Origin of the sequence: Streptomyces sp. NPDC093097 (genome assembly GCF_044754325.1) — a bacterium.
Classification (GTDB): domain Bacteria; phylum Actinomycetota; class Actinomycetes; order Streptomycetales; family Streptomycetaceae; genus Streptomyces.
On sequence record NZ_JBIVOW010000033.1, the window covers coordinates 1 to 57,671 of the forward strand.

Annotated in this window: 36 protein-coding genes (1 of these 36 running past the window's edge); 15 read left to right on the forward strand and 21 right to left on the reverse strand. The window is 69.8% G+C overall.

From position 1 onward, the window contains the following. Window positions 1-1,619 precede the first annotated feature (1,619 nt). Complete coding sequence (locus tag ACIQE0_RS35765) at window positions 1,620-2,564, reverse strand: NAD-dependent epimerase/dehydratase family protein (protein ID WP_402339758.1); 945 nt, start codon at window positions 2,562-2,564, stop codon at window positions 1,620-1,622. Beyond that, on the reverse strand, window positions 2,561-3,493 hold the full coding sequence (locus tag ACIQE0_RS35770; protein ID WP_402339761.1) for a ScbA/BarX family gamma-butyrolactone biosynthesis protein: 933 nt from the start codon (window positions 3,491-3,493) through the stop codon (window positions 2,561-2,563). The genes ACIQE0_RS35765 and ACIQE0_RS35770 overlap by 4 nt, the downstream gene beginning before the upstream one ends. Window positions 3,494-3,798: 305 nt before the next feature. Between ACIQE0_RS35770 and ACIQE0_RS35775 the strand changes: the two genes are divergently transcribed. Next, window positions 3,799-4,422 carry a ScbR family autoregulator-binding transcription factor gene (locus tag ACIQE0_RS35775; RefSeq protein ID WP_402339764.1) on the forward strand — a complete coding sequence of 208 codons (624 nt, stop codon included), beginning with the start codon at window positions 3,799-3,801 and terminating at the stop codon, window positions 4,420-4,422. A gap of 18 nt (window positions 4,423-4,440) precedes the next feature. On the opposite strand, the gene ACIQE0_RS35780 is transcribed toward ACIQE0_RS35775, so the two are convergent. Continuing rightward, entirely contained in the window at window positions 4,441-6,459 is a 2,019-nt protein-coding gene (locus tag ACIQE0_RS35780; protein ID WP_402339767.1) for a BTAD domain-containing putative transcriptional regulator, read from the reverse strand. A gap of 416 nt (window positions 6,460-6,875) precedes the next feature. Between ACIQE0_RS35780 and ACIQE0_RS35785 the strand changes: the two genes are divergently transcribed. The 7 genes from ACIQE0_RS35785 (at window position 6,876) to ACIQE0_RS35815 (ending at window position 16,698) form a co-directional block, all read left to right on the forward strand. Next, on the forward strand, window positions 6,876-7,589 hold the full coding sequence (locus ACIQE0_RS35785) for a ScbR family autoregulator-binding transcription factor (protein ID WP_402339770.1): 714 nt from the start codon (window positions 6,876-6,878) through the stop codon (window positions 7,587-7,589). A 119-nt stretch (window positions 7,590-7,708) separates the two neighbouring features. Further along, a complete protein-coding gene (locus ACIQE0_RS35790) occupies window positions 7,709-9,613 on the forward strand; it encodes a BTAD domain-containing putative transcriptional regulator (RefSeq protein ID WP_402339773.1) in 1,905 nt (634 codons plus the stop codon). After that, window positions 9,610-12,990 carry an amino acid adenylation domain-containing protein gene (locus ACIQE0_RS35795; RefSeq protein ID WP_402339776.1) on the forward strand — a complete coding sequence of 1,127 codons (3,381 nt, stop codon included), beginning with the start codon at window positions 9,610-9,612 and terminating at the stop codon, window positions 12,988-12,990. Before ACIQE0_RS35790 ends, ACIQE0_RS35795 begins: the two co-directional genes overlap by 4 nt. Then, window positions 12,990-14,369, forward strand: a complete 1,380-nt coding sequence (gene glyA, locus ACIQE0_RS35800; protein ID WP_402339779.1) for a serine hydroxymethyltransferase — start codon at window positions 12,990-12,992, stop codon at window positions 14,367-14,369. Before ACIQE0_RS35795 ends, glyA begins: the two co-directional genes overlap by 1 nt. Before the next feature lie 13 nt (window positions 14,370-14,382). Further along, complete coding sequence (locus ACIQE0_RS35805; RefSeq protein WP_402339782.1) at window positions 14,383-15,036, forward strand: DUF2461 domain-containing protein; 654 nt, start codon at window positions 14,383-14,385, stop codon at window positions 15,034-15,036. Beyond that, on the forward strand, window positions 15,033-16,130 hold the full coding sequence (locus ACIQE0_RS35810) for a threonine aldolase family protein (RefSeq protein WP_402339785.1): 1,098 nt from the start codon (window positions 15,033-15,035) through the stop codon (window positions 16,128-16,130). Before ACIQE0_RS35805 ends, ACIQE0_RS35810 begins: the two co-directional genes overlap by 4 nt. Further along, entirely contained in the window at window positions 16,096-16,698 is a 603-nt protein-coding gene (locus ACIQE0_RS35815) for a GNAT family N-acetyltransferase (protein WP_402339788.1), read from the forward strand. Before ACIQE0_RS35810 ends, ACIQE0_RS35815 begins: the two co-directional genes overlap by 35 nt. 40 nt (window positions 16,699-16,738) lie before the next feature. Here ACIQE0_RS35815 and ACIQE0_RS35820 read toward each other — a convergent pair whose 3' ends face one another. The 14 genes from ACIQE0_RS35820 to ACIQE0_RS35885 all read right to left on the reverse strand — a co-directional run bounded on the left by ACIQE0_RS35820 (window position 16,739) and on the right by ACIQE0_RS35885 (window position 41,216). Further along, a complete protein-coding gene (locus ACIQE0_RS35820; RefSeq protein ID WP_402339791.1) occupies window positions 16,739-17,899 on the reverse strand; it encodes an acyl-CoA dehydrogenase family protein in 1,161 nt (386 codons plus the stop codon). Next, window positions 17,896-19,047 carry an acyl-CoA dehydrogenase family protein gene (locus ACIQE0_RS35825; protein WP_402339794.1) on the reverse strand — a complete coding sequence of 384 codons (1,152 nt, stop codon included), beginning with the start codon at window positions 19,045-19,047 and terminating at the stop codon, window positions 17,896-17,898. The genes ACIQE0_RS35820 and ACIQE0_RS35825 overlap by 4 nt, the downstream gene beginning before the upstream one ends. Before the next feature lie 73 nt (window positions 19,048-19,120). Continuing rightward, a complete protein-coding gene (locus ACIQE0_RS35830; protein ID WP_402339797.1) occupies window positions 19,121-20,515 on the reverse strand; it encodes a condensation domain-containing protein in 1,395 nt (464 codons plus the stop codon). A gap of 5 nt (window positions 20,516-20,520) precedes the next feature. Then, window positions 20,521-23,895, reverse strand: a complete 3,375-nt coding sequence (locus tag ACIQE0_RS35835; RefSeq protein WP_402339800.1) for an amino acid adenylation domain-containing protein — start codon at window positions 23,893-23,895, stop codon at window positions 20,521-20,523. Then, window positions 23,888-28,042 carry an amino acid adenylation domain-containing protein gene (locus ACIQE0_RS35840; RefSeq protein ID WP_402339802.1) on the reverse strand — a complete coding sequence of 1,385 codons (4,155 nt, stop codon included), beginning with the start codon at window positions 28,040-28,042 and terminating at the stop codon, window positions 23,888-23,890. Before ACIQE0_RS35840 ends, ACIQE0_RS35835 begins: the two co-directional genes overlap by 8 nt. Window positions 28,043-28,118: 76 nt before the next feature. Continuing rightward, window positions 28,119-29,399, reverse strand: a complete 1,281-nt coding sequence (locus tag ACIQE0_RS35845; protein ID WP_402339805.1) for an MFS transporter — start codon at window positions 29,397-29,399, stop codon at window positions 28,119-28,121. 130 nt (window positions 29,400-29,529) lie between these two features. Further along, entirely contained in the window at window positions 29,530-30,543 is a 1,014-nt protein-coding gene (locus ACIQE0_RS35850) for a winged helix DNA-binding domain-containing protein (protein ID WP_402339808.1), read from the reverse strand. 203 nt (window positions 30,544-30,746) lie between these two features. Beyond that, window positions 30,747-34,766 carry an amino acid adenylation domain-containing protein gene (locus ACIQE0_RS35855; protein WP_402339810.1) on the reverse strand — a complete coding sequence of 1,340 codons (4,020 nt, stop codon included), beginning with the start codon at window positions 34,764-34,766 and terminating at the stop codon, window positions 30,747-30,749. Between the two features lie 31 nt (window positions 34,767-34,797). Further along, entirely contained in the window at window positions 34,798-36,024 is a 1,227-nt protein-coding gene (locus tag ACIQE0_RS35860; protein WP_402339813.1) for a cytochrome P450, read from the reverse strand. 1 nt (window position 36,025) lies between these two features. Beyond that, entirely contained in the window at window positions 36,026-36,226 is a 201-nt protein-coding gene (locus tag ACIQE0_RS35865) for an MbtH family protein (protein ID WP_402339816.1), read from the reverse strand. Window positions 36,227-36,240: 14 nt separating this feature from the next. After that, window positions 36,241-37,005 (reverse strand): thioesterase II family protein, encoded by a 765-nt coding sequence (locus tag ACIQE0_RS35870; RefSeq protein WP_402339818.1) that lies wholly within the window; start codon window positions 37,003-37,005, stop codon window positions 36,241-36,243. Further along, entirely contained in the window at window positions 37,005-38,771 is a 1,767-nt protein-coding gene (locus ACIQE0_RS35875) for a non-ribosomal peptide synthetase (protein ID WP_402339821.1), read from the reverse strand. The genes ACIQE0_RS35870 and ACIQE0_RS35875 overlap by 1 nt, the downstream gene beginning before the upstream one ends. Beyond that, window positions 38,771-40,321, reverse strand: coding sequence for an aldehyde dehydrogenase family protein (locus tag ACIQE0_RS35880; protein ID WP_402339824.1), 1,551 nt, complete (start codon window positions 40,319-40,321; stop codon window positions 38,771-38,773). Before ACIQE0_RS35880 ends, ACIQE0_RS35875 begins: the two co-directional genes overlap by 1 nt. A gap of 10 nt (window positions 40,322-40,331) precedes the next feature. Further along, window positions 40,332-41,216, reverse strand: a complete 885-nt coding sequence (locus ACIQE0_RS35885) for a BTAD domain-containing putative transcriptional regulator (protein WP_402339827.1) — start codon at window positions 41,214-41,216, stop codon at window positions 40,332-40,334. Window positions 41,217-41,407: 191 nt separating this feature from the next. On the opposite strand from ACIQE0_RS35885, the gene ACIQE0_RS35890 reads away from it, so the two are divergent. From ACIQE0_RS35890 to ACIQE0_RS35905, 4 genes are all read left to right on the forward strand, one after another. After that, on the forward strand, window positions 41,408-43,006 hold the full coding sequence (locus ACIQE0_RS35890; protein WP_402339830.1) for a tryptophan halogenase family protein: 1,599 nt from the start codon (window positions 41,408-41,410) through the stop codon (window positions 43,004-43,006). A gap of 137 nt (window positions 43,007-43,143) precedes the next feature. Next, window positions 43,144-43,713 carry a flavin reductase family protein gene (locus tag ACIQE0_RS35895; protein WP_402339833.1) on the forward strand — a complete coding sequence of 190 codons (570 nt, stop codon included), beginning with the start codon at window positions 43,144-43,146 and terminating at the stop codon, window positions 43,711-43,713. Then, window positions 43,700-45,034: a cation:proton antiporter gene (locus tag ACIQE0_RS35900; protein ID WP_402339836.1), complete on the forward strand. Its 1,335-nt coding sequence runs from the start codon at window positions 43,700-43,702 to the stop codon at window positions 45,032-45,034. Before ACIQE0_RS35895 ends, ACIQE0_RS35900 begins: the two co-directional genes overlap by 14 nt. Continuing rightward, the gene (locus tag ACIQE0_RS35905) at window positions 45,031-46,593 is read left to right on the forward strand and encodes an amino acid permease (protein WP_402339839.1); all 1,563 of its coding nucleotides are present in this window, start codon (window positions 45,031-45,033) and stop codon (window positions 46,591-46,593) included. Before ACIQE0_RS35900 ends, ACIQE0_RS35905 begins: the two co-directional genes overlap by 4 nt. Here ACIQE0_RS35905 and ACIQE0_RS35910 read toward each other — a convergent pair. Further along, window positions 46,550-47,524, reverse strand: coding sequence for a helix-turn-helix transcriptional regulator (locus ACIQE0_RS35910; protein ID WP_402339842.1), 975 nt, complete (start codon window positions 47,522-47,524; stop codon window positions 46,550-46,552). The two genes, ACIQE0_RS35905 and ACIQE0_RS35910, sit on opposite strands and share 44 nt — an antisense overlap. An 81-nt stretch (window positions 47,525-47,605) precedes the next feature. On the opposite strand from ACIQE0_RS35910, the gene ACIQE0_RS35915 reads away from it, so the two are divergent. Then, entirely contained in the window at window positions 47,606-48,337 is a 732-nt protein-coding gene (locus ACIQE0_RS35915; RefSeq protein ID WP_402339844.1) for an alpha/beta fold hydrolase, read from the forward strand. A gap of 592 nt (window positions 48,338-48,929) precedes the next feature. Here ACIQE0_RS35915 and ACIQE0_RS35920 read toward each other — a convergent pair. The 3 genes from ACIQE0_RS35920 to ACIQE0_RS35930 all read right to left on the reverse strand — a co-directional run bounded on the left by ACIQE0_RS35920 (window position 48,930) and on the right by ACIQE0_RS35930 (window position 52,245). Continuing rightward, window positions 48,930-51,170, reverse strand: a complete 2,241-nt coding sequence (locus ACIQE0_RS35920; protein WP_402339847.1) for an ATP-binding protein — start codon at window positions 51,168-51,170, stop codon at window positions 48,930-48,932. Window positions 51,171-51,359: 189 nt separating this feature from the next. Then, window positions 51,360-51,983, reverse strand: a complete 624-nt coding sequence (locus ACIQE0_RS35925; protein WP_402339849.1) for a DUF6879 family protein — start codon at window positions 51,981-51,983, stop codon at window positions 51,360-51,362. Further along, window positions 51,976-52,245 carry a hypothetical protein gene (locus ACIQE0_RS35930; RefSeq protein ID WP_402339873.1) on the reverse strand — a complete coding sequence of 90 codons (270 nt, stop codon included), beginning with the start codon at window positions 52,243-52,245 and terminating at the stop codon, window positions 51,976-51,978. Before ACIQE0_RS35930 ends, ACIQE0_RS35925 begins: the two co-directional genes overlap by 8 nt. Before the next feature lie 478 nt (window positions 52,246-52,723). Between ACIQE0_RS35930 and ACIQE0_RS35935 the strand changes: the two genes are divergently transcribed. Together ACIQE0_RS35935 and ACIQE0_RS35940 are read left to right on the forward strand one after the other, a co-directional pair. Then, window positions 52,724-53,965 (forward strand): beta-ketoacyl-[acyl-carrier-protein] synthase family protein, encoded by a 1,242-nt coding sequence (locus ACIQE0_RS35935; RefSeq protein ID WP_402339876.1) that lies wholly within the window; start codon window positions 52,724-52,726, stop codon window positions 53,963-53,965. Between the two features lie 571 nt (window positions 53,966-54,536). Continuing rightward, window positions 54,537-57,671, forward strand: partial view of a DEAD/DEAH box helicase family protein gene (locus tag ACIQE0_RS35940; RefSeq protein WP_402339852.1) — the 5' portion only. The gene runs 552 nt beyond the window's last position; 3,135 of the gene's 3,687 nt are visible here — the first part of the coding sequence; the start codon lies at window positions 54,537-54,539; the stop codon falls past the right edge of the window.

A 57,671-nucleotide genomic window follows, 5' to 3' on the forward strand; every position in this document is an offset into this window, starting at 1 on the left:
GCACTCCGAAGAATTGCGGGTGGCCGCCTCCATGTTCAGGGCCTCAGCATCAAACCCCACCAAGGAATGATCTTGGCGGGGTTAAAAGTAAAGCTAAGAGCCCTGGAACACAGACCACTTGTCCGCGTTACGACAGAAAGCGGAACGTGCGGTTGTTGTCTGATTTTGGATGTTCTCTCTGGTCGAGACGCGGTCTCTCTGGCCGCGGATAGTTCGGCCACGTGCAGGCATCTCGGAGGCATCGCCCCGGGAGCTTGTCGTAGGCGTGGCGGCCCGGCAGAGCCTCGGCACACTGGTTGCCGCACGGCCAGGCATACGGCGAGCGAACGCCGAAGCCCCCGCTATTCCCCGCAATGCTCGCCGTCATCAGGACATGATTCGGCGTCGATCCAGCGCCCGAGCCGGCCCGCTGCCGGGGCCGCCCGAAACCGGATCGATACCGTTCCCACCCGATCAGGGCGCGGACGAGCCGGGACGCAGAGCGCTCCGGTCTGCCTGGTGTCCGGCGTACGAGACGCCGTGATCCCATCGGTCCCCTCGGGCAGCGGGTGGACGTCGGGGTCGCCCTCCGAGCGGCCCGTCGACAGAACCCCAACGACCGCCACACTTACGGCTAAAAGCAGTGCACCAGGTGATCGAGGATCGAACCCGCGACTTCGACCCGAGTGATCCTCCGCTGCCAGCCAGTATCGACTCGATGTACGCCTTCGCCGCCCACGCGGAGTCACTCGCCATCTGACGGAGCTGGGCCCTGCCGGACCGCACCTGTCAGGGACGCGGGCCGACAGGGCTTGGTGACACACACGCCGCGGCCTCAGCCCTTTCCTTCATCACGGCGATCCGGTCGACGAACCGCCAGCCACATCCAGCCCCGATCCAGCAACGGAACGAATGACCAGGGATGACGACAGTTGACGAGACGCCAGTTCATCCAGCACGGATCCCGCACCGGACACGACAACGGGGCCGACCTCAAATAAGGCCGACCCCGCTGACCTGCACATTTGCTGATCGCTACATCAGTGCTACGGCAGGCATCACACGTTGAACCGGAATGTCGGCACCACCGCTGTCACCTGCGCGAACCCCGATTCCGCCGACCGGATCCAGCGACGATCCAGCAGCTGGGGCAGCCCGGTGGGCGACCGCCGACGGCGCCGCGGGCGCGTCGACCGGCGTCGCGCCCAGCGCCTGCTTCGGGGCCTGCCGGCAGCGCTCCCCCGCCGCGGGGATGAGATGGCCGTAGATATCCAAGGAGCTGCAGTTCCCCAGGGGGCGTTGCCTGTCGGTCCGTGAAGTCGGTCAGGTCCTCGGCGGTACGTCCGAAGACTTCCGCCAAGACCGTCAGGACGCTTGGAGCGGGCCTTCGGCCGGTCCGACTTGGCCACATCTCCCATCTCGCCGCCACGGAGGCATCTGCTGTGAGAGCCACACCCGACAGGTGGATGCCAGGTCTTTCACCCGGCCAGAAAGGTCTTGCGCTGCCTCAATTCCCTGCCTCCGGTGGGTGCCTGAGGCCGGCGTGGTTGATGTTGCCGGTCGCACCTTGAGGAGCAGAGCGGGCAAACTCCGTTTCCGGAGCGGCGGTTCCGCCCTGGCTCTTGACTGTTCCGGTCCTACTACGTTGTGCGGCGGTACCAGCTGGCGCTCTCCGCGATCCGAGTGGCGGGGCCCGGGCCTGGCGCGCAGCCGGTGCGCCGCCAGATCTGGTTGCTGGCGTACCAGTGATCGCGGGCGATGAGCGACAGCTGCCGCTCCGTCGCTCTTCCCGGTACCTGGGACAGCCGTGCGACGTAGTCCTCGTAGCTTCCGTCCTCGACCGGCGTAGGTACTCCCAGGTGCCGGGACAGGTGGCCGAGCAGGTCCCGGAAGGCAATCGGGTCCGGATGGGCCGCATGATGCGTGCCCGCGGTCGGTGTTTCGGGCGGGGAGAGGGCCAGCACGGCCAGTAGGCGAGCGAGGTCGTCCACGGCGACCAGGGACAGCAGCGCGCGCCCGCCATCGACCCAGGCCGGTACCCGACGCATCAGCTCGACGATGGTGGGCACGACCCAGACGTCGCCGGCCCCGTAGACCAGGGGGGCGCGCAAGACCGTACCGCCCGCCGCGCGCGCGGCGCGCTCCGCGGCGAGCCGGGTACGGCTCGTGGCTGACACGGGAACCGGTGTGATCTCGTCCTCGGTCGGGCCGCGGTGCGGTCCGGAACCGTAGACGGCGGTGGTACTGAGATAGATGAAGCGGTCGGCGCCCGCACGGGCGGCCTCGGCCAGTAGGGCGCGGGTGCCGTGGTCGTTGACGGTCTCGCAGGTACGGACGTCGCTGCCGATGTGCGAGGCGAGGTGTACGACGGTGCCGACGCCTTCGCACACCCCGCGCAGCGACCGGGAGTCGGCGAGGTCGGCGCGGATCCACTCGACGCGGGGATCAGCGGTCGTCGGAGGCTTTCTTGCCAACGCAACGAGTTGGGGCGGTGCCCCGATTGACCCGTTGTTGAGCATGGTGCGCAGCGCCGCCGAGCCGATGAAGCCCGTGGCACCGGTGAGCAGGACGCGACGGGCGCTCACGCCGAACCCACCTGGCAATCCGCCGTGTGCATCAGCAGCTTCGCGGTCACCGCCTCCTGCCCGTCTTGCTCCGCTGTCGCCTGTACGACCGGTCTCTGGCCTGTACTGGTGTCCGTCACCCGAGCAGAGATCAGGCATGGGCGGTCGAACTCAACATATCCGCGGAACTCGGTCGCGCAGGTCAGTGGTGTGGCGGAGCCGTCGCCCACCACCAGTTGAGCGGCTTGCCGCAGTCCTTCCAGAACCGCCATGCCTGGCAGGTGGTCCACTGGGTGGTCGAAGAGCACCGGGTGCCGTCGATCGACGCACAGGTACCAGGCGTCAGGCCGCTCGCTGGGACTCAGCACGACGTCGTCGTCCCGGTCCCTGCCCACCAGAGACGAGGCAACCGGCGCGGGCAGCGGCTCACCGGCCGAGGCGGACCAGGCGCACTGGAGGTCTCTGACCCGCAGCCGTGCGTACACCGTCGGCGAGACGCACTCAAAAGCGGTCTCGCCCCAGCCGAGGTACTGGCCGTCGCAGAAGAAGTCCACCACCAGGCGCATCCCGACGACAGTCGTTCTGCGCCTCTTTATCTCATGGCAGGTGACCTTGCCCGTGACGGCAGCGGGGGCGTCACCGATCCGCAGACCGCGCTCGGATATCTCGTACCGCAGGGTGTGCATGAGGAACCGTCGACCGAGCGGGACACCGAACTCTCGGTGCGCGATCAGCAATCCAGCCTGCCGCAGGGTCTCGGCGACCAGCATCGGGTCGTACCGACGGTCGCGGGCGCGGACGAAGAAGGAGTGCGACCTCGGCCACTGCGCGGCGATGGCGAAGGAGTCGCCGCCGAGGGGGCGGGACTGGGTGAGGAACACCTCGGAATTCGCCGACCGGTGCACCAGCTGACGCGGTACGGGCTGATCGAAGGCCCCCTCCTCGTCCAATGACCGACCGTCCACCCAACAACCCGCACGAACGTTACTTTTAGCCAATACTGCAGCCATTTGCACAAATCCCCCTCATGAGCCCATGAAGTATCAAGCGGTCATAAGATACCAGCCAGAAGGTTTTTTTAGCGTGTCAGAGGCTGATGTGACCAAGGTGACATTGCAGAGGAAATGTCGACATTGCACATTTCCTCCTAGGCTGAAGTGGCGGTCCCCATGTTGGGGTCGGCGGTCCGGGACGTACACGCCCGGCCTGGCGGCGGCTCGCAGGGACCGCACGACGAAAAAGGACGACGACATACGTGGCGATACAGAAGCGGGCGGTTCGGACCCGACGCGCCGTCTTGGAGGCAGCCGCGGCGGTCTTCGGCGAGTTCGGGTACGAGCGGGCAGCACTGACCGACATCCTGAAGCGGGCCGGGGTCACCAAGGGAGCGCTGTACTTCCACTTCCCCTCAAAGGAAGCCCTGGCGCTGGCCGTCATCAACGAACAGACCCAGCGGTCCGCGCCCTCTCTGACCGAGAAGGGCCTGCAGGCCGCGATCGACCTAACGCACGACGTCGTGCGCGCCCTACAGCACGACACCCTGCTCCAGGCTGGCATCCGACTCACTATCGAGGGGACGTTCGACGCTCCCGTGACCGCTCCGTACTCCGCGTGGGTGGAACGGTGCGCCGAGCTGTTCGCCGAGGGCCAGGAGCGTGGGGAGGTGCTGCCCCATGTGGTGCCGGAGGAGACCGCCGAGCTACTGGTCGGCTCCTTCACCGGGGTCCAGCTGCTGTCACAGGTGCTGAACGGACGGGCCGACCTGCCGCGGCGCATCACCCAACTGTGGCAGCACATCCTGCCTGGGATCGCGGCCCCCGGCACCCTGCCCCACCTCAAGCCCCAGGGGACCGTCGCCTCGGCGGCCCGGACGGCCTGAGGCCGGACGGAGCCCGGGTCATCGCCCCCGCAGGGCCGTACCACGCCGCCAAGCCGTCGAGCGGGGGCTCGGGAGACAGCTCGCCGAGCCCCGCCGACGCCCGTCGGCACGCGCCGGCTCGGCGTCACCCTGCCCACCACCCAGCGGATCCGCCTCCGCGGACTCGGCTCGGGCGGCACGGCCCCGCCCCAAGGCCCGCCGGCGCTCTTCGGCGTCGTCCTCGGCCTCGGCCCGTTCCCTGGCGTGCGGCCGCATCAGTCGGGAGAAGGGGAAGGCGTACCGCGGGCGGCCGTCGGCACCGATCCCCGCCACTGTGAGGAACTGCAGATCGACCAGGTGCTCCATTTCGCACTCGGCCTCGTCCTCGCTGGTGTCGGCCAGTGCCGCGCCCGTCCTAGCGGTGAAGTCTTCGGTGCCCAGCAGACCGAGCCTGCGGTACAGGGCACGGGCGGACTCGGGCAGCCGACAGTAGTCGGCCGTCAGAACGGCCCGTAGATCCACGTCGCCCTGGCTGAGCTCGTCCAGACGGCGCCGTTCGTCGAGGAGCCGGGACGTGAGCTGGGCGAGTGTCCAGTGCGGGCGGCACACAAGCCGGCCCGCGGCGATGCTCAACACGAGGGGCAGCCGGTCGCACAGACGGGCGAGGCGCTCGGCGTGGGCGGCCTCCGCAGCTACCCGCTGCGGTCCGGCGAGCTCGCCGAGCAGCCGCACGGCCTCTCCCTGTCCCAAGGGGCCGAGGCTTAGTGCCACGGCGTCGCACACCATGGCCAGCCCCTCCCCGCGGCCGCGACCGGTCACCAGGACCCGGCACCGGCCGCCGCCGGGCAGCAGCGGCCGGATTTGCCGGAAGGACCACGCATCGTCGAGAACGAGCAGCATCCGTCGACTGGCCAGCACACTGCGGTAGAGCGCACCGCGCTCGCTCGGATCGGCGGGGATCTGCTCGTTGGGCACGCCCAGCGCGCGCAGAAAGCCCTCTAGGACGTCGGCGGACCGGGCCGGCTCGCCCTCCTCGCTTCCGCCGAGGTGGGCGTAGAGCTGGCCGTCGGGGAACGCGGCGGCGTGCCGGTGTGCCCAGTGCACCGCGAAGGCGGTCTTGCCGGAACCAGTGGCACCGGTGATCCAGCCGACCATCGCGGACCGGGTGCCACGCTGCTCGGCGCCGTCGTGGAGCAGCGCGTCCAGCGCGGTCAACTCCTCCTGTCTGCCGATGAAGACGCGCGGCGGGGAGGGCAGCTGCGCCGGGACTACGTTCGCTTCGTCCGCCTCCCCCGCGTCGGCGAAAGGCAACAGGTCGGGGTCGTCCCTGAGGATCGCGGTCTGGAGTCTTCTCAGCCCCGGGCCCGGTTCAATGCCCAGCACGTCGGTGAACCGCCGTCGACCGTCGTCGAACACCTCCAGAGCCTCGACCCGACGCCCGGCACGGTACTGGGCCAGCATCAGGTGCAGCCGGGGCCGTTCCCGCAGGGGGTGATCCCGGACGGTGTCGTACAGCTCCGGTATGAGCTCCTGATCGTGGCCCAGCTCCAGGCGCAGAGCGGTCCACTCGTCGCGCGCGGCGAACCGGCGCTCCTCTAGGCGCGCGGCCTCGTCCTCCAGCGGCCGGCCCGTGACCCCCTCCAGGGCGGGGCCTCGCCACAGGCCCAGTGCCCGGAGGTAAAGCGCCTCGGCGTCGCGGACGCGACCCTCCCTCGCGACCCCCTGGGCGCGAGAGATCGTCGCGGTGAAATCCGTGACGTCGAGCTGGCAGTCCTCGGTGCGGAGCAGATAGCCGGGATGCGTGGTGACGATCACGTCGTGCGGGTACCCCATGGCCTTGAATGCCTTGCGCAGCCCCGCGACGCAGATGGCGACCTGGGTACGGGCGGTCGCCGGCGGGCACCCGTCCCACACCACGTCCATCAGCCGGTCCACCGACACCACCTGACTATGGGCCAGCAGCAGCATGGCCAGGACCGTGCGCTGGCGCGGTCCGCCGATGGGCACTTCGCGGCCGTCGAAGGTGGCGCGCAGCGGCCCCAGAACCCCGAACTCCAACTGATTGTGCACCCCTGACCCCCCGCTCCCTGGCAGCGGGACCGGTCGGTTCCCGCTGCGATGACTACCAAGCCCGCTCCGCACCGCATGTGGCCGTCCACCACTGCGGGAGCGATCTCTTTACCTAGGTAAAGAGGTATTCAAATTAAAAAACCAGCCGACCGGTATGTCAACTGGTGGACGGCCTGGAGGTGCATCCCATCCCCCAGGTTCGGCGCGCACCGCACGAGAATCCCTTAACCAGCCCTGCATTCAAGGACTTTGGGCTGGGCGATGCCCGCTCACCGCAAGAGCGGTACGTGATGCGGATCACGCCTCTGTGATCGCCTAGATCCGCAAAACCGCACCGTGGGTTTTAATGAAGTGACACAGTCAACAGCATGTGGCTCATCCAGGGATGGCCAATAGGGGGGTACATGGCCGGCCAGGCCCGGGCCGAACGCACGCGCAAGGCTCTTCTGCGCACCGCGGCGGAGGCTTTCGACCGCATCGGCTACGAACGCGCCACGCTCGGCGAGATCAGCCGGGCCGCCGGGGTGACCAAGGGCGCACTGTTCTTCCATTTCCCGTCCAAGGCGGAACTGGCCCATGCCATACAGGTATCCGTCTGCGCGCAATTCCGCGCCACCCTCGAGGCGTTGGCCCAACGCCCCGGACCGGCCATGCAGAACGTGATCGACATCACGCACATTCTGGCCGGGAAATTGCGGGACGAAGCGGCCACCCGGGCCGCGATACGCCTGGCACAGGAATGCGGACCGCCCGCCGGACGGTCCGCCACAGACTGCTTCCAGCTCTGGCTGAACTCCCTGGAGAAGCTGCTCCACCGCGCCACCGCCGACCGGAGTTTCTTGCCGCAGCCGGACAACCGCGCCATTGCGGCACTGCTGCTGTCCATCGTCGTCGGCACCCAGCTCTTCTCCCGCGACCTGTGCCCGCCGACCACCCCCGAATCGCCCGGTGCCACGGCTGGCGGCAGTGTTGCAACGGCCGACTGGCTGGAGCGCACCTGGGCGCTCATCCTCCCTCAGGTCGTCCCTGCGGGGCAGCTGGCACGGCTGCGGACCCGCCCGCCCGCGACGGTCCGCACCGGTGAACCAGTGAAACCGCCCCCGGTGGAACCCCTCTGAGAACGCCTCGATAACGCGGAGATACACACCTCCCAGGGCTTTCGATAACCCCGTGACAACCCGGCCCCCTAACGTTCGTGACCAGGGAAAACCGCATGGATCACGAATGGGGGGCAGTTATGGAATTCCGTATCCTGGGGCCTGTAGAAGCCAGGAGAGGCGGAACCGGACTCACGCTCGCCGGACCGAAGGTGCGTACGGTCCTCGCCGCCCTGCTGCTCGCTCACGGCCGGGTTGTCTCCGACGACCGCCTCAGCTATCTGCTGTGGGGGTGGAATCCTCCGTCCACCATGAGCGCGCAGCTGTACACCTATGTGTCGCGGTTGCGGAAGATTCTCGGTACTGACGTCGGCATCGTGCGCAAACCGCCCGGCTACCGCATCGAATTGGGCGACGCACGCCTGGACATGCTGGAGTACAAACGCCTGGACCGCCAGGGCCGCGAGCACCTGGCTCGCGGTGAGCACGAGCAGGCCAGCGCGGTGTTCCGCGAGGCACTGGCCCTGTGGCGAGGGCCCGCACTGGCGGACGTCACGGAAATCCTCGCCAGTGAGGAGTCCCCGCAGTGCGCGGAGTCCCGCGCGGCCACACTGGAGAACCGCATCGAGGCGGATCTCGCACTCGGCCGCCACCATCAGATCACCGGTGAACTCGTAGGGCTGGTCGCGCAGTTCCCGCTGCGCGAGCGCCTCCTGGGCCAGCTGATGATCGCGCTCAGCCGCTGTGGCCGCCAGGCCGAGGCACTGGAGGCGTACCACCAGAGCCGCACCGCGCTCAGCGACACCCTGGGGGTGGATCCTTGCGCCGAGCTCACCGAGATCTATCTCGCGGTCCTGCACGGCAAGCACGGCCCCGAGGCGGCCCCCGGCACGGCCTGTGCCGTACCGACCATGCTGCCACCGGATGCCACCGCCCTGACCGGACGCACTCGCGAACTTGCCGATGTCTGCCGCCTGTTGACCCCGACGGACGACGGCGACGACCCGGCGTGGCGACCCCGGCGAATCATGCTCACCGGCATGGTCGGGGTGGGCAAGACAGCGCTGGCCGTCCATGCCGCACACGCCTGCCGCCGGCACTTCCCCGACGGACAGCTCTACGCCGCGCTGCGCCACCCCGACGGCACCGCCAAGGACCCGCGCGAGGTCCTGGCCCTGCTGGTGCGAGCGCTGGGCCGCCCGGTGGCCGGCGGCGCCATCGGCGACGACCTCGACGAACTAGTTCACCTCTACCGCAGCCTGACCGCCGGCAAGCGGCTGCTGGTCCTACTGGACGACGCCGCGGGCGACCTCCAGATCGGGCCGCTGCTGCCCAACAGCCCCCTGGCCACGGTCCTGGTCACCAGCCGTACGCCGCTGGCCACCCTCGCCGGGGAGCACACCACGGTGCTCTCCCCTCTGGCGGACGACGACGCACTCGCTCTGCTGAACACCGTCGCCGGGCCTGAGCGGCTGGCCGCGGACCCCGAAGCGGCAGTGCGCATCGTCTCCTACTGCGCCGGGCTGCCGCTGGCGCTGCGGATCGCGGGCGCTCGCATGGCCTGCCGCCCCCACAACGGCCCCCCGGCCCTGGCCCGTCGCCTCGCGCCGGCCGCCACCAGGCTGCGCGAGCTGAGCTTCGGCGACCTGGACCTGGAGCGGGCCCTCCAGCCCTCGCTGCGGCATCTGAACGGAGCGGCCGTCGCAGCACTGCCCCGCCTGGCCGCACTCGGCACCCGCCCGTTCACAGTGGCGCAGGCCGCGTCCAGGCTCGGCCGACCCGCCCCCGCCGTCGAGCGACTCCTGGACACCCTGGTAGACGCGGCGCTGCTGGACACCGCGGACGATGACGGCGAACGGCCCGGCTACTGCTGGCACCCCTTGGTGCGCCTGTTCGCCGCCTCTCTCGACGATCCGGTGGGACCCGAGGGTGCCACGCCCGCCCCGTATGTCCCCGGCCCGCGCACCACCCCGCGCATGGTTGCTCACCGCCCACCACCTCAACGCGCGAACCACCTCAACGACTACCAACGGAGCAGAGCATGACCACCGTGCAGCACCATCCCCCCGTCCCACCCCTGAGCACCGCCTCCAGCCTGCGGTACGCGCCCTTCCCGATGACCGAGACCCAGCAGGCGCTGATGATCGGGCGCGGTGACGCCGTGGAGTTCGGCAGCATCGGGTGCTACGGCTACTTCGAATGGGAACGTCCCGGCCTGGCACCCGAGCGGTTGGCCGCGGCCTGGCGGGCGGTCGTCGACCGCCACGACATGCTGCGCACCGTCGCACTGCCCGACGGCACCCAGCAGGTCCTGGAGAACCCTCCCGAGTACGACATCCCTGTCCTCGACCTGTCCGCGCTGGACGCCCCGACGGCGCAGGAGGAACTGGCGCGGTTGCGGCGTGAGATGAGCCACCGGATCTTCCCGGTCGGCTCCTGGCCACTGTTCGACCTGCGAATCATCTGGCTCGCCGGAGGGATCTGCCGGGTGCACCTGGGCATCGATCTTCAGGTCCTGGACGCCTCCAGCGCCTTTGAGGTGCTTTTCCCCGACCTGATCGACCTGTACGAGAACCCGTCGGCCCAACTCCCGGCCCTGGGCATGACCTTCGCCGACTACGTGCGCTGGCGCACCGAGGTCCTACCGCACACCGACGGCTACCGCGCGGCCCGCGAGTACTGGCTGAACCGGGCCCCCGCGCTGCCACCCGCCCCCGACTTGCCGGCCGGAGCACCCGGCGGCGGACCGGTGCGCTTCGACCGTCATGAGCACCGCGTGCCCCAAGAGCAGTGGCGCCGGCTCCAGCAAGCTGCCCGGCGGGCTGGGCTGTCCGAGTCCATCATCCTGACCGCCGCGTTCGCCGAGGTGCTCCGGTGCTGGTCGGGCACTGCGGACTTCACCATCAACTACCCCGTCTTCCCCCGCCCGCAGGTGCACGAGCACATCGGCAACGTCCTGGGCGACTTCACCAACGCCGTGCTCCTGGAGGCCGCCAGTACCGGTGAGACCTTCGCAGACCGGGCGGCCGCCATGGGCGCCCAACTCGAACGCGACCTGGCGCACAGCGACTTCAACGGCATCGAGGTGCTGCGCGAGCTCACCCGGTTGCACGGCGCCGGCGCGCGCGCCGCGATGCCCGTGGTGGTCACCAGCCTTCTCGACCACCCCGGACGCCGCCCGGTGTCCGACCTCGGCGAAGAGATCTACTCCATCTCGCAGACTCCGCAGGTCTCCTTGGACGTACAGCTGCGGGAGCTCGACGGTGAACTGCGGGTCATCTGGGACTTCGTGGACGGCGCCTTCGCCGCAGGCTTCATCGCCGACGCCTTCGAAGCCTACGTCCGGCTGATCGGCACCCTCGCCGACACCCCCGAGAGCTGGGGCCGCCGGCGGTTCGACCTGATCCCGCCCGCCCAGCGCGCCCAGCGCCGCGAGGTCAACGACACCTCGGGACAGATCCGTTACGCCCTGCTGCACGAGCTCTTCGACGAGCAGGCGGCCCGTACGCCACACGCCGAGGCCGTCGTCGATCACCGCCGCCGGCTCAGCTACCAGGAGCTGTCCGCCTACGCTCACCGCATCGGTCGCACCCTGAGGGAGGCCGGTGCCAAGCCCGGCGAGCTGATCGCCGTCGTGATGGACAAGGGCTGGGAGCAGTACGCCGCCGTCTACGGCGTTCTCGCCTCCGGGGCCGCCTACCTGCCGCTGGACGCGTCCGTCCCCACCGAACGGCTGCACCGGCTACTGGCCGAGGGGCAGGTCCGCACCATCCTCACCCAGGCTTCGCTGGACGAGCGGCTCACCTGGCCCGCGGCGGTGCGCCGTTACAGCGTGGACACCGACTTCGAGACCGGCGACGCCTCCCCGCTGCCAGCCGCGCAGATCCCCGCGGACCTCGCGTACACCATCTTCACCTCGGGTTCCACCGGTGAGCCCAAGGGCGTCATGGTCGATCACCTCGGGGTGATCAACCTGATCAGCGACGTGGCCGAGCGCTTCTCTGTCAACGCCGAGGACCGCCTGTTGGCGATCTCCGGGCTGCATTTCGACGCCTCCATCTACGACGTGTTCGGCGTGCTGACCCGCGGCGGCACGGTGGTACTGCCCCCACCCTTCGAGCACGCCAAGCCGGAGGTGTGGGCGCAGCTGGTGGCTGCCGAGTCGGTGACCATCTGGAATTCCGTACCGGTGCTGATGGAGCTGCTGGTCGGGCAGGCTGAGACCATACAGCGCGCCACGGGCGAACGGCAGTTGGAATCGCTGCGGCTGGCGGTGCTCTCAGGGGACTGGATCCCGCTGACGCTGCCGGACCGGCTCCGGTCCACCAGCCCCCGCATCCAGGTCGTGGGCTCCGGCGGGCCGACGGAGACAATCTGCTGGTCTGTGTTCTACCCGATCCACGAGGTGGACCCGGCCTGGACCAGCATTCCCTATGGCAAGCCGATCACCAACCAGCGGTACTTCATCGTCGATGAGGCCGGGTACGAGCGCCCAGTGGGCGTGGTCGGCGAGATGGCGGTGACCAGCGACGTGGGGTTGGCCCTTGGCTACTGGAACGACCCGGAGCGCACGGCCGACCGATTCATCTACCTCCCCGAGTCTGGTGAACGCTCCTATTTGACCGGCGACTTGGGCCGCTATCTTCCCGACGGAAATCTGGAGATCTTGGGGCGGGACGATTTCCAGGTCAAGATCCAGGGCCACCGCGTGGAACTCGGCGAGATCGAGACGGCACTGCGCCAGGACCCTGCGGTGCGCGCCGCCGTGGTCGTCGCGCCGACCAGCGCGCACGGCGTGCGGCGCCTGCACGGCCATCTCATCCTGTCCGACCCGGCCGCCTCCTCGGCGCAGGTGGCCGAGGAGGTGCGGGAGCGGCTCGCGGCACGGCTGCCGGAGTACTTGGTGCCGGCCGTGCTGACCGTCCTGGAGGAGCTGCCGCTGACCCGCAACGGCAAGGTGGACCGGCTCGCGCTGTCGCACGCCGCGGGTCGGCACGTCGACGCCGACGCCCTTCGTACACCGCAGGACCCCGCCGGCGCCGCGGACGGGTCCGGGGCCGACCCGCTGGCGCTGGTGGTGTGCCTGGCGACGGCCGACATCCTGGGGCTCGACCAGGTGCTGCCTGGGAACAACTTCTTCCGCCTGGGCGGGGATTCACTCAGCGGCACCCGGCTTGCCGGGCTGCTCAGGGAACTGCTGGGCGTTCCGGTGCCCGTCAAGGTCGTCTTCCAGAACCCGGAGGCAGGCGAACTGGCCGCGCGGATCGGCGCCGATCCGCAGTACGGCGCGCAGGCACGCGACGCCGCGAAGGAACTGGCACGGATGGGCGGCGCAGGCGACGGCACACCCGACGCCGCCCCCGAAGCCTCCGATGCCGCCAACCAGACCATCACCTTCGACCAGTCCGGAAAGGGACGTTGATGAGCCTCACCCTGACCACCTCGGAACCGAGCGCGGCGACCGTAGAGGCAACCGACCTCACGGGGTTCGCCCGACATGCGGCACAGCAGCTGCGCGCCGACGACGCAACTCTGTATGACCTGCTGACCCGCGAGGCCGACCGGCAGCGCGACACCCTGATGATGGTCGCCGCCTCCAGCGTGGCCGCCCCCTCCGTCCTGGCCTGCGGCGGCACCGCCCTGGGCAACCTCACCGCCGAGGGCTTCCCGGGCGCCCGCTACCACGCGGGGTGCGCTATCGCTGACGACATCGAGCACCTGGCGATCGAACGAGCCAGGGCCGCCTTCCGCGCCCGGGCCGCGATCGTCCAGCCGCACTCCGGATCCTCCGCCAACCTCAGCGTACTCACCGCGCTGATGGAGCCCGGTGACACCCTGCTCGGCCTGGACCTGGACTGCGGCGGGCACCTCACCCACGGCTCCCCCGCCTCGCTGACCGGCCGCTACTTCAACGCCGTGGGCTACCGCGTCACCCCCGACGGCCTTCTGGACTACGAGCAGGTGCGCGAGCTGGCCCGCGCCCGCCGCCCCAAGGTGATCGTGTGCGGCGCCAGCGCCTACCCGCGGACCATCGACTTCGCTCGTTTCCGGGAGATCGCCGACGAGGTCGGCGCGTACCTCCTTGCCGACATCTCCCACATAGCCGGGCTGGTCGCCGCCGGGCTACACCCCAGCCCCGTCGATCACGCGCATGTGGTGACCACCAGCACGTACAAGCAGCTCTACGGCCCCCGCGGCGGGCTGATCCTGCTCGGCAAGGACGCCGACACCCCCGGACCGGGCCGCGGCACCCTCGCCGCCACGCTGCGACGCTCCGTCTTCCCCTCCACCCAGGGCACTCCCGACCTGGCCTCGGTGGCCGCCAAGGCACGGGCCCTGGACTTCGTCGCCACCCCCGCCTTCGCGGAGCTGGCCCAGCGGCTGGCCGACGACGCGCAGGCCATCGCCGAGCGGCTGCGCCAGCACGGCCTGCGGATGGTCACCGGCGGCACCGACACCCACATGGTGCTGGTCGACCTGCGCGGAACCCACCTGACCGGCGACATGGCCGAAACGGCCCTGGAGTCCTGCGGCATCGTGGTCAACCGCAACCGGGTGCCCGGCGACACAACACCGGTGCGGGTCACCTCCGGTCTGCGGATCGGCACCAACACCCTCGCCGCGCGCGGCATGGGTCCGGCCGAAGCTGCCAACTGCGCCGATCTGCTCGCCCAAGTGTTGGCGGCCACCACACGCGGCCCCGACGGCACCGCCGTCTTGGACCCGCGAACGCGCGACGCCGCACGGGCCCAGGTTGCCGATATCTGCGCCCGCTTCCCTCTACCCGGTTACCCGTACTGAGGGGCGCACAGCCATGACGTTCACCGGCTTTCCCCCCACCGCCGCGCAGTTGTACGCCCGGCTGGCCACCGACAACACCAAAGAGGGTTTCAAAGCGCTCAAGAACGTCTACGAACGGGACGTCCTGGCTCCGATGACCGCGCTCGCGCGGGAGCTGTCACAGGAGTTCGGCGACGTCCAGGTGCTGCGCCCGCAGCGCGACACCCGTATGTCGCACGACAAGTCCCCCTACAAGACCTACCAGGGGGCCTATGTCGATACCGGGCCGTGTCTGGGCTACTGGGTCCATCTGGACGCGGACGGCCTGTACGCGTCCGGGCGGTACTACCCCTTCGCCGCCCAACAGATCGCCCGATATCGCACCATCGCCGATGACGAACACAGCGGCTCTCAACTGGCCGCAATGCTCTCAGAGTTGTCCGCCGCCGGGTTCACGATCGGCGGCGACCGGCTGCGCACCAGGCCGCGCGGCACGCCCGCGGACCACCCGCGTCTGGAGCTCCTCAAACACCGCAAGCTGGACGTGGGGCGCCGCCTCCCGGCGGACGGTCCGCTGGACACCCGGCAGGCACTGGAGATGGTGCGCGACACCTGGCAGGCCGTGCGGCCGCTGCTGCGGTGGGCCGCCGAGCGCCGGATCAACGCCCTTGAGGAGGTGCCCAGATGAGCGAGCCGGTGGTGGATCTGCGCAGTGACACCGTGACCAGTGCCACGCCCGGCATGCGGGCGGCGATGGCCGCGGCCGAGGTCGGCGACGCCATGTACGGGGAGGACCCGACCGTCGCCGCGCTGGAAGAGCGGCTCGCAGAGCTGTTCGGCTTCGGCGGCGCGCTATTCCTACCCTCCGGCGTGATGGCCAACCAGATCGCGCTGCGGCTGCTCGTGCCGCCCGGCGCGGAGTTGCTGTGCGACGCCGAGGCGCACATCCTCGCGCACGAGGGGGGCGCGGCAGCCTGGCACGGCGGCATCCAGACCAGGTGCCTGCCCACCGAGCACGGCCTGCTCGACGCACGGGCGCTGGCGCCGCTGGTCCGGAAGGCGAACGCCTATACCGTCGGCACCCTCGCTCTGGAGGTCGAGCAGACCCACAGCCGCGGCGGCGGCTCGGTGCACTCCCTGTCCGCGCTGCGCGGTATCCGCGAACTGGCCGATACCGCCGGGATATCCGTCCATATGGACGGCGCCCGGATCTGGAATGCCCATGTGGCCAGCGGGGTTTCGCTGGCCGACTACGGAGCCGTCGCCGACACCATGTCGGTGTGCCTGTCCAAGGGACTGGGCGCTCCGGTGGGGTCGGTCCTGCTGCTGGGCGCCGACCGGCTCGACGAGGCCCGGCGGATGCGGCACCGGATGGGCGGCGGGATGCGGCAGGCCGGATTCCTGGCCGCTGCCGGGCTGTACGCGCTACGCCACCATGTCGCACGACTGGCCGAGGACCACCTCAACGCGGCGCTAATGGCCGACGGGTTGCGGGCGACCGGATGCGCCGTCCGGACCCCGGAGACCAACATCGTCCTGGTCCAGGCGGGCGATGCGCAGGCGGCAGCGGAACGGGCCGCACTGCACGGCGTGAAAGTCTCCGCCAGCGCTCCCGACGAGCTCCGGCTCGTCACTCACCTAGACGTCGACACGGCCGGCTGCGAGCGGGCCATCGACGTCCTCGCCCGGGCGCTCGCCGCGGCGGACCCGCCCTCCTCCTCCCGTATATGCCCGACGATTCCTGCAAATGACCGAGAAAGCGAAACACCTGATGACCATTGAGATCCAGCCGGCCACCGCCGAGCGCTGGGAAGACGTCCGAGCCGTGCTGCAGCCGCGCCCGAGCAAGCACACCTGCTGGTGCATGGCCTGGCGGCTGTCCACCGGCGACTACGGCAAGATGACGGCCGACGAGCGCGGAGACCATCTGAAGTCCCTCACCTCCTGCGATCCGGCACCGGGCGTACTGGCTTACGTCGATGGCCAGGTGGCGGGCTGGTGCAATGTCGCGCCGCGCAAGAACCTGGACCGGCTGGTGCGCTCCCGCACGATTCCCGCCGTGGACGCCGCCCCTGTGTGGTCGGTGACGTGTTTCGTGGTCCGGTCCGCCTTCCGCGGCAAGGGGGTCGCCGAGGCTCTGCTCCAGGGCGCGGTGGAGTACGCGCGCGAGAACGGCGCCCCGGCGGTGGAGGGCTACCCCGTCGATCCCGAGGGTGAGCGGGTCAACAGCACCCTCGCGCATGTGGGCACTATGGGGATGTTCGAACGGGCCGGATTCCAACGGGTCTTGAAGACCGAGGCCAAGAGCGACAAGCGCAACCGCTGGATCGTCCGGCTCGAACTCGGCTGACCGGTAAGGGCTGCTGCGCGTACGGCCCGATCCGCCGCGGTCAGGGCATACGGGCCGTGGTCTGCCACAGCGCCGTGGGGCGCCCACAGCGCAGCGCTTCCCAGGCCACCCTCCGGTAGCAGGCGGCCACCACCGCGTCGCGGGCCAGGCCCGCGGCGCCGTGTAGATGGACGGCGTCGCGGGTCACATCCAGTGCAGTCTCCGCGGCGAGGGCCGTCAGGCCCGCGGCCTCGCCGGAGGTGAGCCGTCCCGCGTCCAGGTCACGGGCGGCGTCGCCGACCGCCCAGCGCACCGCGTCCAACCGGGCGAGCAGCCCGGCCACCCGGAGCCGGGGCGACTGATGCTTGATCAGCGCCTGTCCGAATTGCCGGCGTTCGCGGATCCGGGCGACCACCGCGGTCAGTGCCGCGGCGGTCAGCCCGGTCAGCAGCGCAGCCTGGTACACGGCCACCTGCGGGCCGATCCGGCACAGCGCGGTGCGCGCCGCCTCGCCCTCCAAAAGGACGCTGCCTTCCGGCAGCGGCGCGGCGGCGAATTCGGCCGCCGCGCACGGTCCGCCGCCGTGGTCGGGCAACCGGCGGATGGTGACACCCGGGGCCGGCAGGGGCAGCAGCGCTACGCTCGGCCCTGGTGCGGCCCCCACGCCCCCAGCCGTGTGCTCCGCGTCCATGAACAACAGTAGGGCGCCCGGTTCCACGCCCGCCGAGAAGGGGCCCGCAATGCCACTGATCGCGCTCCGCCCCTCGTCCACGGTCCGGACGAGACCGCTGGGGGTGGTGCCGTCCGGCCCAGGCAGCCGTCCGGAAACCGCGACCGGGACGGCGCCGTCGCGGATGCCGGCCAGCAGTTGCGCGTGGCGATCGACGCCGCCGGGCGCGGTGGTCAACAGGTCGCAGGCAATGAGCGTGCCCAGCAGCGGCACCGGATGCAGGGCCGCACCGGTCTCCTCGCACACCATGGCAAGCACTGCCTGCCCCAGGTCCAGTCCATCGGCCTCGATGGGCAGCGCGAACTCCCAGGCGCCGACCTCGGTCAGGCTCCGCCATGCGTTGGCAGGCTCCTGTGGGGCGTCGGCGGCGGGCCCGAGGGTCTGCCGTACCGTCAGGCGCAGTTGGCGGAAGAGCGCGTCCTCCTCCTCGCGTTCTGTCCAGCGCTCCTCCTCGCGACGCCTGGGTACCTGTGTCGTCGGGGCTGTGGTCACGGTCGTACCTCCGCTCCGGAGTCCAGGCGCAGCCGCGCCAGGGTCTCCAGCATCATTTCCGCGGTGCCCCCGGAGATCCGCATGCCGGGTGCCTCGCGCAGGGCCGCGTCCAGGGGGTGGGAGACCTGACTCAGTGAGGGGTCTCCCAGGGTCATGTTCTGGTCGCCGTCCAGCTCGGCGGCCCACCAGGCGACCTCGGCGGCCAGTTCGGTGGTGTACCACTTGGCAGCCGCGGCCTCTTCCTCACCGAGCTCGTCCCGGTCGAGCCGGGTCAGGACCCGGCGGACCAGCGTTCCGGCGGCCAGCAGCCGGGTGTGCAGTCGGGCGAGTTCGATGTGGTCGTGCTGGCCTGGCGCAAGGCGGTCGCCGTGGCTTTCCAGGTGGTCGGCGATAGCGCGGTACCAGCGCAACGCCTTGACGTAGTAGTCAAGTCCGGTGCGCTCGAAGGCGAGGGTCTTGACGACGATGGCCCAGCCCTGGCCGGGCTCACCGACGATGTCGTCGGCGGAGACATACACACCGTCGAGGACGATCTCGTGGAAGGCGTCGTCGGTGATGCCGGGGACGGGCCTGATGGTGATGCCCTCGCCGCGCAACGGCACCAGGAACAGCGTCAGCGCATCGTTGTCGTCCCTGGCCAGGCACAGTCCGCGGTCGGCGAGCGGCGCGAACAGGGAGTGGACCTTTGTGCCATACAGGCGGTGGCCCGCCCCGTCCCGGACCGCGCGGGTCGACAGCACGCCGAGGTCCGAACCGGCCTGCGGCTCGCTGAACAGCACGCAGCCGAAGGCGGTGCCGTCGGCGAAGGACGGCAGGTAGCGGGCCTTCATCCGCTCGTCGGCGCAGTGCAGCAGGGTGGATCCGACGATCTGCACGGTGAGCGTGTGCAGCAGGTCGGGCACATCATGGGCGGCCAGCTCCTCGACGAGCACGGCGGCGGCCACCTGACTTACGCCGCGGCCGCCGTACTGCTCGGGCCACTGCGGGGCGAGTACACCGGCAGCGCCCAGCGCACGGTGGACGGCGCGGGGGTCGCGGGTACGGCGGGCCTCGGCCACAAGGGCCGATCGAAGAATGTCTCGTATCTCGTCGCGCAGGGCGCGCATCGGCGTGGACGGGGGCTCCTGATAGAGCTCGGTGCAGGGCACGGGTCCTCCTTTCACTGGGTCACATCGTTGGCGAACGGGGCGGCTCGGCCGGCGCCGGAATCCGGGGTGGACATCACAGGGCCGGGGTGTTCTGCGGCGTGGAGACGGCCCGGTACAGGGTTTTTTCAAGGTCCGCCATCAGGGCGCGCACGTCTCCGGCACTGGCCAGCGCCCGGTTGAACTCGGCGGTTCCGGTGATCTGCCTGTCGCGTTCGACCAGGCCCACGCAGGCCAGGGCCGTGGCGGGGGCCGGGCTGTAGAGCTCCAGGTGGCGGGCCGGGGGCCCGGGGATCTGGTCGATGTCGATGCCCGGCAGGTCGAAGGCGGTGCTTGGGTAGTTGTGCAGCGCGAACAGCACCGAGTAGGGCGGCGCGACCCGCCCGTCGCCGAACAACGCGTCCACCGGCAGGCTGCCGTGGGCCAGTGCGCGGGCAACGGCGGTCCGCGTACGCCCCAGCAGCTCGGGAAAGGACGGTCCACCCGAGCAGTCGACCCGGATCGGCACGACCGTGGTGAACTGTCCAATGGACGCCTCCAGTCCGGGCACGGAGCGCCCCGCGGTAGGAGTACCGATCACGATGTCCTCGCGCCCCGTGCGCCGGGCCAGCACGACGGCCAGGGCGGCGAGCAGGGTCATGAACGGCGTGGCGCCCCGCGCGGCACCCGCGGCGAAGGCGGACCGGGTGATCCCGGCGTCGAGCCCCACCGGCAGGTACCCGCGCCGGAACGGCCCGTCGGCTGCCCCATCGGACTCCACGCCCGCCAACTCACCTTTCCAGTAGGAACGTTCACCCTGCCCGACCGGACCATCGAGCCACTGGTGCTGCCAGAGCGCGAAATCGGGGAACTGCACCGCGGTCTGCTTGCCGACCAACTCACCGCGGTAGGCGGCGGCGAGATCGGCCAGGAACACCCCGGACGACCAGCCGTCGAAGACCGCCAAATGCGCCGCCAGGATCAGCACATGGTGGTCGTCGGCCAGCCGCAGCAGCCGGAACGCGCTGCCTTGGCCGGCCGCGAGGTCCAGCGGGGTCAGGGCGCTGTCGGTCACCTGACGGGCGACTTCAGCGGCCTGGTCCACGGCATCCGCGAGGTCGTGCACACGCAGCGAGAGGTCCGGTTCGCGGGCCACAGTCTGCACGAGCGTGCCGTGGGGCCCTTCGGCCAGGCGAGTGCGCAGCGCCTCGTGCCGGCGCAGGACGGTGGTCAGGGCGTGGCGCAGCCGCCGCGCGTCGAGGGGACCGCACAGTCGTACGGCGTGCGACCCAGTACCTATGGCGGGGTCGGTGCTCTGGGCGTAACGCCACAGACGGGCCTGGGTGAGCGTGGCCGGGACGGGCCCGTCCCCGATCCGGGGAGCGGGTCCGCTCACGACGGCCGGCAGGGTACTGGCGGTCGCACGAGCCACCAGCAGCCGGGCCAATTCCCGCTTGTGCGCAGGCAGCCGGTCCAGGGCACTGCGGGCCACGCCGGTCACACCGACCCCCCGGCGGCCGGGGCGGAATCCGTAGACCGGAGGGAGCGCAGCATTTCGGCGGCGTCCTCGTCGCTCATCTGCTCGATCTGCTCGAATACGGCCAGCAGCCGGTCCTGCTCTCTGGCGGACTCCTGCTGGGCGGTGCGCACCAGGTCGGCGAGTCCGGCGACGCTCGGACGGCCGAAGAAGTCCGCGAGGGCGATCTCGAAGCCGAACAGGGCCCGTACCCGCGAGACGACGATGGTGGCCTGCAGGGAACTGCCGCCCAGGGCGAAGAAGTCGCCTTCGACGTCAAGCCCGGCGCGCTCCAGCAGCGGCGCCACAACCTCGTTCGCGATGCGCTCCTCGATCTCGTCGCGGGGCGCGGTGCCGCTCGTCTCGGCGGCCTGGGCCGGCTGCGGCAGGGCCGCGTGGTCCACCTTGCCGTGCGCAGTCAGCGGCAGCGCGTCCAGCGGGACGACGACCGGGACCATGTAGCCGGGCAGCCAATGCTGAGCGTGGGCGCGCAGCGCCTCCGGGTCCACCTGGGCGCCGAGCACGGGAACGACATAGGCGACCAGCGTGCTGTCCTGATCGGCGCCGGACCCGGTGGTGCGGGTGGTGACCACGGCCTGGTCCACGGTGGGGTGGGCGGTCAACTGCGCCTCGATCTCGCCAGGTTCAACCCGGAAGCCGCGGATCTTGAGCTGGCGATCGACGCGGCCGAGGAACTCCAGGTTGCCGCCGGGCAGCCAGCGCACCAGGTCCCCCGTGTGGTACAGCCGTGCGGTGGCCGGGCCGTCGGCGTAAGGGTTGTCCACGAAGTGCTCGGAGGTCAGTTCGGGGCGACCGAGGTAACCGCGAGCGACACCGGGGCCCGCGACACACAGTTCGCCAGGGGCGCCAGGCGGCACCGGGCGCAGCTGCGCGTCGAGCACGAACGCCTGATGCCCGGCCATGGGACGGCCGATGGGCGGGTTGCGGTCGTAGGAGCCAGCGCAGTTCATCAGTGTGACGGCGACCGTGGCCTCAGTGGGACCGTAGCCGTTGACGAACGTGCGCTCGCCCGCGGTCCATTGGGCGACGAGTGGTCCGGGGAACGCCTCGCCGCCCACCGACACCAGCCGCAGATCGGGCAGCGCTGCGGGGTCGAGCAGCGGCAGCAGCGCGGGCGGCAGTTCGGCGACGGTGACCCGCTCGCCCGCCATGAGGCGGGTGAGCCGCTCGGGGTCCCGGCGCTGGTTGTCGTCGGCGATGACCAGCTGGGCGCCGGCCAGCAAGGTGGTGAACACCTCGAAGACAGACACGTCGAACGTCAGCGGCGCGAAGTGCAGCAGCCGGTCGGCGGCGGTGATGCCGTACGCCTTGGCGATGGCGCGGGAGAAGTGGGTGACCGAGCGGTGCTCGATCATCACGCCCTTGGGAGTGCCACTGCTCCCGGAGGTGTACAAGACATACGCAAGGTCCACGGGCTGGGACAGCGCGGGCAGCGGTGCGACCGCGTGGACCGGCGCGGCGTCACCGGTGGGGACGGTCACTACGGAGGCAGGGAGCCGGGTGTCGGCGCCGTCGTCGATCAGGGCACAGCGCACCCCTGCGTCAGCGAGGACGGTGCGCGTGCGCTCGGCGGGGGCTGTCGGGTCAACGGGTATGTAGTGGGCCCCGGCCTTGAGGACGGCCAGCAGCGCGGCCACGGCATGGGCACCGCGCCCCAGGCACACGGCCACCGGGTCACCGGGGACCGTGCCGCTCTCGCGAAGGCTGTGCGCGAGCTGCTCCGACCAGCGGTCCAACGCGGCGTAGTCGAGGGTGCCGCGGGCGTCGCGGACGGCGACGGCAGAGGGGGTGGCGGCGGCCCGCTCACGGAAGGCGCGGTCAAGGGTGGTGGTGTAGGCGGCCTCGTCCACGGGGCCGCCGCGGGACAGCTCACGGGCGCGCTCGACGGCGGCTGGCCCCTCCACCAGAGTGAGTTCGCCGATGGTGGTGTCGGGGTTGGCGGCGACCTGCTTGATGACGCGTTGGAAGGCCGCGAGCAGGGCTACGGCGGTACCGCGCCGGTACAGCGAGGTGTTGTACTCCAGCGCAAGTTGCAGCCCGTCCCCCTCGCTGACCAGGAAACTCATGTCGAACTTGGCTGCACCGTCGTGCAGTTGCTCGATGTCCAGCCGGACCCCGCCAGCCTCGGCGCTGTGCGTGCCCCAGCGCCCCAGCGAGGTGAACTCGATCTGGAACAGCGGATGCCGCAGCAGGTCACGGGCGGGCCGCACGGCCTCCACCACCTGCTCGAATGGCAGCTCACTGGCGGAGAAGGCGTTCATCACGTCCTCGCCAGTGCGGGCCACGAGCTCGCGGAACGTCAGGTCGTCACCGACCTGCGTACGCAACGTGATCATGTTGACGAAGCAGCCGATGAGCTGCTCCAGGTCGGGGTGCGGTCGCGAGGCGCTGGCCGTGCCGACGACCACGTCCTGCGTCCGCGTCCAGTGCCGCAGCATGGCGTTGAACGCGGCGAGCAGGGTGGTGAAGACGGTGGTTCCGCCCTCCTCGGCGACCGCGGCGAGGCGGTCGAGGAGTTCGCGGGGCAGGTTCAGGGACAGGCCCTGGCCCTCCGGCACGGTGTCGGGGGTGCGCGGCCGGTCCGGCAGGACCTCGGTGGCCTGCGCCCCGGAGAGCTGCTCGCGCCACCGTTTGGCCAGCTCCTTGGTGCGTTCCTGGTCGAGCTTGGCGCGCTGCCAGGTTGCGAAGTCGGCGTACTCGACTGGGAGTTGCGGGCGATCGGGACGGGACCTGGCGACCGCTGCCGCGTAGCCGGAGGTGAGTTCCTCGACGAAGACACGGGTGGATCCCGGGTCCCAGACGATGTGGTGCACGACCCACAGCAGCACGTGTCGTTCCGGGGCGAGCCGGACGAGCTGGGCCCGCACCGGAGGGGCGGCCTCCAGGTCGAAGGGCGCCTCGGTGAAGCGGCGGGTGAGTTCCGCCAGTTCGTGGTCGGGGTCCTGGTGACCGCTCAGGTCGTTGACGGGTACGCCCAGGACGAAGCCGGGCACTGGCTCTTGCCAAGGAGCGCCATCAACCTCGACGAGACGGCTGCGCAGCACCTGATGGCGGCTGATCACAGCGTTGAGCGTCTCGTGCAGGGCCGCAGTGTCCAGCGGTCCGCTGAGTCGGACGGCGAGCGCGATGTGGTTGCGGGCCCGGCCCGCACCCAACCTGTCCACGAACCACATCTGTTCTTGCTGGAAGGATACCCGCACCCGCTGACCCTGGGTGTCTCGGACGAGCTGGACGCCGGGGCGGGCACCGCTCGACATCTGGTTACGCATCCTGCCCAGCAGGCGGGAGCGCTGGTCCTGCGGCAGTCGGCCGAGCCGTTGTGCGAGATCACTCATGGTTTCCTCCGTTCGTCGGGACCGGCGCGGACCGGTGGATGGGGTGCATCTGGGCGAGCAACTCTGCGAGCCGCTCGGGCAGATGCTTGGCGAAGTAGTGGCGAGCGCCCGGTATCAGGGCGAGGTGGACCCGGTCCGCGTACCGGCCCCAGTTGAGGTAGCCGGTCTCGTAGCCGGCGGTGGCCTCGTCCGCGTCGCCGATGATGCACACCAGGGGTGTGCTCAGGGGTGTCCGGTAGCCGTCCGGGGTGCGGGCGAAGAAGCGGGCGGCTTCGGTCATGTCGTGGCGGACCATGCGCATCACGGCCGTCAGGTCGCGTTCGTCCAGGACGCCGTCGAAGCCGTCCATGGCCGACAGATGAGCCTTGATGTCCTCGTCGCTGGAGCGGCGCTCCATCTCCAGGGAGAATTCCGGGTCTTCCTCCGGCAGGGCCGCGGCGAGGTGCAGGGCGGTGGGCCGGTGCCCCATCTCCTCCAAGACCCTTACGGTCTCCAAGGCGGCGACCACGCCGGCGCAGTGCCCGTAGACCGCGAAAGGTCCGTCCACGGTGCGGACGATCTCCTCGGCGGCGGCCCGCGCGAAGTCACTGACGGACACCATGGGGGCTGGGGCAAGCGGGTCGTGGCCGGGGGGCGAGACGGCCCACAGGTCGAAGTGCGGCGGCAGCGCCGCGGCCAGCGGCTGGTAGGCGATGGCGTCGCCGCCGCCGTGCGGGAAGCACAGCAGAGCCGTGCGGGGCTCGTCGCCACCATGTGGCTGCGTAAGGCGATGCAGTAGCCGGTGCGGCTCAGGACGTTGGGGACCGGCTCGGCCGATGACACGTATGCGGGCCGCCAGTTGGCAGGGGGTGGGGTTGCTGAAGATCTCCACGACCCGGATGTCGCATCCCTGGTCCTCCGCCAGGGCGCGCACGGCACGTACGGCGGCGAAGGAGTCCCCGCCGAGGGCGAAGAAGTCGTCGTCAACACCCGCGGTGGGGATCCCGAGGACGTCGGCCCACAGGGCGGCGATCCGCTCGGTCAGTCCGTCGGCTGGGGCGGGTGCCACAGCCGGGGCCGCCGGGGCGTGGTCGGCCTCGGGGGCCCGTACGGCTTCGGGTGCGGTCGGCGCGGTGTGCGCGCGGGCCACGTGCGGCGCGGGCAGCGACCGCCGGTCCACCTTTCCATTGGGGTTCAGCGGCAGCCGCTCCAGCGTCACGATCTCGGCCGGTACGGCGTGCGGCGGCAGCACCTGCCCGAGCGAGGCCCGTTCGGCCGCCGGGTCAAGCGCCTCCTCGGTTCCGCTGGGGACGACATAGGCCACCAGGCGGTCGGAACCGCCGTCGTTGCGGGCCACGACCACGGCGTCGCGGACGCCGGGCCGGGCCCGCAGCGCGCTCTCCACCTCACCCGGCTCGATACGCAGCCCGTTGAGCTTGATCCGGAAGTCGGTGCGACCCAGCAGCTCGATGATCCCGTCCGCGCGGTATCGGGCCAGATCACCTGTGCGGTACAACCGCTCGGTCAGCCCCTCGTCCAGTTGTGCCACCACGAACTTCTCGGCGGTCAGGTCCGGCCGGTTCAGATACCCGCGGGCCAGTCCGGTTCCGGCCAGATGCAGTTCGCCGGGTACGCCGACGGGCACCGGGCGCAGTTGCCCGTCGAGGACGTACGCGCGCTGGTTGGCCATCGGACGGCCGTACGGCAGCCGGTCCCAGGACGGATCGACGCGGCCGACGGGAAATTCGATGGAGTGGATGGACGCCTCAGTGGCACCGCCGAGCGCGGCGAACGCGAGGTTCGGCGCGAAAGCGCGGATCCGGTCCGGCTGAGTCACCGGAATCCAATCGCCTCCGAGGAACGCGCATTTGAGGTACGGAAGTTGGGGCCCACCCGCATATTCGAGCTGCTCTACGAGGAGTTCCAGCAGCGCTGGCGCGGAGTTCCAAACCGTTACGCAATGACGGCCCATCAAATCGACCCAATGGGCGGGATCCTTGGCCGCTGTCGGCGCGGGCAGCACCAGAGTCCCGCCCGCGCCGAGCATGCCCAGCACCTCGTACACGCTCATGTCGAAGCTCGGGGACGACAGGGCTAGGACCGCGTCACCGGGCCGCACACCGTAGGAGCGGTTCAGGTCAAGCACGTTGTTGACGACACCTCGGTGTTCCAGCGCGATGCCCTTGGGCGTGCCGGTAGAGCCCGAGGTGAAGATGACGTACGCCAGGTTGCGGGAGGTGACGGCGGTGGCCGGCCGGGTGGCCGGCCGTTCCGCGATCACCACCCGGTCGACGTCCAGCAGAATCGGGGTGGTTCCCTCGTCCACCGGCACCCGGTCAACTAGTTCGGCGTTGCTGACCAGGACCGGTGCCGCCGCCTCCCGCACGAGGAAGGCCAGCCGCTCGGCCGGGTAGTCCGGGTCCAGCGGCACGTAGGCGCCGCCCGCCTTGAGGACTGCGAGGGTCGCGGTGACCAGATCCGGGCCGCGGCGCAGGCACAGCGCCACGGTACGGTCCGGTCCGACACCGGCGGCGATGAGGTGGTGGGCCAGCCGGTTGGCGCGCTCCTCGATCTCACGGTAGGTCACCGCCCAGCCGCCCATACCGCCACAGATCACCGCGGGCGCGTCGGGCCGCCGGTCGGCGTGCTCCTCGAACAGATGGTGCAGGCATGCGTCAGAGGGGAACGGGGCGCGAGTGGCGTTCCAGCCGTGCAGCATGGTCCGACGCTCGGCGGCGCCGAGCAGCGGCAGCGCGGACAGCGGGGTGTCCGGCGCCGCGGCGGCGCCTTCGAGGACGTTCAGGAAGTGGCCCAGCAGCCGGTCCACGGTGGCCGCGTCGAACAGGTCGGTGGGGTACTCGACCAGTGCCCGCACCGAGTCCCCGGCGTCGTGCACGCTGACCATCAGGTCGTACTTGGTGGCGCGGGAGGTGAAGTCGAGCTGCTCGGTGCGCAGACCTGACAGCGCCGGGGCGGCATCCGCCGTCTCGTCCAGCAGGAACATCACGGATGTCAGCGGAGGACGGCTGGGGTCACGGGGCTGCCCCACGGCGTCCACGATCAGGTCGAACGGCAGCTCCTGGTGCGCGTACGCCTGCAAGGTGGTGGACCGGGCCCGGTGCACCAGCTCACGAAAGGTGACCTCGTCCTGTGTCCGGATGCGCAGCGGCAGGGTGTTGACAAAGAAGCCGATCAGGTCACTGACCGCGGGGTGGTCGCGCCCGGAGACAGAGGTACCGACTACCACGTCGTCCTGCCCGGTCCAACGGCGCAGGGTGGCGGCGAAACCGGCCAGCAAGGTCATGTAGAGAGTGGCGCCCTCGCCGCGGCCGAACTCCCGGAGTCGCTCGACGAGGGGCGCGGGGATGTCCAGGTAGCGGGAGTCGCCGCGGTGGCTGAAGACCGGAGGGCGGGGGCGGTCGGTGGGCAGGTCCACGGGCGTGGCGCCGGCCAGCTCCGCACGCCAGAACTCGCTGAGCTGCGCCAGCCGCTCACCGCTGATGCGGCGTCGCTGCCAGTCGGCGAAGTCGGCGTACTGGAGGTGGAGTTCGGGAAGCTGGGCGGCGCGGCCCGCGACCAGAGCCGCGTAGCAGCGCTCCAGCTCCGTGTAGAGCAGCCGCATCGACCAGCCGTCGGTGACGATGTGATGCAGGTTCAGCACCAGCACATGGTCGTCGGCGGCCAGCCGGCCCAGCCGTGCACGCAGGGGGATGTGGGAGGCCAGGTCGAAGGCGGTGGCCGCGTCGGCGGCGTAGTACGCCAGGACCTCAGACTCGTCGGCAAGGACATGCACCGGCAGGTCCAGATGGAATCCGGCCAGCGGGCGCGGCACTGCCTCGGCACCACCGGCGTCGTAGACGGTCCGCAGCACTTCATGGCGGTCCACGACGTGCTGCAGTGCCGCCCTCAGCGCCTCGACGTCGAGCGGGCCACGGATGCGAGTGGCCACGGGCACGTTGTAGGCGGGACTGCCGGGCTGGAGTTGGTCGATGAACCACAGGCGGCGCTGGGCGAAGGACATCACCGCCGGCCGGGCGGGGTCCCGGGGAACCAGGTCGTCCTGCTCCCGCTGGGGAGTGGCACGCCCGGCTCGGCCCGTCAGCGCTTGGAACAGCGCCCGCCGGCCGGCCGGGAGCGCGGCGATACGTTCGGCGAGTCTGTCTCTCACCTGGAGCCTCCGTGGCTGTTCAAGGGGACTGGGGGTGCGGCGGGACGACCTGGGCGCCCCACCGCACCGCGTGGGGCTAGGCCTTCGCGAGGGACGGCTCCGCGTCCGCGGCGTCCTTGCCTTCTGCCTCGTCCCGGCTGCCGGGCTGTTCCTTGATGGACCGCACCGGACCGGTCAGCAGCGACAGACCGCCGATGACGGTGAGCCCGCCAGCCACCGCCAGGCCCGCGGTGAGGCCGAAGAGGTCACCGAGAGAGCCGCCGACGGCGTAGCCAAGGGCCAGTGCGCCATAGACGGCGGACAGAGCCGTGCCGCTGACCCGGCCCATCTGCTCATTCGGCGTTACGCCCTGCACCAGGCTCAGCACATGGATGTCGAACATCGGGCTGACGAAGCCGATGACAGCCTGGACGACCACTAGGCCAATGAAGCCGGCGAGCCCACCCGCGGTGGGCACCAGCAGGTAGCCGGCACCCAGCACCACGGCGGTGAGAATCATGGTGCGGCCCAGGGTGAGGAACTTGGCGACCTGCTCGGACAGCACAGCGCCGACGATGACGAAGACGGACATCACCGCGAAGGCCGCGCCCACCTGGCCGGGGCTGAGCTCCAGGACCTTGTACGCGTAGACGATCAGCAGCGCGTCACCCATCGCGGCACCCATGTTGACCACGACGTTGGCGGTGAACAGGCTGCGCAGGACGGGTGTGCCGAACAGGGTGCGCAGCCCCTCCTTCATCTCCTGCTTGGCACTGGCCTTGCGCTCCTGGAGCCGCTCCCGGTCCTCGCGGTGGCGGATGAGCAGCAGGGCGACCAGGGAGACCAAGAAGGTGGCCGCGTCCACGGTGATGGCACGCGCGGCGCCCAGCAGCTGCATCAGCGCACCGCCCGCTCCGGCACCGACCGCCTCGGCGAGACTGCGGCTGATCTGGAGCTTGGTGTTGCCCTCGACAAGGTTCTCGGTGCCGATGAGCTGAGGCAGCCAGGACTGGTAGGCGACCTCGAAGAAGGTGGTGAACAGGCCCACGACGCCGGCCACGACATAGACCTGCGTCATGGTCAGGGTTCCGAAGGCGAAGACCAGCGGGATCGAGGCCAGGGCCAGGCAGCGGCCGACATCAGCGACGATCATGATGTGGCGGCGGGACATCCGGTCGGCGACCAGCCCGGCGACCGGTGCCAGCAGCAGAAACGGCAGGAACCTCAGCGCACCCAGCACACCGACTTCGAGGGCGCCACCGTCGAGAACCACGATGGCGAGGGTCGAAAGCGCAAGCACGGATATCTTGTCGCCGAAATTGCTGATCGTCTGGCCGAACCATAGTCGGTTGAAGTCGGCGTGCCGGCCGAGAGCCATGAGCGGGATCCTTTTCTGACGGGGAGAGGACTTCTCGTATGCCACCGAACGTAGAAAGGCCGGGTTATTGCCCGGTTACGTATTTCGGGTTCCGAGGTTCTTGTTTCCGCTTTCCAGGACCCCGGATACGTCAACGCCCAAGGAAACGTGCGATGTCCGCGGATTCCGCGGCGATCCCGTCCCGGACGGCGGCGGACAACTCCCCGAACGGCTGTTCCGTCACCTCGCCGCCGCGCGCCAGACTCCAGGTACCCACCACCCAGCCGTCCACGACGACGGTGGGGCGGATCTGTCCGCCGCCCGGCCAGACCTGCCGTTCGTGCTCGGCGGGCACGGACAGCTCCCGGCCCCGGTAGGCGGTCAGGTAGTTGTCGTACGCGGGCAACAGCCGCACGTCCGGTGCCTCTCCGCCGTCGCCGGTGTCCTGGTCGCGTGCGGCGGGCCAGACGTCTTTGGCCTTCGACAGCGCCAGCCCCGACCAGGTGGCGAAGTCCTGCACGGTCGCGGGCCCGTAGCCGCACTGGTAGCGGCGGGCCAGCTCCGCAACGGCCGCGTCCCCACGCCAGGGGAGCGGGCCGTCCTGGGGCAGCCAGGAGTCGAGCGGGACGTAAGTGGCCCGGCCCACCCGCTCCGGTCCGTGGCACAGCTGCCCGGCCAGCGCTCCCCGGCGGATGAGGTGGAAGGCGGCCTGTCCCTTGGCGGGCACGCCGATATCCGCCAGACGAGCGGTCAGCTCCTCGCGGGTCAGCGGGCCCTCGGCGTCCAGGGCGTCACCGATGAGTCGCTCAGCGCGGGCGCACAGTTGGGCGTCCAGGCCCAATTCACGACAGCGACGTTCGCTCTGTTTGAGGAAGACGGGGCCGAGCAGGGCCAGCAGCCAGCGGACGTCGCGGGCGGGGACCAGCTGCAGAGTGCCGCGCATGAACCAGCCGCGTACGACCGTACGGTCCTCGAAGGTCGCCCGCCGCACATCGGCACCGGTGATACCGGTGCCGCGCACCCGCAGTCCCTGGGCGGCGGCCGCAACGTCCTGGGCCTGTACGGCGACGACCCGCTCGACCACCTCCTCTACCGAGCCGCAGCGGACCGAGCCGCCGATCGCCTGGGCGCGGGCGCGCCGGATACGGGTGAGCCGCTGTTCCACTGTGGTGTCCTTTTCCGCCGGCCTTCGTCGGCCAGCTCGCTCTGCACGATCGGCTCCGGCCGCACGGGCCACAGGCGCCGCCGGGCCCGCGCGGAGCCCTCGTACGCCCCTGGTCCCGTACGGCCGGAGGTCTCTTCAGTGTGGGAGATGTATACGGCGACCCCGGGCCGTCGGCCGCACGAGGCGGCTGACGGCCCGGCGGGTCAGCCGCGGCGGCGACGCAGCACCGCGTAGTAGCCAGGCAGTCGCAGCGCCTCGGCGTCGCCCTCAGGGTTCAGCGCGTGCAGCTGCACGGCGTCGTCCTCGACCAGCTCCCAGCACTCGGAGGGGAAGGCCCGCTCCAGCTCCGCCCGCGCAAAGCGGTGCGAGTGCCTGACACCGGCCGCCTCCAGCGGCGCCACCAGGTCGGCGGCACGCCCCTTGGCACCTCCGACGAAGCCGACGAAGCCGAACGAGTCCGCCGAGTAGTCGGGCTCGTGGACGATCAGCACCCCGTCGGGGCCCATCAGGCGATCGGCCACCTCGGCCAGCCGAGCCCGCCCGGCATCGTCCAGGACGTGGAAGACACCGCGTACGAAGATGTTGTACGGGCCCTTGCCCAGGGCCCTGGCCTGCTGCGGATCGGTCATGTCCAGCGCCTGGTAGGAGACGTTGGACAGCCCCTCGGCCTCGGCGACGGCCCGCTCGATGGCGCTGCGGGACACATCGACACCGACGACGCGCGGGAAGTGCGCGGCGAGTTCCCGGCTGTAGCGGCCGTTGCCGCAGCCGAGGTCGATCAGCGGCAGCCGCCTGTCGAAGTGCGCACGGGCCTGCTCAACGCACCAGACGAACTCCTCGGGGCTGTCCGCGTCCCACAGCACATCACCGCCGCGGCCGGTGCTGGTGATGCCGGCCCAGTAGCGCTCCCAGGCGTCGCCAGTGTCACGCTCGGCGGCTTCTAGGACCGGCGCGCCATCGGTATCAACGACCGTGGTCAGCTCCCCGACCAGGGTGGACGACAGCGGGAAGGCGTCAAGCTTCCAGGACTCCTCCTCGCCCAGGGATTCCAGCACGCCGCAGAAGGCGTCGAACATCTCCTCGATGAGGCCGTCGGGGTAAACGGCAGGCAGATAGTCCCAGTTGAACGTGAGACCGTCCGCCTTCTCGAAGATCTGGAAGTCCAGGGACACCTGCGGGGTCTGGGAGATCCCGTACACCGGGGCACCGAGCTCGGTCTCCTCGTACTGCGGCGGGTGGCCCGCCAGACTGGTCATGACGACGGGCATAGTCGGGGCCAGGGACCCGCGGAGCCTGGTGAGTTCGCGCAGCACCTGGACCCCGCTGAAGTAGCGGTGCTCCAGGTCGACCCACAGCCGGCGCTGGAGGTCACGGGCGCGCCCGGCGAACGTCGGCGAGGTGCGCTCGACCGCCAGCAACAGCGTGGTGGTGGTGTCCGCGATGAGGCTGTCGACCTGCGGGTGCAGCGGAATCCTGCTGTAGAGCGGGAAGTTGATGGTGAACCGCGACTGCCCGCTCCAGGCCGACAGCACCTCGGAGTAGGCCGCGGCCAGCACACCAGATGGCGTGACCTCGTGCTCGTGTGCCAGACGCTGGATACGGGTCCACAGGTCGGGGTCGATGCGGTGGCTGCGCCGCTGAAAGCGCATCGGCAGCTCGGGGGCGTCGGCCGGGCGCCCAGGCAGGCCGGGTGCCGGGGGCAGGGTGGCCAGCCGGTCGCGCCAGTACCACTCGGAACGGCGGTACAGCTCGGTTTCCCGCATGGGCTCGCGGGTGGCCAGCACGTAGTCGCGGAAGGTGAGCTCCAGCGGCTCGGGCATGTGCTCCGGATCTCGGTAGAACGCCACGAGGTCGGGAACCAGGACCTGGAAGTAGCTCCAGGCGTCCGCGATCAGGAAGTCCAGCGAGAGGTGGATCCGGGCCCGCACCGCCGTCCGGGGCGCGCCGTCAGCGGCGGGGAGCAGGGTCACCCGGACGTCGAAGAGCGGCCAGGTGTCGGCGTTGAGCACCCGGTGCGACAACTGCTCGCGCAGGGACAGGAGTTCCTTCTCGGCCCGCTCCGGATCGATCTCGGACAGATCGCGCACGGGGATGTCATAGGAGGGGATCTCCTCCAACACCCGCTGGGTACCGTCAGGAAGGACGACGGTGCGCAGCGCGTCGTGCCGCTCCACCAGGCGGTGCCAGGCCCGCTCGAAACGCGCCAGGTCGAGGTCGTGGCTCTCCCACTCGAAGTAGCCGTGGCAGCCGACGTTACCCAGGTCGACCAAGCCACCGCGCCCGATCCACATCGCCTCCTGGCTCTCGGTCAGCGGGAACGGCGCGAACCGTGCCGCGGGGTCGGGCACGATAGCGGGCAGACCGCCGAAGCCGGCGCCGCTCGTGGCGCGCTGAGTGGTCAGATGCTCGGCGAGTTCGGCGACGGAGGGCATACGGAAGAGCTCCGACAGGCTCAGCTCGACACCGTAGATGTTGCGCACCGCGTCGATCAGCCGGAACGCCAGCAGCGAATGGCCACCCAGATCGAAGAAGTTGTCGTGGATGCCGACCGCCTGGGTGCGGAAGAGCTCGGCCCACAGTCGGGCCAGCCCGTCCTCGGTCTCGGTACGCGGGGCCTCGTATCCGACGCTGACCGCGTCCCGTGCGTCGGGCGGTTCGGGCAGCGCGGTCCGCTCGACCTTGCCGTTGGGCAGCCGAGGCAGGGCCGGCAGCACCACGACATGGCCGGGCACCATGTAGTAGGGAAGGGTCGCGGCGACCTGCGCACGGATGTCGTCGGACCGAGGGTCGGCGCCGGGCACGGGGGCCACGTAGGCAATCAGGCGCTTGTCCCCAGCGGTGGGCTCACGGACGATGACCACGGCTTCCGCGACCTCCGCCAGCTGCGCCACAGCGGTCTCCACCTCGCCGAGTTCCACCCGGAATCCGCGGATCTTGACCTGTGAGTCGTCCCGGCCCAGCAGCTCCACGACGCCGTCGGTGCGGAACCGGGCGAGGTCGCCGGTGTCATACAGCACCGGTCCGGGGTTCTCCGGCAGCGGGTTGGCACGGAACTTCTGCGCGGTCAGTTCGGCACGGGCGTGGTACCCGGTGGCGACACCCGCTCCGGCCACATGCAGCCGCCCGACCTCGCCGATCGGCACCGGGCGGTCCTGGTCGTCGAGGATGTACACCCGCTGGTTGGCGATGGGCCGCCCCACCGGGACAGGGCGAGTACGACGGATCTCCTCGGGAGTCGCCCGGCTCGTGTGGTCAATTCCAGCGCCCAGGTCCAGGCATGAGAGCACGTTGGTGGTCTCGGTGGTGCCGTAGGTCATCACAACGCGGAACGGCGTGTCCACGGGCGGCCAGCTGTGGACGCGTTCCGCCGTGGTCACCATGATCCGCAGTTTGGTCCCGGCGGGCCAATCCAGGCCCCAGGCGGGCTCGGCCAGCGCGGCGACCAGCATGCAGTGGGTGATCCCGCTGGCCACCATCCAGTCCCGGATCTGCTCCGGGGTCTGCGCCTGGCCCGCGGCGGGGATGTGCACCGCGGCCCCCAGCGGCAGGTAGGGCAGCCACTCCATGATCTGTACGGCGAAACCAGGGGTGGACAGCCACGAGGCCCGGTCGCCGGGACTGACGCCGTAGGCGCGGCGGGTCCAGTGCACCAGGTTCGTCAGGGCCGAGTGCCGCTCCAGGACGGCCTTGGGCGTGCCGGTGGAACCCGAGGTGTAGATCAGATGGCTGACCGTGTCCGGGGAGGAGGGGACCGCGACGGGAGCGTCGGGGCCGTTGGCGTCGGCGACGGAGCGCCGGGCCACACCCTCGGGTATCCGCGCCGCCTGCTCATCGGGGACCAGCACGGTCAGCGGGTCGGAGTCCTCGACCATGGCGGCCAGGCGCCTGTCAGGATTGACCGGATCGAGAGCGACGATGGCCGCACCGGTCTTGAGGATGCCGAGCGAGCCGATGACGTACTCGGCGCTGCGCGGGTAGCACAGCCCGATCCGGGTGCCGGGCCCCGCGCCCAGTCCTATCAGACAGTGGGCGAGCCGGTTGGTCTCGCTCTCCAGCTCGGCGAACGTCCACGAGCGGTCGCCGTGCACCAGGGCAGGGGCACCAGGGGTACGGGCGGCCTGTTCGGCCAGGAGCTGGGCGTAGCCGGTGTCCGGCCAGAGGGTTTCGGTGCGGTTGAACTCCACCAACTGTCGGTGGCGCTCGGGCGGGGAGACAGCACTCACGGACGGGCCTTTCCTTGTGGTACGGGGACAGTCAAACGGCGAGCGGTGACGTGCCGGTTACGTTCCTGGCCAGCCGCAGCCGTACCGGGATGCTGGTGATCCCCCAGGTGAAGTTGGACGAGTTGAACACCACGGGACCGGCGAGCTCGAAGCCGTCCAGGCGAGGGGCCAACTCCCGCAGCAAGGCGGAGAGTTCGAGGCGGGCGAGGTGGGCGCCCAGGCACAGGTGCCGGCCGTGCCCGAAGGCGATGTGCCGGTTGGGCCGGCGGTCAGCGAGGAAGAGGTGCGGGTCGGCGAAGACCGCCTCGTCGCGGTTGGCGGAGACGTTCCACAGCGTGACCTTGTCTCCCGCAGCAATCGGTACACCGCCGATCTCGGTGTCGCGAGTCACGGTGCGCAGCGCGTGCACGCCGGGGGTGGTCCACCGCAGGACCTCCTCCACGGCCGGGCCGACCGCCTGGGACCCGCCCTCGCGCAGCAGGCGCCACTGGTCTGGGTGCCGGGCGAACATGTGAACCGCGCCGGCCGCGGAATAGCGGGTGGTCTCGTTCGCGCCGGAGAGCACGCCGTTGCAGTTGAAGACGATCTCTTCATCGGTCAGTGGACGGTCCGTACCGTCCAGCTCAGTGACCCTCGACTGGTGGGCGATCTCGCTGACCAGGTCGTCCCCGGGCTCGGCCCGGCGCCGGTTCAGCAGGTCGATGAAGTACAGGAAGATCTCGGAGTGTGCCGTGGAGCGCACGTTCTCGTCCGGCGAGTCGAACGCCTCAGTGGTGAGCTGGCCGATCCACGACCAGTCGGCGCGGGGGATGCCCATCATGGCGCACACGACGCGGTTGGGCAGTTGCTTGGCGAGGTCGATGAAGTCCAACTCGCCGCGCTGTTCCGCCTCGTCGACCAGGTCGCGCACCACGTCGTTGACCATCCGCTCAACGCGGGGCATCCGGCCGGGTGCGAACGCCTGGTGCAGGGCCCGTTTGAGGCGGGTGTGGTGGGGCGCGTCGGAGACGATCAGCATGCGGTTGGCCACCGCCGCGACCGCCGCCGGCTCGCTGCCCAGCCGCATGCCCTGGGCGGAGCTGAAGGTATCGCTGTCGGCGTAGACGCGCACGATGTCGTGGTAGCGGCTGAGCGCCCAAAAGCCGGGGCCGTCGGGCTCCGGGTGCCGGTACACGGGGGAGTTGGCGCGCAGCCAGGCAAGGGTGGACCAGAAGTCGTTGCGGGCGAAGGGCTCGGGGGCCAGCAGGTCGATGTGCATCTCAGCGCTCCGTGGCACGGCGCAGGCTCAGCGGACGCATGTCGTGCCAGACGGCGTCCACATGGGCACGGCACTCCGCTTCCGTGCCATGGTGCCCGGCGGCCCTCCAGCCGTCGGGGATCTCGTTGTCCGCGGGGAAAATCCCGTACTGCTCCTCGTGGTTGACCAGAACCTGGTAGCGGGGTGCGGGGTCGGCGAGCATCGCAGATGGCGTCCTTACAGATCGGTGGCTTCGGTCGGCCGGGTCGCGGCGCGGATCACATCGGTGAGGCGGGGCAGGACCAGCTCCGGGTTGCGCAGCACCGCGTGGTGGCCGCCGGGGAAGTCCCGACGATGGCAAGCGCGGGAGGTGACCGCGGCCCAGCCGTCGAGCTGCTCGGCGGTGACCGTTTCGTCGGCGGTGCCGCCCCAGACGTGGAGGTCGATGTCCAAGAGGGCACCGCCGGTGTGGGTGTAGCTGGTGGACAGCTGGGCGTCCTGACGCAGCATGCCGAGCATCAGGGCACGGGTCTCCGGGTCGAGCAGGAGCGCTTCGGGGCCGCTGGCGTCTAGGAGCTTGTTGAGTTCGGCGTCATCCTCGACGATGCCGCGCCCCGCGCCGTCCCAGTGACGAGGCGGACGGCAGCCGCTGACCACGAGGGCGGCCGGGTTCACCCGGCGGGCCAGTTCGTAGCCGATGAGGCCGCCGAAGCTGTGCCCGAAGATCACCAGGGAACGGCTGGCGGCGAGACGTGCTGTGACCTCCGTGGCGATGGCCTCCACCGCCACGTCGAAGGTGTCAGGCATGGGGTCGTGCCAGCGGTTCTCCCGGCCGGGAAGCTGAACGCCCCACACCTGGGCAACGCCGGCCAATGGCTGCTGCCAGTGCCGGAACTGGTGGCACCCCGCTCCGGCGGGCGGCAGACACAACAGCACCGGCGGGCCGCCGACGGGGCGAGTGCCCGGCGCACCGGGCCAGGTAGAGATCCATGCGGTGCTCATCACCAGGCTCCTTCGGCGACGGCGTCCTGCACGGGCGGCAGGGTGCGGTCGAGTTCGGCGGCGAGGGCCGCAGCGGTCGGATTGGCCAGCAGCTGCGCCAACGTCACCCGTCCCTGGGTACGGCGTCGCAGCTCGGCGACGGTCCGTGCGGCCAGCAGTGAGTGGCCGCCCAGCTCGAAGAAGTCCGCGCCGGTGTCGGTGACTTCACGTTCCAGCAGCTCGCTCCAGATCTGCAGCACCTGCCGTTCTCGGGGAGTGAGCTGCGTGGGGCCGGTGCCGGTGTCGGCCGGGACGGCGGCCGGTTCGCCGGCGAGGGCCGTGCGGTCGGCCTTGCCGGTGACCAGCGTCGGCAGCGCGGCCACCACGCGCACATGGTGCGGCACGGCAGCCGGGGGCAGCAGGTCGGCGCAGCGGGCCAGGACGCGCTCGGGCAGGTCCGCACCACCGTCGGCCGCGACGACGGCCAGGCCCAGTGTGTCGCCTGAGCCGGACACATACGCGGCGGCCGCCTCGACACCGGCCACGGTGGCGGCCACCCGGTCCACCTCACCCAGCTCGATGCGGTGCCCGCGTACCTTGATCTGGTCGTCCCGGCGCCCGCGGTACTCCAGCGTGCCGTCCGCGCACTGCCGCACCATGTCACCGCTGCGGTACATGCGCGCGCCGCCGCCTTCGAACGGATCGGGTACGAAGCGGGCAGCGGTCAGGCCGGGCTGGTTGCGGTAGCCGCGCGCCACTGCGGGCCCGCCCAGACACAGCTCGCCGTCCGTGCCCGGTTCGACGGGCCGCAGCCAGGCGTCGAGTACATGGGCTCGATAGCCGGGCAGCGGCCTGCCGATGGTGCGTATGTCGTCCTGGCAGACACTGTCCGACCAAGTCGCAGCGATGGTTGCCTCAGTAGGCCCGTATACGTTCAAAAAGCGGCGGCCAGCGGCGAAGCGATCGGCGAGGGCGGGCGGGCACGCCTCGCCCGCGACCACGACGACCTCGGCGGCGTCGATGTCGCCGCCGTGCGCGGCCAGTAGCGAGGGGGTGAGCGACACAGTGCGCAGGCCCGGCGGGAGCAGCGGGGTGCCGTCCTCAGCGGCGCGCAGCCCGTCGAGGGACAGATCGACCAGCGCGACACCCTGGCCGTGCAGCAGGTACAGCAGGGTGCACCACAGCCAGCCGTCGAACGCCGGCGACACCGCATTCAGGCCCAGCCCGCCGGGGGGCAGCTCCAGGCTGCCCAACGCGGTAACAAAGGTGTCCAGGCCGCGATAGGTGACCTCAACTCCCTTGGGGCGGCCGGTTGTTCCGGAGGTGTAGATGATGTAAGCGCAGGAGTCCGGCTCCGGTGCAGCGGCGGGCACGGTGGCACCGCGGATGGCCTTGGACGGACGCAGCTGCTCGACGTCGTTCGCCAACTCAAGCCCCCGCGGAAGACTTTCGGCGATCAGCACCCGAACACCGGCGTCCCGCAAGGCATACGTCAGGCGCTCCACCGGGTGCCCGGCGTCCAAGGGCACCGCGGTGGCCCCCAGGTGCCAGACGGCCAGCAGGGCGGCCACGCTGTCCGTGGAGCGGCCCAACAGCAGGCCGACGGCCGTGTCTGCGGTTACGCCCCCCGCAGCGAGAGCTTCAGCCAACTCCTCTGTACGGTCCTGGACTCGGGCGAAGTCGAGGGAACTCCCATCGGGTGCGCACACCGCCACGTCCGTGGGCCGCAACCGGCTCCAGGAGTGCACGGCGCGCAGGATGGACAAGGGGCTCAGCTCAGCGGTCATCAGGCGCTCCTCTCTGCTTCCTGCTTCGTCACAGGGGCGGATGTGTCCTTCAGGCGGGGGCCGGTGACCGGTGCACCGGTCACCTGGGGAAGCTGGACGGACTTGGTCTCCAGGTAGCCGGCCAGTCCTGCCGCGCCGCACTCGCGGCCGATGCCGGACTGCTTGAAGCCGCCGAAGGGTGCGGCCGGGTTGAAGCCCGCGCCGTTGACGTCGATGACCCCGGTGCGCAGTCGGCGGGCGACGCGCAGAGCGTGTTCGTCGCCGTCCGCCCACACGCCGCTGTGCAGCCCGTAGCGGGTGCCGTTGGCAATAGCCACAGCGTCGTCCTCGCCGTCGTGCGGGATCACGCTCAACACCGGTCCGAAGATCTCCTCCTGGGCCAGCGCCGAGGCCGGATCGACCCTGGCGAAGAGGGTTGGAGTGACGTAGTATCCGCGCTCCAAGCCGGCAGGGCGGCCGGTGCCGCCCCGCACCAGCTCCGCCCCGCTGTCCACGCCGGCCTGAACGTGGCCGATGACGCGCTCACGCCCCGCCGCCGAGACCAACGGCCCGAGATCCGTGGCCGCATCGCGCGGGTCGCCGACCACGTACTGCGCCATCGCCTCGTTCGCGATGCGCACCGCCTCGTCGTGCCGGGCGCGCGGCACCAGTAGTCGGCTCCATTGCAGGCACGCCTGGCCGGAGTTGAAGCACACCCGGTCCACGGTCTCGCGTACCGCCGCCTCCAGATCGGCGCCCTCCATCACTACGCTGGCGCCCTTGCCTCCCAACTCCAGGTGCACGCGCTTCACGGTGTCGGCTCCCAGGACCGACACCTGACGTCCGGCACGGGTGGAACCGGTGAGCGAGACCAGGTCGACGGCCGGGTGCGCGGCAAGTGCCGCCCCTGCCTGCGAGCCGGGGCCCACCACCATGTTGAACACGCCGGGCGGCAGATCGGCCTCGGCGACGATCTCGGCGAACAACAGCGCGTGCAGCGGGGTGAGTTCGCTGGGCTTGTGAACAACGGTGCACCCAGCGGCGAGCGCGGGCAGCACCTTCTGCACCGTGAGCAGCAGCGGCATGTTCCACGGCGTGATGCACGCGGCCACCCCCGCCGGTTCGCGCGTCACCAGGGAGTGCCCGAGGCGCTCTTCGAACGCAAAGCGCTCCAGGACCTCGGCGCTCTGCGCGGCCATGCCGATCGCCAGCCCGACTTGGGCGCGCCGGGCCAACCGTTGCGGCGCCCCCACCTCGGAAGTGATGGTCTGAGCGAGTTGGTCGGCGTGATGCTCCAGGCCGGCGACGATCCGGCGCAGCGCGGCCAGGCGGTCGTGTACAGAAGTGGTGGACCAGGAGGGAAAGGCGTCAGCGGCGGCGCGGGCCGCACGGTCAGCGTCCTGCGCGGTGCCGCTGGGCACGGTCGCCAGCAACCGCTCAGTAGCGGGATCAGTGACCGCGAGCTCCTCGGTGGCCAGGGACACGGTCCAACAGCCCCCGATCCACTGGTCGGTGTGGCGTTTGGGCGGGACGGCCGCGGGCGGTACGGCGAGCCCGGTCGGCTCAGTCATGAGCAGGTCCTTAACTGTGGGTGTAAGAGGCCAGAGCTGGCCTGCGAACGGCGGTGTGAGGACGCCTGGCGTGGTGGACGGCGGGCATGGGCCGCGCCGGGTGGCCGGGGGCCGGCAGCAAGGAGTGCAGCAACCGCCGTGTCTCGGGGGCCGGCGCGACGCCCAGCTCCTCGCGCAGCCGACGGGCGCACAGGTCGTACCAGCTGCGGACGCGGGCCAGTTCGCCGAGCCTGCCGTGTGCGGCCATCAACTCCCGGTACGTCTCCTCGTGATGGCGGTCGATCTCCAGCGTCCGGCGGCACAGCGCAATGAGTTCGGGGAAGTCCTCTCGCACTTGTGCGTCTGAGCGCAGCTCGGCGAGCCCGCGCAGGGCGAGGGATTGCAGGTACTCGCGCTGCTCGGTGATCCAGTCGGCGTTCTCGCCGGGCAGGAACTGGCCTCGATACAGCGCCAGTGCGCCGCGCAGCGCGTCGGCGGCGTCCGCGCTGCGCCCGTCCCGGGCGGCGGCCAGGCCCGCCCTCAGCAGTCGCTGGAACCGCCCGACGTCGCAGGCGGCATCGTCCATGTACAGCACATAGCCGCAGTCCCGGTGCACCAATCGGATGCCGGAACCGCTCTCCTGGTCGGGGTGGGCCTGCAGCACCTGCCGCAGGGCATGCGCCGCCACCTTCAACGAGCTGCGGCCCGCCGACCACTCCGCCTCGGGCCACAGCACCTCGTACAGCCGCTCGCGCGTGAGGATCTGGTCCTGGTGCAGCGCCAGGTACTGGAAGAGCTGACGGGCCTTGCCAGCCCGCCAGCGGCGCACCGGAGCACCGTCCACGGTGACCGAGAAAGTGCCGAGGAACTGCATTTCCACCCGGTGCCGGACCGCGTCGTTCACCGCGGTGGTCATACCTGCCTCCTGCATTTTCGGGACTGTGCGCCGAACGCTGATCAACGATCGGCAAGTCTGGCCCTGCCTCCTTGCGGGCCTCTATAACTCACGAGCCGGGCAGGTGTAGTTGCAGCATAGGCGGGGCGCTGACACTGACCGTACGAATCCATGCCCCGGCCGTCGGCCGTATCAGAAATGAGGATCCGTCCATGACCAACAATGACGCCCGTATCCGCAAGGTCGTCATCCTCGGCGGCGGCACGGCCGGCTGGATGACGGCTGCCTATCTCGGAAAGGCACTTCAGGAATCGGTGGAGATCACCGTTCTCGAGGCGCCTTCCATTCCTCGTATCGGGGTCGGCGAGGCCACCGTCCCGAACCTGCACCGCGCCTTCTTCGACTATCTCGGCATCGCCGAGGAGGAGTGGATGCGCGAATGCAACGCCAGCTTCAAAATGGCAGTGCGCTTCGTCAACTGGCGAACCGAGGGCAAGGGCGAAGCCGAGGCTCGCGCACTCCCCGACGACAGCCCGGACCACTTCTACCACCCGTTCGGGCTGCTGCCCGACCACGACCGGGCGCCGCTGTCTCACTACTGGTTCAAGCGCAAGTACGAGGGCCGTACTACCGAGCCGTTCGACTACGCCTGCTTCCGCGAACCTCCGGTCATGGACGCCATGAAGGCGCCCCGCTGGCTGGACGGCCGCCCAGCCACCCGATACGCCTGGCACTTCGACGCCCAGCTCGTCGCCGATTTCCTGCGGCGCTTCGCCACCGAGAAGCAGGGAGTACGGCACATCGAGGACGAGATGGTCCACGTCGAGCAGGACGAGCGGGGCTTCGTCACAGCGCTGAACACCAAGGGCGGCGCGGTGCTGGACGCCGACCTGTTCGTGGACTGCTCCGGATTCCGCGGACTGCTGATCAACAAGGCGCTGGCCGAGCCGTTCATCGACATGAGCGACCACCTGCTGTGCGACAGCGCGGTCGCCACCGCCATCCCGCACGACGACGAGAAGAACGGCGTCGAGCCGTACACATCGGCCATCGCCATGTCCTCGGGTTGGACCTGGAAGATCCCGATGCTCGGTCGTTTCGGCACCGGGTACGTGTATTCCAGCAAGTTCACCTCACAGGAAGAGGCCACCGCAGAATTCTGTGAGCTGTGGGGCCTGGACCCGGAGCAGACGACGTTCAACCATGTCCGCTTCCGGGTCGGCCGCAACCGCCGCGCCTGGGTGAAGAACGTGGTCAGCATCGGGTTGTCCTCCTGCTTCCTGGAGCCGCTGGAATCGACCGGCATCTACTTCATCACCGCCGCGATCCACCAACTTGCCAAGCATTTCCCGGACCGTACGTTCAACCAGGCTCTCATCGACAGTTTCAACAACGAGATCGAGGTGATGTTCGACGACACCCGGGACTTCGTCCAGGCCCACTTCTACTACGCGCCGCGCAACGACACCCCGTTCTGGCGCGCCAACAAGGAGCTGACCCTCCCGAAGAACATCCAGGAAAAGATCGCCGCGTACAAGGCAGGGCTACCGATCAACTCGCCGATTACCGACGAGAGCACCTACTACGGAAATTTCGAGGCGGAGTTCCGCAACTTCTGGACCAATGGCAGCTATTACTGCATCTTCGCGGGCCTGGGCCTGGAGCCCGACGCCCCGCTGCCGGTGCTCGCGCACAAGCCCGAATCGGTGGCGGGTGCGGAGCCGCTGTTCGAAGAGGTCAAGCGGACCCAGCAGGAGCTGCTGGAAACGCTGCCCAGCGCCTACGAGTACCTGAGGCAGCTGCACGGCTGACGCTCCGCCACCGCGGACACCAGGGCCTCGGCGAGGCGCACCGGACCTCGCCGAGGCCACTCGGGCCCGGCCGCCGACATCGGGCGGCCGGGCCGCACGCCGTCTCGCCTGCCCTCCACCCCATCCCAGGAGTGCCCATGCCCCGCGCCCCCAAGCTGCACCCGTCCCCTTCCCCTCCACTGGCCGACGCCGACCTTCGGCCCTTCATGGCCGGATTCCCAAGCGGCGTCGCCGTCGTCACCGCACTGGACAAGACGCGGACCCCACACGGGATGACCTGTAGCTCCCTGTGCAGCGTCGCCCTGTCCCCCGCCACCCTCGTGGTCTGCATACGCTCCGCCAGCCCCACTCTCCGGGCACTTCGGTCGAACGGCCGTTTCGCCCTCAACTTGCTGCACGAAGACGCCCGTTCGGTCTCCGACCTGTTTGCGTCCGGGGTACCGGACCGCTTCGCCCGAGTGCCCTGGCGGATGCCGCTGGGCGCCGCCGGCCCTCACCTGAGCGATGCCGCGCACGCCATCGCGGACTGCGTGGTGGACCGGACCACCGAATTCGGCGACCACACCGCGGTGTTCGCCACCGTCGGGCGCGTCACTCTCACCGAGGACCGGCAACCGCTGTTGTACGGTCGGCGCCGCTATGCCCGCTGGACGGATGCCGCGGCCGTGCCCGCGCCGGGCGAGGGGGACGCGGGTGTCCGTGCTTGAGCCCTTCTCCCAACTGCTGCTCACCGTCTCCGTGGTGATTGTCGCGTGCCGGGCCGGCGCCGCGCTCTTCCGGCGCATCGGACAACCTCCGGTGGTCGGGGAGATCACCGTCGGCATTCTGATGGGCCCCACCCTCCTCGGCTGGATCTGGCCCCAGGCGCAGTCCGCCCTGTTCCCGCCCTCGGTGACCGGGTACGTCGATGTGCTCGGCCAACTCGGCCTGATCGCCTTCATGTTTCTGGTCGGCCTGGAGCTGGACCTCACCGCGCTGCGCGGTCACAGTCGCACCGCCGTCACCATCAGCCAGGCCAGCATCGCGCTGCCGCTGGGCCTGGGCGCACTGCTCGCCCTGGCCATGTACGGCGACTTCGCGCCCGACGGCGTGGGCCGGCTGCCGTTCACCCTGTTCGTCGCGGTCGCCATGAGCATCACCGCCTTCCCCGTCCTAGCCCGAGTGCTCAGCGACTGCGGCCTGAGCGACACCCGGCTCGGTGCCCTGGCCATGGCCTGTGCCGCCGTCGATGACGCCACCGCCTGGTGTCTGCTGGCCGCCGTCGTCGCGCTCGCCGGCAGCGGCTCAGCGCTGGCCGCAGCCTCCACCGCCGCCCTCACGGCCCTCTTCCTCGCCGTGCTGTTCACCGTCGTCCGTCCGCTGCTCGCTCGCTGGGTCCGGCATCAGAGAGGCGGTGCTGACCAAGATGGCCTAGTGCTGACCGTGCTCTTCGCCGGAATGTGCCTGTCAGCCCTGGCCACCGACCGCATCGGCGTACACGCCATCTTCGGCGCGTTCGTCTTCGGCGCCATCACCCCGCGCGGGCACGCGGGGGTCGAGCGCTGCGCCCGGCGGCTGCGGGCCGTCGCGCTGCCCCTGTTCGTTCCGCTCTTCTTCGTCCACACCGGCCTGCAAACCGACCTCGGTTCGTTGGCCGCCGTTCCAGGGCACTGGTGGTGGGCTCCTGCCGTGCTCGCTGTGGCGCTGCTTGGCAAGTGGGGCGGCAGCGCCGCTGCGGCCCGTTGGCGCGGCGAGCCTTGGAAAGACGCCATGTCCATCGGCGCCCTGATGAACTGCCGTGGCCTGACCGAACTGGTTGTCTTGAACATAGGTCTCCAACTCGGGGTCATCGAGCCCGACCTGTTCTCCATCCTGGTACTGATGGCCCTGACCACCACGGTCCTGACCGCGCCCGTGCTGCGCCTGCTGCGCGGCAGTCCTGCGGCGGCGGCAGTCGAGGACGCGCTCCGCCCGACCGTGGCGAAGATCCCCATGTCCCGCCGGCGGCTGACCGCGGCCGGCCGAGCACAAGGGAAACCACCCGCGTGAGCGCCACCCGCTGCCAGGGGCCGCCCACGGCCCTGCGCCGCTCCCTGACAGGCCGCCAGATACAGATGATCGCCCTCGGCGGTGCGCTGGGCACCGGCCTGTTCCTCGGTTCCGGCATGGCGTTCTCCCTGGCCGACCCCTCCGTGATCGTCGCCTACGCCATCGGCGCGGCGCTGGCCCTCTCCCTGGCATACGCCCTGGCGGAAATGACCGTCGCGCATCCGCAGGCCGGCGGGTTCGGTGCGCTCGCGCACACCTACTTCGGGCCATGGGCGAGCTTCGCCCAGCGCTGGATGTACTGGGTCGCCCAAGTCGTGAACGTCGGCGGCGAGGTCACCGCGGCGGGCATGTACGTACGTCTGTGGTGGCCCGCGCTGCCCTTGTGGATCCCGGTCGCCGTGTTCTCCATACTCATCGTGACCATCAACCGGGCGTCGGTGCGCTTCTTCGGCGAGTTCGAGTTCTGGTTCGCGATGGTCAAGATTGTGGCCATCGTCGCGTTCGTCCTCATCGGGTTGGCGTGGATCACCGTCGGCCTGCCCGGTGGATCTCCCGCAGGACTCGCCGCCTGGACCGAGCACGGCGGCTTCGCGTCCGGCGGGCTGACCGGTCTGTGGCTGACGATGACGGTAGTGACATTCGGCTACATGGGCACCGAAGCAGTCGCCATGACCGCTGCGGAATCCCGCGACCCCGAGCACGTCATACCCCGCGCCACCCGCGGCATGGTGCTGCGGCTGGCGCTGTGCTATCTCCTCACCATGTTCGTCATCGTCACTGTCGTCCCGCGAGGCGCGTCCGGCGGCGGCAGTCTGGCCGACAGCCCTTTCGTAAGGCTCTTCGACACCGCGGGCGTTCCCGGCGCGGTCACCGTGGTGAACGCTGTGGTGCTCACCGCCGCCCTCTCCGCGATGAACACCAACCTCTACGTGAGCACCCACACTGTCTACTCCCTCGCGCAGGACGGTTACGCGCCGCGCCGGCTGACAGACCTGACCCCTGGCGGGGTGCCCCGCGACGCGCTGTACTTCTCCCTCACCGGGCTGGCTCTGGCCGTGGTCCTCTGCGTTCTCACCCCCCGGAGCGCCTTCCCGCTCCTGGTCGGCCTGGCCACGTTCGGGGCGCTGGTCACCTGGCTGATGATCTTTGCCACGCAGTGGGCCTTCCGGCGGCACCGGCGGGAAGCAGGGCTGCCGTCCACCGTCATCCGGCTGCGGGCCGCTCGCATCATCGCTCCCGCGGCCATGCTCTTCGTCGCCGGCATCCTGGTCACGCTGGCCTTCACCGAGCAGTTCGCCCTGGTGCCGTTGGTCGGCGTCCCGTTCTTCGGGCTGACTCTGGCTGCGTACGCCGTCCTGCGGCGGGCGCGCACCCGCTGTACGGCCCGCCCGCCCCGGACACCCGCCGAAACCGCCGAACCGGCACCGCGACCGCCCCCACCGGGGCGGAGCGCGACACCGCGCCCCGCCCCGGAACGGGGTACGGCAGTGGCACCACACGTGTCAACTGCACTGCTTACAGGGCAAGTTCCCCAACAGCTCGCTCTGCCGCCGCCGTGAGCCGGACGGCCAGATCCTTCAGTTCCTGCCGCAGCTCATCGGGCTGGTGAATGACGAAGGGCCACTCCAGGGAGGCCAGCAGATGGGCCATGCCGTCCAGCCGATCCGCCTGGGCGCGCATCAGCACACCGGTGTCCCGGTCAGTGAGGGACACCACCGAGCGGGGCAGCCTGCGAGCGATCTCGTCAAGCGGGCCATGGATCAGCACCTCGACGTGCCAGCGGTACCGCGCCTGCGCCAAGGTCGCGGTGAGGTGGGCGACGGCGTCGAATCCGTCGGGGGCGTTGAAGGTTTGCGTACGGGGCGCGACGGAGGCGATGCGATCGATGCGGAAGGTCCGCAAGCTGTCGCGAAGATGATCGTGACCCACGACGTACCAACGTCCGGTGTGGAAGACCACGCCGTAGGGGTCCATGTCGCGTTCGGTGTGGTCCTGGTGCCGGGAGCGATAGGTCATGGCGACGGTGGTGCCGGCGCGGGACGCCTGGGCCAGGGCCAGCAGAACGCCGGATTCGGGCGCTTGGGCGGGCACAGGGTGCGCGGTGAAGGACAAGGTCTCCTGCATGGCGGCGAGCGGATCGCGCAAGGCGTTGGGCAACACCCTCTCGATCTTGGCCAGCGCGCCCGCCCCGGCGGGCGCTGCCGTGCCCATGCCCAGGCGTTCGGCGGCGAGCAGGCCCAGGACGACCGCCAAAGCTTCGTCGTTGGTGAGCACCAGCGGCGGCATGCGGTACCCGCGGGCCAGCCGGTAGCCGCCATACCGGCCGCGCTCGGCTTCCACAGGGATGCCCAGGTCACGCAGGTGGGCGGTATACCGGCGAATCGTACGGACATCGGTACCCAGCCGCCCGGCCAACTCCGCCCCGGTCAGTACCGCGTGGGTCTGGAGGAGTTCCAGCAGGGTCAGAACACGCGTGAGGGGATGCGACATGAATCACTCGACATTTCAGGGCGGAAACTGTCCTGTATCGAGCTTACGCTCCCCGCAGCACTTCGTTTCAGGGAGAACCACATGGCTACCTTCGTACTCGTTCCCGGCGCCTGGCTAGGTGCGTGGGCCTGGGAGGACACTGCCCGCGCACTGCGCGAGCGCGGGCACATAGCGCTACCGATGACGCTGACCGGGCTGGGCGAGAACGCAGATCGGGCCGATCGACACGCGAACCTGGAGACCCACATCGCGGACATCACCGGATTCGTCGAGCGGCACGCGCTGCACGACGTCACGCTGGTGGCGCACAGCTACGCGGCGGCGCCGGTGACCGGGGCCGCCGGACGGCTGGGCGAGCGACTGGCGCGGGTGGTCTACGTCGACAGCGCCCCGTTCGCCCAGGGCATGAGCATGCTCGACCTCCTCTCGCCGCAGGAGACGGAACAGCTGCGCGGCCGTGTCGTCGACGCCGACGGATGGCGACTGCCGCTGCCGTCCTTCGAGGAGCTCGGCGCGTCCAGCAGCCTCGAAGGGCTCGGCGAGGACGAGCGGGAGCTGCTGCGTAGCCGGGCCACCCCCCACCCATTCGGCACCTACGAGCAGCCTCTGACCGGCCCAGCCGAACCCGCCCCCGGCGTGGACCACGTCCTGGTCGCCTGCAGCGACTTCACGGCCCTGCTGGAAGCGGGCGTGCCTATGCTGGCCTTCCTCAGCCAGCCGCCATGGCGACGCTTCGACCTGGCCACCGGGCACTGGCCGATGCTGTCAGCGGCCACCGCGCTCGCCGATGTCCTCGACACGGCCGTCACCTGACACGCAGGGCATCCCCCACCTACGTGAGGACCAACGGGAGAACGCCAGCGGACATCCGAGGTCAAGACGCCCCACGCAAGTCACCTCAAGCCGAGCGTCGCAACGCCTGCAACGACCCCGTCCACCTGGCGACACCAACCGGGCCCGCGACGAATACGACCAGGTAACGGGCCGAAGCCCACGCCCTGGTAAGCCCCGGCATCCCGCTCTCCCTCTCCGCGGTGGCCTACCGCTCCGCTCTCTCCGCCCCCGTTCACCTGCCAGATCGCCGACATCCTCGACGCGTACAAGGTCAAGCCGACCATGCCCCCGCGCAAGGGGGGAACGCACTCGGCCTAGACGGCGCCTCGCCACTTGGCCTCGGCAGTGAGCAGAGTGGCCTGCACCGGATCCAAAACAGTTGCGGGTAATGCGCACGCGCGCACAGCGAACGGCGGACGTCGATCCCCGGTGAGCGGTGCGTAGCTGGAGGTAGCTGGTCAGGCGGGCCTACGTGGCGCCAAGGTCCCGGTGCTCCCATCACGGCAGCGCCGAGCCGGGCAAGTTGCCCTCGTTCGGCACCGCCGGTCGCAGCCGGGGGTGGGCGACGTGTTCAGTCGCCTGCTTCGGCCAGCCGTCTCTCCATGCGCGTGCGTATGGCCGTGGCCCGGGGATCGGTGTACGGGGTCAGGTGGGTCAGGGCCTCGGCCCAGTGGGCGCGAGCCGCTTCGGGGTCTTCTGTGTGGATGGCGGCGGCCAGGTGGTCGAGCTCAACAGCGAACTCCCACTCGTCCCCGAGGTCGCGGTGGACAGCGGCGGCTTGTCGGTGGAAGGCGGCAGCCTCGCTGAAGCGGTCCATTGCGGCGTACGTTTGGCCCGTGCCGCGCCAGGCCAGGGCTTCACGGCTGTGATCACCGAGGCGCCGGTGGAGCAGGGCCGACTGCCGGTAGGCGGCCAGAGCCTCACCGTGCTGCCCGGCGGCACGCTGAATGCCGCCGAGGGTGAGCAGCCAGAAGCCCTCCAGTCCACGATTGCGCAGGCTCAGCGCGATTCCGAGGGCCTCGTCAATGACCTCACGGGCGGCCTCGATCTCGTCCCGCTCGCGATGGAGTTCCGCGGCGAGCCACAGGGAGTTGCCGACGCTCTGCTGGTTATCCAGGGCACGGTGTGCGGCGAGGGCGGCTTGGATCGCGGCGTCCGCTTCCCCGAGGTGGCCTGCTTCCAGGTGGGCGCCGGCCAGGTTGGACTGTGCGGAGGCAGCCCAGCGCTCGCCTCCTACGTCGCAGAAGATACTGATGGCCTGAACGAAGTGAGCGGTGGCCGCTTCGAGTCGGCGGGTGCGCAGGTGGATGAGGCCCAGGAGGTTGAGGGCGTGCGCCTCGTCCACCCGTTTCCCCGCGGTGCGGGCGAGAACGAGGGCGCGGTTCAAGAAGGCGACTGCCTGGTCGAGCTGGTTGACGGAACGGTGGGACATACCGAGCTGGTTGAGCAACAGGAGCTGCCCGTCTGTGTCGTCCGCTTGCTCGGCGGAGGCCAGGCCGATGGGTGCGAAGTCGAGCCAGTCCGCGAAGGCAGCGGAAACGGACAACGCGTTCCACAGCGTTGCGGTCAGCTGCCAGGCGTGCTGGTGCAGCTCAGCCGCGGTAGCGGCTCGTACGAGATGCGGGAAAGTGGCACGCTCACGTTCTGCCCAGTCGGCGGCGGCATCGTAATCGGCGAGGGCCAGTGGCCGCAGGAGTGTGGTCGCCTGGGGCAGCGGCACGTGGTCCTCGCCGGGTTGGAGCCAGGTCTGTGCCGCATCTGCGGTGTGCAGGTACCAGTCCAGCGCGCGGCGCAGGGCGGCTTCGCGCTGCTCGGCGGGTTCCTCGTCGTGGGCCTGGTCGGAGGCGTAGGCGCGCAGGAGGTCGTGGAACTGGTAGCGGTCGGGGCCTGTCTGCTCCAACAGGTGGGCGCCGACGAGGTCGTCGAGGAGCTGCCGGGCGCGGCTGAGGGTGAGGTCGGCGAGCGCGGCAGCCGCGTGGAGCCCGAATTCCGGTCCCGGGTGCAGGCCAAGGAGTCGGAAGAGGCGTCCCGACTGCGGTGGCAGCGCGCGGTAGGACCAGGCGAAGACGGTCCGGACGGCTTCGGCCTCCTCGTCGATTCCCGTGCTGAGCGCGTCCCAGAGTGCGGACTCGTCGTGCAGGTCCGCAAGCAGGTCGTCGAGGCTCAGGTGCGGGTGACTGGCGGCGCGCTCGGCTGCTATCCGCAGGGCGAGCGGGAGGTGTGCGCACAGCCGGGCCAGCTCTGTCAGCTTGTCCGGAGCGTCGCCCGGGCGGTAGTCCTGCGTGACGGCCCGCAACAGTGCGACGGCTTCCGGCTCGGGGAGCGTGCCGAGGGTGATCCTGCGAGCGCCATCGCGCACGGTGAGGCCGGCCAAGCGGCTGCGGCTGGTCACCAGGACCAGATTGTCCCCGCTGCCGGGAATCAGCGGCCGTACCTGACCGACGGTGGCAGCGTTGTCGAGCACGATGAGCATCCGGCGGTCGGCGAGAAGAGAACGGTAGAGCGCGGCCGCGTCGTCCACATCCTGCGGTACGTCGCCCGAGGGCACACCGAGCGCGGTCAGGAAGCGGCGTAACGCCTGCTCTGCGGTGACCGGCTCACGCGGATCGTAGCCCCGCAGATTCACAAAGAGCTGCCCGTCGGGGAAGCGATCCTTGACCTGATGGGCCCAGTGCAGGACCAGGGAAGTCTTGCCCGCCCCGGCCGTACCGGCCACTACATGCACAGAGACGACGAGCTGACCGCCATCTCGCCCCGTTAGGACGGCGTTCAACTGCCCGAGTTCGTCTGTGCGGTTGACGAAGGCATGCACGTCGGCAGGGAGCTGTCGAGGGGTAGTCAACGGACGGTCAGGTGCTCCCGGTGCCTGATGGAAGTGAATACCGCCGGAGACCCTCCCGGCCTGGACGACATCGCGAGACTCTCCCGAGAGGTCGTTGGTTGAGTCACCGGACCACCCGTTGGCGTCTGCCGACATGCCGCTGAATGCATCCCTTCTGGGTCAGGCCGCCGGTGGCGGCGGCAGTGGTGCGACGACACGGTCGAAATAGGATGCGAGGTCCTCCGCAGCCGCGTAGGTGCTCCGCACGTACGCCGCCCACGAATCGACAATGTCCGGGGCGGTGAAGCGGATCGCACCATCCGGTACTCCGGTATCGGTGTACAGGACGCGGAAGAGCACCTTGCCGTCCTGAATCGTCAGCTCCGGAAGCAGCTCGTCGACCTCAGCCGCGGCGACCAGCTTGGCCGGCAAGATCCGCACCCGCTCCCCGTACTCGGCACTGATCCGCAGCGAATGCAGCTCCCACTGCACATACGGCGTCAGCGGCTCCTCCACCACACGCACACGATGGAAAACCGAACCACGGGCCTCCTCGTCCGCCTGGACCCCGCGCAGATTGTCACGGCCCTCCTCGAACAAGCGCAGTGCCGCGGCCCAGTCCCCGCGCCGCAGCGCATCACGGGACGGACTGCCCACCTCCTCAAAGTGCTGCAGCCGCTCCAGCTTCCACGAGTCGCCATTGCGGATCGCCGCATCCCGAGCGCGGAAATCGCGAAGGTACTCGTCGTTGCCCAGTCGCTGGCCACGCTCCGAAGGAAGTGCCGGTGCCTGAGCCTCAAGCATCGGGGATGTCCGGCTTCGCTGCGATCAGCATGTTGCCGGGGATGACGACGAGGCGTTCGTCAGCCGCGAGAGACACGCCTTCCGGCAGGCGCGAAGCGTAGTCGTCGGTCAGATCACGGCCGATAACGGCGACATCGCCGTTGCTGAGCTCCCAGATGTCCGGGCACTGTTCTCTCCCCTGGGAGTTGCCCAGCTCTTCCGCCGACTTCCCCAACCGCTTGACGAATAACGCCGACGAGTCAGCTTCCCAGGCACGGACCACCGGTGCCACCTCCAGGTTCCGCTGTAACGGAATGCCATGGCCACGATACCGCGCGAGACAGGACGCGGGCGGTGCGCGTTCGCGCCGCGCGCGGATAACCGCCACTCTGGGGAACCCGTCCGGGCTGGGAAAGCACGCACCGCCTCCTGGCCCGCGAAGCCGGCGTCATCGTCCTCGACCCCACAACACCGCCTTCTCCACACCAGCACCTCCCGTGCTCCTGCCTTCCGGACGGCAGAACCCAACCCCCACGCGCCACACCACGTTGACGCACCCGCCGATCGCTCCGGCCGGTACCGCCACTGCCATGGCTCGTCTTGTTCGCGCCGACCAGAACAACCCGTACAAATGCGGCAAATAGGGCAGTGAAGCTTTAATTGAACCCACCCAAGCCCTGAAGTCCCTTTAGGCAGGTTTGCGTCATCAAGGTAGATTTTCCGCTTTGCCGCGATGACGACCTGGATGAGAAACAGCAGTGATACGCAACACCCCCGCTGGAACGTCCGAAGTAGTGGTGACCGGGCTTGGAGCGGTCGCCCCGCTAGGCGGGGACATCCCGAGCACATGGCAGGGCCTGCTGGACGGCAGGTCGGGAGCCCGAGCTCTCAACGAGCCGTGGGCCAAGGACCTGCCAGTACGCATCGCTGCGCCAGCAGCCGTCGACCCCGCGGCAGCCTTCGCGCCTGCGCAGGCGCGCCGGATGGACCGTGGTACGCAGCTCGCGCTGCTAGCCACACGCGAAGCCTGGACGGACGCCGGCCTCGGCACTCCACAGGATCTGGACACCGAGCGGCTCTCCGTCTCGGTCTCCTCCATCATCGGCACGCAGACCCTGCTTGCCGGATACGAGAAGCTGCTCACCAAGGGCTGGAGGCACATCTCCCCCTTCGCGGCACCCTCCCTGCTGCCCAACAGCTCGGCCGCCCGAATCGCCATCGCCTACGGAGCGCAGGGCAGCGCGCACGCGCCGGTGAGCGGCTGCGCTTCAGGAACCGAAGCCATCGGCCTGGCAGCGGACATGATCCGCCTGGGCCGGGCCGACGTGGTCATCGCCGGCGGTGCCGAGGCGCCGATCCACCCGTTCGCCCTCGGCAGCTTCGCCGCCATGCGCGCTCTGTCCCGCCGCAACGAGGACCCGCAGGGCGCCTCCCGGCCGTTTGCCAAGGACCGCGACGGCTTCGTTCTCGGCGAAGGCGCCGGCATCAGGATCCTGGAATCGCACGCCCATGCCCGCGCCCGCGGCGCCCGTATCTACGGCCGCATCCTCGGCATCGGGATGTCCGTCGACGGCCACCGCATTGCCCAACCGCAGCCCGAGGGACTCGGCGCCGCCAAGGCCATCAGTCGCGCCCTCGCCGACGCAGACCTGGCTCCCCAGGACATCGCGCACGTCAATGCACACGCCACGGCTACACCCGCCGGCGACCTCGCCGAGGCCCGCGCCCTGGGCTCCCACACCGACCACGTCGCCGTCTCGGCGACCAAATCCATGACCGGACACCTCCAAGGCGGTGCCGGGGCGGTCGAAGCGATTGCCGCTCTGCTGGCCCTTCACCACCGCACCGCGCCGCCCACCCTCAACGCCGAGGCGACCGACGACGAGATCGGACTCAATGTCGTGGCCGACGCTGCGCGACGACTGCCTGAAGGTCCACTAGCTGCCTTGAGCAACTCCTTCGGCTTCGGCGGACACAACGCCACCCTCACCGTCGCGGCTTGATCATCTCCCGCTCACAGCCGAACAAGGCATTCGGCTTTGGGGAAACCTGTACGCTGCGACGAGCGGATTGCGCGATGGACCGCGCATGGTCGATGTCCGCGGACACTCTTGGACATCAACCACGCGCTACCGCCCTGGTACGCCTTCTGGGCGCTGGTCGACTCCGCTCCGGAGACTGCTGCGCTCCGCGTACAAGGGCGTCACATGCCGATAAGCCCACGCCGACGGCTCACTCGTCGTGTCACCCTCGGCGTAACGTTCAAGAGTCTGTCGCCGCAGCAGTGGCGGTGAAGCACGTCGTGAATGGCTCCAACCCGCCCAGACGACAAGATCACGCACCGTGGCTGGTTCATTCGGGTCGGCCGCTAATCACGTCATCCGTGACCACGTTCCTCTGCTGTAGATCCGCCGCCGACAGGCAGAGCTGCCTGGTCGGCCCCTGGCGAAGAGCTGACCAATATGCGCTCTTCATCGGCGCAAGCCTCCCAGAACTAGCGCCTGCGCCTTTAGGGTTGGACTTCGATCTCGTCATTCGAAAAGCTCCCGGGCAACAGAAAGCAGTAGTCATCTCATGACCGCAGGCAGCACGGCGTCCACATCGGATCCCAAGCTGATCAAGCTTGCCAAGCAGTCCCGCAATTTCGGGTTCCTGCTGCCGCACCTCCCTCTGCTCGTGGCATACGGCGCCGGGGCCGAGACCCACGTCTTCGATGACCCGAACACCTCTCTGATCAAGTCCCGGCAGTTCGCCGAGGCCCTCGCCGCAGATCTGGTGCGCAGGGGGCGTGTCCGCGTGGAAGGCGACCGCCAGATTGATCGACTCAAGGCACTCGACCGCGAGGGCTACCTGCACGGAAACGTAGGCCAGGCGTTCCACGACGTACGTCTCCTCGGGAACAACGCGAACCACGGGCACCACGACGACGCACAGGACGCCTTCCGCGCCCTGCGTACCTGCTTCCGGCTGGGCGTCTGGTATCACCGGCTCCTGACCGGATCCCGCGACCAGATCACCTTCGTGCCCCCGGCACCGGCACAGGACTCCGACGTCGCGAGTCAGGAGCTCCACGCCGAAATCGCCGCCGCCAAGAAGGCTCTGGAGGAGGCCCGGCTCACCTACCGTGTCCAAGAGTCGCAGGCACAAGCAGAGGCGACGGCCCGTGCGGCAGTGGAGGCTGAGCTCGCCCAGGCGAAGGACGAGCAGGCAGAAATGACCCGCGTGGTCGCTGCAATGAAGGACCAGCTCAAGGACTTCCAGGCCGTCTTCGACCAGGAGCGGGTCGGCCAGCGAGCCGCGGACAAGCGCAGCAGCGCCGCCGCCTCCGCAGCCGTCGCCGAGCGTGCCCGTCTGCTGGACAACGCCGAAGCCGCCGCCCGCGAGCCCCTGACTGAGGTTCAGGTGCGCGCCCGCCTGGACCAGATGCTCACCGAGGCAGGCTGGTCCGTACAGGGCAGCAGCGATCTCAATATCTACGTCCACGGCGACTACCGAGGCAGCGGTGTCGCGGTACGCGAGGTCACCACTGCCAGAGGGCGCGCCGACTACCTGCTGTACGTCGACCGCCGGCTGGTCGGTGTCATCGAGGCCAAGCGGGAGGGCGCCGACCTCTCGGCCGCCGAGACCCAGGCCGACAGATATGCGGACAACCTGACCTCTGCCCAGGAGCGCAATGCGGCCTGGCACACCCCGCTGCCCTTCCGGTACGTCAGCGACGGCGGCGAGACCCGCTTCCGTAGCACGCTCGACCCGGACTCGCGAACCCGTCGGATCTTCTCCTTCCACCAGCCACGCACCCTGGCCCGCTGGATGCGCCAGGCCGACGAGGACCCTCAGGCACCCAGCTACCGGGCTCGGCTGCGCACTCGCCTCCCCGACCTCGACGTCCGCGAACTTCGACCGGCCCAGATCGACGCCGTGCGCGGGGTCGAAGACTCCGTCTCCCGGGGCAAGGGCCAGCAGGGCATGGGCCAGAGTCGCTCCCTGGTGCAGATGGCCACTGGTGCCGGCAAGACGTTCACCGCGGTGACGTTCTCGTACCGCATGCTCAAGCACGCCCGCGCCGAGCGCGTCCTGTTCTTGGTGGACCGCAACAACCTCGGCGCCCAGGCCCTCGCGGAGTTCGAGAACTACACCACCCCCGACTCGGGCCGGAAGTTCGCTGAGCTGTACAACGTGCAGCGCCTCGGCGCGGAGGGCATGAACGCCTCTGCGAAGGTCGTGATCTCCACCGTCCAGCGCCTGTACATGGAGCTCACTGGCCAGTCTCTGCCCAACGCGGTCCCTGAGGGAGAGGGCGACGAGGCCGACCTTCCCTACGACGTGCCCGGTGACATCGCCGTCGCCTACAACCCTGGCATCCCCCCGGAGTCCTTCGACTTGGTCGTCGTGGATGAGTGCCACCGCTCCATTTACGGCAAGTGGCGCTCGGTCCTGGAGTACTTCGATGCCCCAATCGTCGGCCTGACCGCGACCCCCGTGGCCCAGACCTTCGGCTACTTCAATGGCAACCTGGTCAGCGAGTACACCTACCCGGAGGCCGTCGCCGACGGCGTCAACGTCGACTTCTCTGTGTACGAGATCGAGACGGAGATCACCGGCCAGGGCGGCGTAATAGCCAAGGGCACCGTCCCCGTGCGCGACCGCCGCACACGGCGCCAGCGCTACGAGGACATCGACGAGGACGTCGCGTACGGCGCCAAGGAAGTCGGCGTGCGCGTCATCAGCAAGGACCAGCTGCGCACGGTGATCAACACTTTCCGTGACAAGCTGTTCACGGAGATCTTTCCCGAGCGTCTCAAGCGCGACGAGAAGACCGGCGAGGTGTTGTGGGACGAGATGTACGTCCCCAAGACCCTGGTCTTCGCCAAGAACGACAATCACGCAGAGGAAATCGTCGAGGTCATCCGCGACGTCTTCGGCAAGGGCAACGACTTTTGTGCGAAGATCACCCACGCCGCCAAGAAACCCGCCGAGCGGCTCTCCGACTTCCGCAACCTGCCTCAGCTACGCATCGCCGTCACCGTCGACATGATCGCCACGGGCACGGACGTCAAGCCTCTTGAGTGCCTCCTGTTCCTCCGGGACGTCAAGAGCTGGGCCTACTTCGAGCAGATGAAGGGCCGTGGCGCCCGCACACTCTCCCTCACGGAGTTCGAGCGCGTCACGCCTGGCGTAGGCCCCAAAACCCGATTCGTGATCGTCGACACCGTTGGCGTCACCAAGAAGCCGAAGATCGATGCGGCTCCTCTGGAACGCCACACGGATAAGCAGATCAGCCTTGAGAAGCTGCTCCGCAAAACCGCCGCCAATACCATCGAGGAGGAAGAGGTCTCCACCCTCGCCTCCCGCCTCGCCAAGCTCGATATCCAGATGACGGGAGAGGAGCGCGCCGAGATCGAACGGATCACAGGCGGCGTCTCCCTGAAGCACATCGTGCACGAGATGGTGAAGGCGGTCTCCGTCGACGAACAGGCCGAGGCCCGAGAAGCCGCCGAGCGAGCTGGCCGAGACCCGGAGCATGCGGTGCGCCTCCTCATCGAGCGTTCTCTCGTCCCGCTGGCCTCGCGGCCCCAGCTGCGGTCGCGGCTGCTGGAAATGCGTCGGGCCAAGGACATCCTGTACGACGAGAACAGCCGCGACCGTGTCGTGCGAGCAGGCGCGGTGGCCGACGACGAGGGCACGGCACGCTCCACGGTCACCAGCTGG

Excerpts from the sequence above, each read along its gene's own strand:
- ACIQE0_RS35785 (WP_402339770.1), top strand. The coding sequence starts at position 6,876 with ATGGCCGGCCAGGCCCGGGCCGAACGCACGCGCAAGGCTCTTCTGCGC.
- ACIQE0_RS35790 (WP_402339773.1), top strand. The coding sequence starts at position 7,709 with ATGGAATTCCGTATCCTGGGGCCTGTAGAAGCCAGGAGAGGCGGAACC.
- ACIQE0_RS35795 (WP_402339776.1), top strand. The coding sequence starts at position 9,610 with ATGACCACCGTGCAGCACCATCCCCCCGTCCCACCCCTGAGCACCGCC.
- glyA (WP_402339779.1), top strand. The coding sequence starts at position 12,990 with ATGAGCCTCACCCTGACCACCTCGGAACCGAGCGCGGCGACCGTAGAG.
- ACIQE0_RS35805 (WP_402339782.1), top strand. The coding sequence starts at position 14,383 with ATGACGTTCACCGGCTTTCCCCCCACCGCCGCGCAGTTGTACGCCCGG.
- ACIQE0_RS35810 (WP_402339785.1), top strand. The coding sequence starts at position 15,033 with ATGAGCGAGCCGGTGGTGGATCTGCGCAGTGACACCGTGACCAGTGCC.
- ACIQE0_RS35815 (WP_402339788.1), top strand. The coding sequence starts at position 16,096 with ATGACCGAGAAAGCGAAACACCTGATGACCATTGAGATCCAGCCGGCC.
- ACIQE0_RS35835 (WP_402339800.1), bottom strand. The coding sequence starts at position 23,895 with ATGAGTGATCTCGCACAACGGCTCGGCCGACTGCCGCAGGACCAGCGC.
- ACIQE0_RS35845 (WP_402339805.1), bottom strand. The coding sequence starts at position 29,399 with ATGGCTCTCGGCCGGCACGCCGACTTCAACCGACTATGGTTCGGCCAG.
- ACIQE0_RS35860 (WP_402339813.1), bottom strand. The coding sequence starts at position 36,024 with ATGCACATCGACCTGCTGGCCCCCGAGCCCTTCGCCCGCAACGACTTC.
- ACIQE0_RS35865 (WP_402339816.1), bottom strand. The coding sequence starts at position 36,226 with ATGCTCGCCGACCCCGCACCCCGCTACCAGGTTCTGGTCAACCACGAG.
- ACIQE0_RS35870 (WP_402339818.1), bottom strand. The coding sequence starts at position 37,005 with ATGAGCACCGCATGGATCTCTACCTGGCCCGGTGCGCCGGGCACTCGC.
- ACIQE0_RS35875 (WP_402339821.1), bottom strand. The coding sequence starts at position 38,771 with ATGACCGCTGAGCTGAGCCCCTTGTCCATCCTGCGCGCCGTGCACTCC.
- ACIQE0_RS35880 (WP_402339824.1), bottom strand. The coding sequence starts at position 40,321 with ATGACTGAGCCGACCGGGCTCGCCGTACCGCCCGCGGCCGTCCCGCCC.
- ACIQE0_RS35885 (WP_402339827.1), bottom strand. The coding sequence starts at position 41,216 with ATGACCACCGCGGTGAACGACGCGGTCCGGCACCGGGTGGAAATGCAG.
- ACIQE0_RS35890 (WP_402339830.1), top strand. The coding sequence starts at position 41,408 with ATGACCAACAATGACGCCCGTATCCGCAAGGTCGTCATCCTCGGCGGC.
- ACIQE0_RS35895 (WP_402339833.1), top strand. The coding sequence starts at position 43,144 with ATGCCCCGCGCCCCCAAGCTGCACCCGTCCCCTTCCCCTCCACTGGCC.
- ACIQE0_RS35910 (WP_402339842.1), bottom strand. The coding sequence starts at position 47,524 with ATGTCGCATCCCCTCACGCGTGTTCTGACCCTGCTGGAACTCCTCCAG.
- ACIQE0_RS35915 (WP_402339844.1), top strand. The coding sequence starts at position 47,606 with ATGGCTACCTTCGTACTCGTTCCCGGCGCCTGGCTAGGTGCGTGGGCC.
- ACIQE0_RS35925 (WP_402339849.1), bottom strand. The coding sequence starts at position 51,983 with ATGCTTGAGGCTCAGGCACCGGCACTTCCTTCGGAGCGTGGCCAGCGA.